This window comes from Lacrimispora xylanisolvens (assembly GCF_002934545.1).
Taxonomy (GTDB): Bacteria; Bacillota; Clostridia; order Lachnospirales; family Lachnospiraceae; genus Lacrimispora; species Lacrimispora xylanisolvens.
On sequence record NZ_PTJA01000006.1, the window covers coordinates 57,672 to 115,342 of the forward strand.

Genomic DNA, 57,671 nt, shown 5'->3' on the forward strand with positions numbered 1-57,671 from the left:
ATCAGGCTGCTGTCCGGAATATTGGCAATAAAATAATTTGCAATGATCTTAGCAGTATTCAGATAAGATTCTTTTTGTGTATGCCTGTAACTTAGAACAAACCCGTAAATTCCCCACGCCTGTCCTCTTGTCCAGGAAGATCCTTCTTCGTATCCCTGACCTCCGTGGGATTTTATCATTTCTCCGGTTTCCGGATTAAATTCAACGATATGGTTGACCGAACCATCCGGCCTTACAAAACAGGTCTGTGCCATATCTGCATGGTTAACCGCTATATGCCGAAATCTGGGGTCTTCGGTTTCCTTCCATGCCCAGTATAACAGCGGCAGATTCATCATGCAGTCAATAATTGCCCAGCCAAGGTGTTTTTCTCCTCCCCATTCATTCCATGCACGAAGGAAATGTCCGGCAGGATTGTAACGTCCCGCCAGCAGTTCTGCCGCCAGTAGTCCTCTGTTCCGGGAATCCTGGCTTCCCGTAATACGATAATCAGCCACTGCCGAAGGAAGCCATTTAAACCCATTATCGTGATCCAGTTTTGCCGGCATCATAAAATTTTGATCCATTTTCTGCTCTGTTTTTACTGCAATCTCTTTATATAAATTATTTTCTGTAACATGATACATCTGCCACATGATTCCGGCCCAGAAACCATTGGTCCACCAGTAAATCTTCTCCTCGGAATAATCATTGAAAACTCCATTCTCCGCCGTATATGGAATCTTGTTCTGATTACGTTCTGCAACAAAAATCATTTTTGATTTGATTTTTTCCAGAGTTTCATTCACCCACAATTCCTGGCTCACTGTTAATTTCATAGATACCCCTTTCTTAAAACCTGCCTTTTTATAATAAAAAAACAAGTATGCACCAAAAACAGATGCAGACTTGCCTAATTTAATAGTAACACTCCTGTGAACTATCTAAAGCTTATCACAGGAGTGTCAATGAAATCAACTACTATTTGTAAACTTTTACAGACTTTCCCCATTGGTTGCGATTACATTTTTGTACCAGTCAAAGGATTTTTTCTTATATCTGTTTAATGTACCAGTTCCGTCATCATTTCGGTCCACATAGATAAAACCATACCGTTTCTTTAATTCCGCAGTTGAAGCACTGACTAAATCAATGCAGCCCCAGCTGGTGTATCCCATAACCGGTACTCCGTCTTCTATGGCTTCCCCTACCTGAATCAAATGATCTCTTAAATAATTAATCCGGTAATCATCAAGGACTGTCTTTGTTCCATCTGGCTGTGTCACAAGCTCATCAACTGCACCCAATCCGTTCTCCACAATAAACAGAGGCTTCTGCCACCGGTCATAAAACTGATTGAGCACATAGCGAAGTCCCTGGGGATCGATCGCCCAGCCCCATTCACTTTGTTTTAAATAGGGATTTGTTACGCCGCCCATGAGATTTCCTTCTCCTGCCTGCGCCTTGGAATGGTCAGCGGCTTCACAAATGCTCATGTAGTAGCTGAAGGATACGAAATCCACAGTATGATCCTTTAACAGCTCTTCATCGCCATCTGCCATCTCAATCTGAATATTATTTTCTCTGAAATACCGTTTCATATAACCAGGATACTGGCCTCTGACATGCATATCGCCAAAGAATGTGTTCATATGATCTGATTTCATGACTGCAATTACATCATCCGGATTAGAGGTCAGGGCATACATTGGCATGCTTAAAATCATACAGCCGATTTTGCATCCGGGCATCATCTCATGACCGATTTTCGTAGCCAGTGCACTGGCCACAAGCTCATGGTGAATGGCCTGATAAAGATCCTGTTTCTTTAGTTTGCTCTTATCCGTATAGATTCCCCCGCTTAAAAATGGTTCATGAAGCACGGAATTTATCTCGTTAAATGTCAGCCAGTATTTCACTTTTCCGCCGAAGCGCTTAAAAATAGTTCTGACATAACGCTCATAAAAGCCAATCATATCCCGGTTTATCCATCCATCATACTGAATGGACAGGTTTAAAGGTGTCTCATAATGGGAAATCGTTACCAGCGGTTCAATTCCATGTTTCAGTAACTCATCAAATAAATCGTCGTAAAACTGAAGTCCCTTTTCATTGGGTTCTTTCTCATCCCCATTTGGGAATATCCGGCTCCAGGCAATTGAGGTGCGGAACACTTTAAAACCCATTTCTGCAAAAAGCTTAATATCGTCCTTATATCGATGGTAGAAGTCAATTCCTACCAGCTTCATATTATCTGGAGTGGGTTCTTTTGTTATTGGTCCTTTAATACCGCGCGGTGTCACATCCTGGGTACTTAACCCCTTTCCGTCTTCGTTATATGCTCCTTCACACTGGTTCGCAGCCACTGCTCCTCCCCATAGGAATCCATCTGGAAATTTCATATAGCAGTTAGTCCTCCTTTTCTTTTACCAAGATGTCGACTATAATAACAGATTTTTATGAAATAAACAACTCACAAAAAAATTGAAGTATCATTAGATCCTGTTTATAATAAAGGTGGAATTCCAAAAGGGGGGATAAATTGATGTTTCAGATAGGTGAATTTTCAAAGCTGACACAAATAACAATTCGCATGCTCCGATATTATGATGAGGCAGGGCTTTTAAAACCCGCTGAAATCGACCCTTGGACGGGATATCGTATGTATTCTGCAGACCAGATACCGGTTCTGAACAAAATCATCTATCTTCGTGACAGCGGTTTTACAGTATCAGAAATTGCAGAAGCACTAAGTATCCGGGACGACAATTCTCTTGTGTCGCAGCTTGACAGGAAACAGCTGGAGGTGGAACAGGCAATTAAGGCTGAACAGGAAAAATTAAATAAAATAGAATTTGCAAAAAATGAACTGTTAAATAAAAAAAGTGAAATGCATTATAACATTTCAATTAAATCCATACCAGGTTGTCCGGTTCTTTCCTTACGCCGCACAATACCCGATTATTACGCAGAGGGTGATTTATGGCAGGAGTTATCCGCCTTTGCAGCTGAACATCAGATACAAATATCAAAAAATACGTTCTCTATCTACTATGATACCGAATACAGGGAAAAAGATGTAGACGTTGAGTTATGCGCACCTGTTAAAAAACAGGGGAAAAATATGGATGGTTTTACGTTTAGAAACGTTGAGCCGGTACCAATGATGGCCTGCACAATGGTATACGGAGCCTTTTCAAATATCGCTGATGCTTACCTTACTTTTGCACAATGGCTGCATGAAAACAGCCAATATGAAATGTCCTCCCCAACCAGGCAAATCGTTCACCGCGGACCGTGGAATGAAAGCAGTCCTGAAAAATATCTGATCGAGATTCAGATACCACTTAAAATCAAATAGCCCAATTCCTCTTTTTATCCACTTGACTCTCACATGGTGTGAGGGGTTATGCTCTGCTTGAAATCAAGAAAATGGAGGAAAAACACATGAATAATTTTACAGTGAAACCAATTGGAACGGTTCATAACAACGATGACGGCACGTTTATTGAGGTATATGAACACTATATTCCAGCTCTGCAAGCATTGGAAGGATTCAGCAATATTAATATCTTCTGGTGGTTCAGCGATTTTGATGATGATCAATCCCGCTCAACGCTGCAGGCAGAGCAGCCCTATAAAGGCGCTCCCGAAGTAATAGGTGTTTTTGCCACAAGATCACCGTTGCGTCCTAATCCAATTGCTTTGACCACAGTAGATGTGATCCGCATCGACTATGAAAGAGGGATCATTCAAATTCCTTTTATCGATGCTAACGATAATACCCCGGTGATTGATATTAAACCCTATACACCAAGCTTTGACAGAGTTGAAACTCCTGGTGTGCCTGTATGGTGCAGCAATTGGCCTAATAGTACAGAAGAATCCGCCTGTTTTGCCTGGGAAGAAGTCTTCAATTTTTAAGGGGGGCTTATGAGCTTAAAAGATTATATCAATCATAAGCCAGTACGTAATATCAGCAAGTAAAATCAAGAATTCTGATTTCTTATCCGTTATAATTCTTTTAGAGCGATTGAAACGAGGTGAACAGGTAAATGTACGAATGGCACAAGCAAATTCAGCTAATTGTTGATGAAATCGATGAATCAATCAGACAACATCATGATGAATCGCTGACTCTTAAATTTCTTTCCCGCAAACTTGGTTATTCAGAATTTCATACAACCAGAAAATTCAAAGAAATATCAGGTATGCAGTACAGAGAATATTTACGGCTCAGAAGGTTAGCCTTTGCGTTAAAAGAGGTTCGTGACAGTGAGAAAAGTTTTTTAGACATTGCTTTTGATTATGGTTTTTCGTCACATGAAGCGTTTACCAGAGCGTTTAAGAATTCCTATGGTGTCACTCCAAGTGAATACCGGAAAAAGCCCAGGCCTGTAGTTCTTCGTACTAAAATAACCCCTTTCGACCGCTACTTTTTAGGATTTGGAGAGATTGGCATGATGAAAACAGAAAATGATGTAAAGATTTATTTCGTTACCATTCCAGCACACAAATTTCTGCACATCAAAAACTACGAAAGTAATGGATATTGGGATTTTTGGCAGAAACAAAGTATGATTCCAGGACAGGACTGCGATACCATCTGCGGCTTACTGGATAGTATTAAGGGAAAACTGGATGACGAAGGCGGAACTGAATCAAACAGCGGCAGCGGTCAGATTATGGCTTATATGAATGACCCAGACGGACGGCTCTGCGATTGGGGCATTCCCCGCACAGAGTGTTACGGAGTCCGCCTTCCTGCTGATTACAAAGGCGATGTACCGCCGCAAATGCTTCTGATTGATGTTCCTGAAGCAGAGTATATTGCATTTGAACACGGTCCATTTGATTATGAACAGGAAAACCGAAGTGTGGAAGAAAAAATTGAAAAGGCAATGGCGGACTTTGATTTTACAGATACCGGCTACTGCTTTGATACTACTCCTGGCAGAGTTCTTTATTTTTATCATAATCCGGAACGGTTCTGGAAATATATAAGACCGGTTAAAAAGCAGTCCTGATAATACATGATTTCCTAAATAACGTTATCCTTTCGGGGCTGTGCCGTGATATCTCGTGCACAGCCCTGATTGATATACGGATATACCTTTTCCAGTATAATCTCAACAACCCTTTCACCTAATTTACCATCTCACCCTGTTATAATATAGCGCATTTATTACAAAACCATTGATATCATTCTACATATAGTATATAATAGATATCGTTTGGCTATATATAGTATTATGTCCTGTTTTGGATATAGTCACAATACAGATATAAGCTTATTTGGGAAGAGAGGGTAATTTTAGAATGGATATTATGGAATACTTGGGGAGCGGCAATATTTTAGGGCAGGATATCTGGAACAATAAATACCGGTATAACAATGAAGAGTTTGACGAATGGGTTGAGCGTGTCTCAGGAGGAAACAAGAAGGTAGCAGAGCTTATTATCAGCAAGAAATTTTTATTTGCCGGAAGAATTTTAACCAATAGAGGATTATTTAAATTTGGCAAGAAGATTACCTACTCCAATTGTTATGTAGTAACTCCACCCGAAGATAATATCGAAAGTATCTTTGACACTGCTAAATCACTGGCAAGGACATACAGCTACGGAGGCGGTTGTGGTGTTGATATTGGGAAGCTCAGACCAAAAGGAGCCCTGGTTCACAATGCTGCTGAAAATACAAGCGGTTCCGTTTCATTCATGGATTTATACTCTGCAGTAACAGAATTAATTGGGCAAAACGGAAGGCGGGGAGCGTTAATGATCAGCATTCCCTGTACCCATCCGGATTTAGAATCATTTATTGAAATAAAATCCGATTTAACCAAGGTTACAAAAGCAAATATTTCTATTCGTATAACCAATGCATTTATGGAAGCAGTGAAGGAACATGCGCCTTTTATGCTGACCTTTCAGGTAGAAGATACTGGTGAAGTAATTGAAAAAGAAGTAAATGCATATGAAATTTTTTGCCGTATCAGTGAGATGAACTGGGATTATGCAGAACCCGGTATGCTGTTTTGGGATCGTATTGAGAGCTGGAATCTGCTGTCCAATACCAGGGAATTCCAATATGCCGGAACAAATCCATGTGCGGAAGAACCATTACCGGCTGGGGGATCCTGCCTGCTTGGAGCAATTAATCTATCCGCATACGTTGCCATAAAAGAGAATACGAAAGTCTTTGATCATGAAAACTTTACAAAAGATGTACGGACCTGTGTAACTGCTCTGAATGAAGTACTGGATGAAGGTCTTCCTTTACACCCGCTTAAAGAGCAGCGGGATTCTGTCCGGGACTGGCGGCAGATCGGCCTTGGTGTTTTAGGTATTGCTGACTTACTCATTAAATTAGGTATTCGATACGGAAGTGATGAAAGTATTGAGCTTTGCGATAAAATTGCAAAAGAAATGATAAATAATGCAATTTATCAATCTGCAAAGCTTGCAAAGGAGAACGGGCCGTTTCCAAAGTGCAACATAGAAGAAATTATGGAAACCCCATTTTTTAAAGCGAATACAGAGGAAGAAGTAGCTGCATTTGTGAAAGAAGCAGGGGGGTTATTCAATTCCCAGCTCCTGACAATTGCACCAACAGGGACACTGTCAACCATGCTTGGTATATCTGGCGGAATAGAGCCTATTTTTTCGAATTCTTATACAAGAAAAACGGAAAGTCTTCATGGTGAAGATGTATTTTATAAAATATACACCCCTATCGTTCAGGAGTATATGAATGAAAATGGTATTACAGATGAAAAAGATCTGCCTGATTTCTTTGTAACTGCGCAGTCACTTCCCTACACGGAACGAATAAAAATGCAGGCAGTCTGGCAAAATCATATCGATGCATCCATTAGTTCAACTGTTAATGTTCCGAAAGAATTTACAAAAGAAGAAGTACAGGCTTTATATTTTATGGCATGGCAATATGGTCTGAAAGGAATTACAATATTCAGAGACGGATGTAAGCGTCTGGGGATATTAACAACCAGTGAAGAAAAAACTTCCCAGAACCTGGAGCGGGGCCATATTGTGAAAGTTTCAGATGCCTGTATTGGAAAAAGAAGAACCCTGCGGACTGGCTGCGGAACGCTCCACTGTGAAGCATTCTTTGATCCCTTCACCGGAAAATTTATGGAAATATTCCTTTCAAAAGGTTCTAAAGGGGGATGCAATAGTTTTATGGTTGGTTTAAGCCGTATGATTTCCCTGGCTGCAAGAGGTGGAATCGAACTGGAAGATATTGTTGACCAGCTGGAAAGTACACTGGTTTGCTCATCCTATGCAGTGCGGACAGCAACAAAGCGGGATACCTCACCTGGATCCAGCTGCCCAATGTCAATTGGAAAAGCACTGACTCAGATGTATGAAGAAATGCAGTCAGAGTTGCATTTAAAATATCATGGCGTTAATAAAATGGGATTTGACGGAGAAACAGCACAACTGAAAAAGGACCATAATACCTATGATAAGGCGGATGGAGCAAACGTAGTCAATCCTTGTCCCATATGCGGTTTAGAACTTACATTTGAAGGCGGATGTAATACTTGTAAAAGCTGCGGATACTCTAAATGTGAATAGAATAATGGACGAGCCATAACAAAGCATGTTCCGGATCCTTATAATAAGAATCCGGGACATGCTTTGTTGCTTTTGATATTTATGGAGTTTTGTTACCCATCACTTAAGGTTCAATTCCCCATTTCAGGCTGTTAGATATATATCCAGTAACTTTTTGCGAATCCACATAGTTCATTGCTGTGCCATCAAAGGAATAATCATCTGTCTGAGTATAATTCGTCCAGTTAGCTTTCGTCACTCTTATTTGTATCTCCGCATACTCTCCTGCTGCCAGACTTCCCGCTCCAGATGTAAATCCGATTTCCAGATAATAATCAGCATCCTTCTTTGGAGCAGACAATTTAACTAAGGTTCCGGTAATATTGCTGCTGCCAACGGAAGACCAGTCACACCAGAAGTTTTGATCAATTTCTCCGTTTATCGTGTAATAATATCTGATTTTAACATCAGAAAGTTTTACATTGGTTGTGCCGTTATTGTAAATCTTAAATTTCGGACTGAGAGAACCACTCTGTGCTGATGTGTTCGCATTATACATCTGTATCTTTATGCTGCCTTTTGCAACAGAAGTATCTACTACAGTCAGAACCATCACAGGGTCTGTTCCTGCGCTTAAATCGAATACTACATTGTAGGTTCCTGTAGCAAGACCAGCCAGTGAAGCTTTTAAGAAAGTAACGGAGGTTCCGGATATGGTATAATCCACGCCTTCAGCTAACTCTTTGCTATTCAGCCTGATCCCTTTCAGTGTATGTCCTGCCATAGTTAAAACAGCTGTAACATCTGCCTGCTTTGCGGGGTTCTTATCAAAGGTGGCTGCGGCAGGTTTCACAGAACCGCCTGGTGTGGAATCAGTGATCGTTACTGTCAGTACCGGATCAACTCCCTTATTGAAATCAAAAACAAGCTTTAACTTACCGACATCCTGACCTGCTAAGTATTCTTTTAATAAAATGACTGTATTGTCGGATAAGGTATAATCGGTGCCTTCCGTTAAATAAGTACTTCCGTCCTTAATGCCGGTAAACGTATTACCATTTAAGGTAAGCTCTACTGTTATATCTGTTTGTTCCGCAATATTTTTATCAAACGCTGCCACTACAGGGTTGATTGCAGAGTTAGTGACTGGTTCACCGCCTTCTCCAAACAGCAGGGAATATACACCATTTGCAATGGCGATATCGCACTGTGCCCAGAAACGGTGGTAGTTAAATACAGGATCAGTATCATTGTTATAAGCAGTAAGAATTTTCTCATAATCCGGATCATCTTTATATTTGGAACGAATGTCTAAAAATTTAACACCGGATTTAATTACATCCCCATTTGGCATTTTTCCAGTCCAGCCTGCTGGTACGTAGATCTCCTGTTCAAAGAACCGTTTGTAATCTGTTCTTGGTTCTGGCGTTGAAAGACCCTTATCATCTCTGTACAGATCCCACATACGATCCAGTAATTCCTTTGCCAGCACTCTTGCTTCATCATCACCAGATGCCTTGCTGTAATACAATAATGTATTTGCAAGGGAACCTGTAACACCAAGGTCTGTGGTGTGGCTGGTAACAGTTACATGCAGGTTCTTATTACCTGTATAAGTACCTGTCCAGGTATCAGGCTGTCCGGACCAGTCAAGACCGTTAGGAATTGCATATGTTCCGTCTGGTTTCAGCTGTACCACAGTTTTAATCCAGCCAACCCATTTATCCAGAATAGCTTCTGCTCTTTCATCTTTAGTTTTGTAATAGTATTCAGCCACACGCTGCATGGACCATGCCTGGAAACCAAACCAGGTATTACTTCCAGGATCTGCATAGACAGGATTTGCTACATATCCCATTCCATAAAAGGTTGAGGTACCTGCCGGCCATTCTTCATAACGGCCATTATGGGAGTTACTGGCTCCGCCTGCAATTGCACCCTCAGCTGTCTGCAGCCACTGATAGAATTCCAGCTGTCTGTCAAGACTTAACTTCCAGTCGCTGGCTCCCTTTTTAGACAGGGGCTTTAAATCTTCATCTTCTGATAATATCCAGGCTGTCATAGGATTCTGATATCCAAAGTGGTTATGGCTGTCTCCGATTTTCCATGCCCAGTCGGAACCTACTCCGCCGCCCCATGCATAATACCAGGACATGAGATAATGAGCAGCATCATACCCGGTACCAGCAGCTGACGGATTACCGATTTTACGGAAGTATTTATCAAACATGGCATATCTTAAATAATCACCCATTTTGCTGGCTTTGGAATTATAGGTTCCAAGGTCAACGCCATATTCCTGCGCCCATTTATTTGCCCAGTAAGTAGCCTGGATTGCACGGGCGTCTGCATCGGGTGCATCGGTATATTTAAATTGCTTTGAATAGCTGCTGTCTCCGGTGAACAAATCAAGATATCCATTCTTGCCGCCGTATTTCATTGTTTCCCAGCATGGCTGAGGGATGGTCTCCCAGGTAGACTCCTGTTCGCCTCTCTGGAACGTATTGATGTAGGATGGTGTTGACACACCGTCGCCTCTGCTTCCAAAACCGTACCAGTTATCTGCATCTAATAACCAATGCATTCCATACATGGTATTGCTGCCGTATGTAGCCGCCAGTTCACTATTGATCGGGTCAGTTCCAACAGCTGCACCAAAATTCAGCTGGGCAGGATATAAGTCTGGCAATTCCCATTCCGGAGCATAAGTAGCAGGCTTGCTGGCTGAATATTTACTCATGCTGGATTCGGGCTGGTCTTTTTCCGTTGGAATCATATAGGCTTCTGCTGTGTCCCAGGCTGTTTTAAATCCGCTGAAATCTCCTGTGAACTTTCCATACATTGCCTCAAGCCACATATAGTAGCTGAGAGTTTCACTTGTCGTTACGTGTCCATAGTCCGGAGCTTCTACAATCATAGTCTCAATCGAATGATATGGAATGCCTTTGTTACTGAAATACCCATTTTTCGGATCCTTAATGTCTCCCCAGAGTTCTAAAAATCTGTTTTGATATTTGTCTGTGCTTTTGCTAATAACTTTCTTACTCATCTTACGATGACCTCCTTTTTTATTTAACTTTTTATTCATCAGTCGGTTCCTTGCCTGTGAAATACCACCTACCTCTCCACTCACTCTCCTTTCCTTTTATTGCAGGTTGATAACCAATTGATTTTACACTTAAGGCGTTACAGCAGACCACTGCTGGTTATAGCTTGTACTGACTGCCGGTTTATTTCACATGGGAAAATGTTTCAGCGCAAGATTATGAATGTTATAAACCTGTCTTAAGCTATAGTTGGTTATCTCACTGATTTCTTCCCACGTATATCCGGATATATATTTTAATAAAAGAATATTTTTTTCTATTTCACAGTCCATACACTCCACTTTCTTTACAATTGCACTGCAAATTAGATTTTTTTCTACCAGCTGCTTTCTGAGGCGGGTAAATACATCTGTCATCATCTCCACATCAGGCTGGTTTGTACCAGACTGCGCTGCCAGGACAGACATGGTTTGTCTTTGTTCCTCTTTTATACGAGTTATCAGGACTTCCAGCGTTTTAATTGAAAAACTGAGAGCCTGATACGATTGTAAGTAAGTTTTTTTCAGCTCTTTTTTCTCTGTATTTCCATTCATCAGAAAACCCTCCTTGATGGTATTTACTAAGTAAAAAGAGGAATGGCAGCCAATTGTAAACCTGATTATAATTTTTTGATTCTGGAAAACCATTATGATACGTGGTAATATGGTCTTAGTTTATGGTTCAGGGTTTGGAAAAACTATTAAATAAGGGGGAACTGACATGATATACCTTGTCCGTCAGGGGGAGACCGACTGGAATCTTAATAAGAAATTCAACGGCTGTACCGATATAAAATTGAATCAGACCGGAATTGCACAGGCAAAACAACAGGCAGAAAACCTTAGAAATGTTAATTTTAAGGCATGCTTTAGCAGCCCTCAGACGCGGGCACGCCAAACCTGTGAGATTATTTGTGGAGAACCTATTATACTGGATGACAGACTTTCAGAAATTAACTGTGGTGCGTTTGAAGGTACAGAAGAAACTGCTGATTCCCTTCAATTATTTTGGCAGGCAATAAAAAATGGTGATAAAGGCACAGAAAAATTCCAGTTGTTTGTAAATCGAACTTTGGATTTTTGTAATATGATAATGAAAGATTACATAGAAAATGATGTTTTAATTGTTACGCATAGTGCTAACGCGCGGATCATAAACTACTTTTTTAAAGGAAAGCCTGATAATTATGACTTTAAAAGAAGTGTTGTAAAAAACGGAGGGCTGCTGACCTATGAAAACAAATCATAAATAGTGATTATTTTGGAGAATACCATGAACTTCAGGGAGCGTGCTAAAGGCAGTAAGAGATATTTATTGAAACGGATTGCATTGCATTGCACAGACCAGTCATTATAATATTCAGTCATAGAAAACGTGGATCCGATTTTCTGTAATTAGAATAACAGGAGGTTTTAAACTATGATTTTAGAAAATTATTTACATCCAGCTTCCGGTGCTGGTATTGCCCTGACCGAAAGCGGGGGCTGGTTTGAAAGTGCTTATATGAAATGGAACCCTCTCAGCAGTGCAATCTCCTACAAGGCTTATATAAAACCTTCGGCTGCTGGCGATTCTGCTTATGTACAACTTGATCCTGCATTAATAAGAAAGTATCCCTCCTATTGGAGAGCCGATGCAGTAGGTCTTGCAGCCGGCCAATACATTATGAAAGTGGAAGCAATTCTCCCCAATAACACGAAAGAAAGTATTATTTCCGGCGTTATCACCGTAAAGGCAAACGACAGAACCGGATTTGCTTTTTCCCGCGACTCCCAGTATCAATCCGGATCTGGCGCTTATAGGGAAAACGGAGTCTTAAAAGAGAATGCCCAGGTAATTTATGTGACTTCTGAAACAGCAAAAACCGTATCCCTTGATGTTAAGGTAAACAGTTCCGGTAAAAAACAAACAGGTACTGGAATTGGTGAGATTTTAACATTGCGTCAGAAAGGATATGACACAACGCCTCTTGCTATCCGCTTCATCGGACAGGTTACGGACAGCAATGTGGCTGGAGAGCTTAACAGCAGTGGATACCTTGAAGTAAAAGGAAAATCATCCTACAAAGAAATGAATATGACATTAGAAGGGATTGGCGATGATGCAACCGCATATGGATGGGGGTTTTTAATCAGAAATTGTGGAAACCTGGAAATCAGGAACTTAGGAATCATGCTGTTCCCTGACGATGGGATTTCACTTGATACGTCTAACTGCAATATCTGGGTTCATAATAATGATATCTTTTACGGAAAAGCAGGATCCGATGCAGATCAGGCAAAAGGAGACGGTTCTGCTGATGTGAAAAGCGGATCCACATATGTAACCCTCTCCTACAATCATTTCTGGGATTCTGGGAAATGTTCTCTTTGCGGAATGAAAGATACGGCAGAATTTTTCGTAACATACCATCATAACTGGTACGACCATTCCGATTCCCGCCATCCAAGAATTCGTACAGCCTCCGTTCATATTTATAACAATTATTTTGATGGTAATGCAAAATACGGGGTTGGGGTAACAAAGGGAAGTTCTGCATTTGTAGAATCAAACTATTTCAGGCATTGCAAATACCCTATGATGAGTTCTTTGCAAGGCACCGATGCTTTGGGTCAGGGTACGTTTTCCGGAGAAAATGGCGGTATGATCAAAGCTTTTAACAATAAAATAGAAGATGCATCCAGCCTGATCTATGCAAACTCCAATGAAGGAACCACAGGCAAAAATGCGGTCTCCTTTGATGCATATTTGGTATCTGCAAGAAATGAAACCGTTCCCAGTCTCTACAAAACTGTTGCAGGCAGTACTGCTTACAATAATTTTGATACCGGCAAAGACATTGGCGTCAGCCTCTCTGCTATTGAACCCGTGAATAATGTTGAAGGAATTGTTACAACAAGCGCCGGGCGGATCAATCAGGGGGACTTTACCTGGAAATTTGATAACGCAGTTGATGATACTTCTTCTGACTTAAATACAGCTTTAATGTCCAAAATCACAAGCTATAAAACAAATTTAATATCAGTTGGAGGAAATTAATCTCCAGATACCGGGGTGCCGCAAAATAGCTGAATGATAGTGATTGAGCGGCACCTTCCCTCCTATTGTTATAACATGCCATTTACGTAAGCAATTAGCGAATCTATGCTTTGCTTATTCTCAAAATTAACTTTTGAGTTATAAGTATCCAGAAATTCTTTGTCCTCCCCATCCCTTTCATTAACAGGCTTTTTCTGAATCATGTTTTTCATCATGGCCATCATCGTTTTATGAACTGGTCCCAGCTTTTTATAGTCGATTCCTCCCCGTAAATGAAATAACTTTGTGTTTTTCAAAAGCTGCGGTGTAAAGTTTTTATTTATAATTGGACTGTAATCCGTTGTACTGGGATCCGCTAATCCCACAGTAAACACGATGAGATTTTTGCAGGGATTTTGAGTAACCAGTTTTACTCCTGCAATACCGCCTGCATACAGACCGCCTCCATAAATAACAATATCATATTGACTCAGATCTTTTGGATTCACCGATCTGGCGGGAAATAAATCCGCATTTAATTTCTCTGCAATCCATTGGGCATATTGACTGGTAGAACCATATTTTGATGTATACGTGACTAAAATTTTTTTAGACATCTGCTGTCCCTCCGTTTATGTTATCCAGGTTCTCAAATATTGTGATCAGCGAACTGCTTAAATCAGTGATCTCTTCCGTGCTCATGCCAGAGAACATTCCAGTCATGAACTTTGTTGCAATCATTTCATTGTCTTTATCCCATTGCTGGCACTGATCAGTTGCGGCTATCCGCATGGCTCTGCCATCCAACTCATCATTATAAATGGTCACAAAACCTTTATCGGCCAGTTTCATAACAAGCTGCTTTGTATTCTGGTGAGAGGTATCACATGCTGCCGCAAGTTGCTTTAGGGTGGGTGGCTGATCAAATAGTCCCAATACAAGAATTACAAACCATTGTTTTGCAGTCAGGTCTTTCATCTGGGAATCCATCTTGCTCTGCAGACGATTGGCAATCCGGAACAAATACCCAAATACAATGAGCCTTTTATCCATATGTTCAAAATCGTACATTAACGCCTCCTAATAGGTAATATGTTATCTATATAGGTATTATATTACCTATTATTAGCTTTTGTCAATAAAGATTTCTTTTTATAGCTATTGTGCACTTAATATTTAATAATTTTTTTGATGGTCAGCATCTCAGTTTCTGAAATATCAACGTCAAACCAGGACCTGACATAAGCACAAACGTTCTTAAAATCTTTATCTGATAACTTTTGATTATTTGCCATTTGATTCCACAGTAAAGTGAATATTATTCTTCCAACATCAGACAATATATAATGATCCATATCCGATAACGAAATTTGAAACACAGATTGAAATGCCTCAAATAAATCATGTTTCATGCTATTTAAGTCATCAAAGCTTCTTATTTTTCCATTATCCACCCATTCTCCTGTAGCTATTAAGCCTTCTGTTGATTGCATTTCAGATAATCTTGCTGCTTCATCCGGATAATCCTTTTTAAGGATTGACAACGGAAGTTTATTTCTACTTGATAGATCTATATTAACATTAAGATTGCCAAGATATTGACAGGCACGATTATTCAGGGTTTCAACTCTTAAGCCATGAAAATCCGAAGTGCTAGGTTCAAATAAAACATTAATTTCCCTATTTCTTCTCTTCAGACCGCAGCTCACCCAGCCTATAACTGCAGCATTTGTGAAAGCGTCCATTATTGTATAGGACCAATCATAAGGAAATCGATATGCAGGAAGGATTCTCATTGCTGGAATACCGTATTTATTTATTAACATTTCTTTCGTATATTCCCCCAGCCGTCCTTGAAAAAAAGAGGAGTAGGATGGCGGAGCACAGGTAGCAGATGCAATCGCAAGAGAAAACTCATCCTCCATCAAAATCTTTGCTGCATGAGCAATTCTTTTATCATGTATGTCTTTATCCCAGTTTCCTTCTATAGAAACGAAATGTAAATTGTTCTTTATTTCTGCGCATGATTTATCATCAATCATAGGGTGAAACCTCCTTCTTTAATGAAATAATACCTATATTTCCAGATACTCCAGACGCTGTGCAACTCTTTTTATATTTTCCTCTATACTGTGACCCGTTTTTGAAAGGCGCAATTCATCAACAATGCTGCCATCCCGCATAAATAATACACGCTGGGCATTTGCCGCCACCTTGGCATCATGGGTAACGATCAAAAGGGCTACTCCCTCTTCATTAATCTGAGAAAAAAGCTTCATCGTTTCATTTGCAGACTTGCTGTTAAGCGCACCGGTAGGTTCATCACAAAATATTATCTCAGGTGTCATTAAAAGGGCTCGACAGATACCTGCACGCTGTAACTGCCCGCCTGATACTTCCGTGATGCTGCGCCCTTTCAGTTCTTCAATTCCCATTTTACGCATCAGCATCTCTGCTTTTTTAGTAAGTGCTGCAACATTTTTGTGACTGCCCCGCAATGCAGGAAGTAAAATATTATCAAGAATATCTAAATTTTTAAGCAGGGTAGGCTGTTGAAAGACAAATCCCATACCAGTCTGCCTCAGCTTAGAAAGCTCATCTTCTGAAAGCTGGGACAGGTTTTGCCCGTTAAAATATACGGTTCCTCCATCAATGGCTTCCATTCCGCCAAGAGCAAAAAGCAGGGTGGATTTTCCTGATCCGGAAGGGCCCATTACTGCCACATATTCGCCCTTTTCAATCTGGACAGATACGTTCTTCAAAACCGTTTGTCTCTCATCTCCATGACCAAACATTTTGACAATCTCATTCCCCATCACCAATGTTTTCATTATCTACTCCTTTATGTGTGATGAAACCTGAATATTTTCTATCCCGGTCGTCCCAAGCGCAACCGCAAGCACTACTGCACATCCCATTGCAAACGGGGAAATCAGGTAAGCAGAAACAGGATTCACAACAAATTTAAATGTGGCCGCTCCAAACGATGCAATCACTGCACCAGCCAGCACCTCTCCAAGTGTATTGGCAAGTATTGTACCTGCCAGAATTCCTATAAACAGCACCAATGCAAAACGGGAAATAAACTGTATCGTAATGTCCCTGTTTGTAAAACCAAGAGATTTCATGACAGCAATGGTATGACGTTCTTTTGCAATCAGCATTTTCATCATAAGCAGCGTCACTAAGATTGTCATGAGCAGTGCTGCAATCATGGCTGCTACAGAGATTTTTTTAATGGAATCAATTGTGGGGCCAAAGGTTTGGGCTATATAACCATCAAGATCCGCAACTTTTGCAAAGGAAAACTGCTGTGTGTATTCGGTTGCTTTTGCAGTACTTAAACCATTATCTTTTAACTTTACATAAACCGTATACCACATCGCATCACCGCTTTTTTCGCCAAATGCTGCCTTTGCTGTTTTCCCTCCATTGGTAATGTCGGAATAGATGCCGCAAACGGTCAGGATTCTCTCCCTGCCTTCGTTTGTCAGAACAAGAGTATCTCCAATCTTCTTTTCCAATTCCCTGGCATTCATTACAGAAAGGGCGATTTCATCCTCTGTCTGTGGTGCCTTCCCTTTGACATAGTAAACAGGAAACGCTGTGTGGTCACCTAAATCAACTTTTATTGTTTCGCTTTTGCCGTCTTTCGTCTGTATGGCAAATCGTTTTGTGGTGTGCACCACGTATTTTGTAACAGCTTCATCCGTTTGAAGGGTTTTCATAATTGCCGTTATCTTTTCACTCATCTGATCGGTCTGCTGAACACGGAACAGAATGTCAGATCTGCCGATCCCCATATAGCTGGTAAAGCCCGGGGATGAAATTGTACTGTACAGATTCTGGGGAATCAACATGATGAATGTTGAAACTATTACTACGGATAACATGGTCATATAAATTCTTTTCCTAGATATAACGTCCTTAATTCCTAAAAATACATTGGTATTTACCAGCCTGTTTTTCCTCAGCCGCATTCGTCTTACACCTGTGCCTTTTTCCACAACAGTACCAAACCGGATTGCCTGTGCTGCCGGTATCTTTTGAAAACGGTTGAGTACATGGTTTACATAGGCGATCACAGCAGCAAACACGAAAAAGACTGCTGCTGCGCCCCACATTCTGGCAGATGCTGCGGTTGTGCTCTCTCCCATAGTGAGGCGGATATTCCCAATCACACGATCTTCCAGTACAGCGGATACCCCCCAGCCAATCCCACTTCCTGCCCCAGCGATTACAGCATATTTTCCCAGATAAAGCTTTTTCATATCGGAAATGCGCAGCCCAATGGCCTTCATAATGCCGATTTCACGGGCATCCTCTTCTATTCTTGCGATCAGTGTAAAACGGATACATAAAAAGGCAATCAGCACAGCTAATATACTAATCAGCAAAAGCACAGCAATCATCAGGCCGTCGGATACCGCATTTATCATACGAAAAAGGGGATAGGTCACTGTTGGCCCATTAGATTCCAAACCTGCACCAATATATTCCGCTTCAAATGCGTTAAGTTCAGACAGACTCTTTAGCCGGAACTCAATCATATACTCAACAGTTCCCTTGTTATTCATAGCCCCATAATCGTGATCGCTTACTAAAAACCGCTTGGAAGATGCCAGCGGAGAATTCATCTGAGAATCACGAAGAAAGCCTGCAACCGTAAATGTTTTACCTGCAACGATGACATTCTTTCCTAACAGCTCATTGCCTTTCTTTGCGTAAGCCAGAGGAACATAAATCTCTCCGTCTTCCGGCCGGATGATTTCCCCATCCAGATCAAGAAGGTAATCAAAAGACTTGCTTTGGGTGGTAAGACCGTTATCCTGAACACTGTCCTCAAGGGTACTGTCTCCTATTTTAAATTCTGCCCCATCTATATTCAGGAACTCCATTACCTGAAATTCCCTGACAGCCCCGTTTTCCTGTGCGAAATGCTCCAGCCTCGGGATATTAATCTCCCCTGTATGCATCTGTAAAAAATGGGGAGTTTTCGCCTGTACCATAAGCGAATCAATAGATCCTGCAAGCTGCAATCCCAAAGTTACTGCCAAAGAAATCAGCACAGCTGCCGCGGTGATAAATAGCAGCATAATGGCTGAAATCGTGGGACTTTTTCTCAAATCATTCCAGATGATTCGTCTGAACATCGCCGTCTCCTTTTTCAAGTCTTTGAATGGATCGAAACTGATATAACAAAACGGACGCGATACATAATAATATACCCGCTATTATGATAAGGAAGCCTGATCCTCTTCCTTTTCCAGTACCAAGAACACTGCCGACGCTTTTGGATAGTTTTCCATTCTCCAGCAGCAGCGGAGTAAAGAGATGGTCTGCAAGAAGCCCCGAAAATCCGTAAGCAAACACGTAACCTAATTGGGAGATCAGTCCCACAAGACCCCAGGCACGCCCCTGGAATTCGTTATTAATATTGGTTCGAAGTAAATAATCAATACTCATGTTGGCAAAAGGCAGCATGGAAAAAAATAAAAATCCTGCCAAAGTTATTAGGATGAGATTCTCACGGAATCCAAACAGTACCATAAACACACCTGCGAAAAACAATGATCCGCATAAAATTTTCACGTAATCCTTTTTTATTGAAAAGAACCCCAGCAAAAGACTTGTTACCAAAAGACCAATTGCTGCTAATGACTGAACGGAACCCAAAGCCCCGCTGTCGGAAAAACTTAAAATCATGGGGGAAGCAAGTGTCTGGATAAAGCCAAGGCATAAGGTTATGACGGCTCCCACCATAACCAGAGTCAGTACACCTTTGTTTTGGGCAATGACTCTCCAGCCCTCTCTAAAGCTGGCTGCAAAGGAAGCATTCTCCGCCTGAGGCTTTGCTGTCAGCCCCTTCCGCACAGCCAGTGTTGCCGTAACCGTCACAAAGAAGGTACAGATGTCAAGAATCAGCAACAGCCTGATATCCCATACTTTCAGCAAAATCCCGGCTAATACAGGCGAAATCAGGTATTTTGCAGAACCAGCAAGCTGAACGAAACCGCTGGCTTTTGTATACTGTTCCTCTGTCAGTAAATCAGTGACGGTAGCCCGGTAGGCCGGCTCTAACAAGGAGGAAAATACAGAGCTAATGGTCACTCCTACGCAGATTTGCCAAAATGCCGCCTGCCCATCCCAAAGGACAAAGAGAATAAACAAAGGGCCGATTGCGGAAAGACTGTCTCCAAGTATCATCAGAATCCTTCGGTCATAATGGTCGGCCAGTACCCCTGCCGGTGCACTAAGTAACAGGGAAGGCAGAAAAGCCAGCAACATGACGAAAGAGACATGAGATGCCATTCCAGACTGCTGATAAACATAAACGCCTAAACCAAAAGAGGTAAGTCCTCCGCCGATTGCTGAAATAAGTTCTCCAGACCAAAGAAGCAGAAACTTTCCGAATGGTTTTGATGTATGATTCATCTTATCCCTCCGTTTCTTTTTCAAAAATTTCTGATGCAAATGATAAGGTACCGCTTTCAACGCCCAGCAGACGTTCTACATTGAAAATAAGAGCCTGCGCACGGGAAGCATATTCCTGTTGACTAATGTCTAACATGTCTCCATCAAACACCGTACTGGCATAAACCACCAGCATCTCAACACATTCATATGGGTAAGGCGTCTGGAACAGATTATCCTCAATTCCTTCACGGATGATACCGGCAAGAATGGGGGTTAGTCCATTTAAAATTGTTTTTTGCACTTTTTGGTGCATCAGAGCATTCTGTGGCCTGTGAATATGCTCAAGTACTTCTTTGCCGCTCTGATTCATCTTGAGAGCCCTGACTGATTGAATGATACGGTCATAAACTGGTTTGCCTTTATCTTCGGCTATTTCTTTTGCCGCATTTAGTAAACGACTGGTATGCCGTTCAATCAAAGCATCCATGATGTCCTCTTTTGATTTAAAATGGTAATACAGTGTTCCACGGGCAATCCCTACTGCTTCCAGAATTTCATTTGTGCTGGTTTTGTCAAACCCCTTCAGGGTAAACAACGTTTCAGCTGCATCCAGTATTTCATTTTTTCGTTGATCTGCATCTTTTATGACTCTCATCCGATTACCCTCCTTATAGACCGACTGTCTGTCTATAAGATAATATATTTTTTTCTAATTGTCAAGCTGCCTTCTGCTAATTTATCTATTGTTAAGTAAAATGAGCATACTGAAATGAAATTTTAATATGGATTTCGGTAATAGTTAGCAAATCGAATAATTTCCCATTACCTGCAAATAATAATTTTATTAATGGCAAGTAATAAAAATCAATTTTAAACAGAGGAGCAAGAAAATGAATCATGATAAACTGATAGCCCAGGTAAAAGATGAATACGCAAGAATAGCCTCATCGGAATCCCAGCAGCATTTCCATCAGACAACAACGGAGATCACACCGGAAGCGTATTATGAAAAATTGTTAAGTAAAGTTATAAACGAAATCGACAAAGGAACGTTTGATAATTTTAAATCCGGCGAGGAAGTTGTTACCGCTGTTGCAAATGACAAAACCTGGCTTTCGGATTGGAAATAACCAGAAAAAACCGCATTCCTTTTCCAAGGGGATGCGGTTTTTTCTGGTACATAATCCAGTTAAAGAGAATGTTATTTTTCCAGCATACTATTTGCAATAATATCAATTTGTTTGGATAAAGATAGAATATCATTAAACCAGAACATATTAGATGATGCCTGAATGAGTCTTCCCTCTTTCACGGCGGAAATATTTTCCCAGACTTTATTGTCAGCCAGCTTGTCTTTTCCCGTATTTAACAATATATAATCTCCCATGTACTCGGGTAATACTTCATAGGAAATATCAATCGACGTCTTATCTTTAAATGCTTCATTCAACTTCTCCGGGGCAGAAAGTCCCAGCATATTATAAACCAGATTGCCACCTCGCCCAAACTGATAGGCACGAACCGTATCACCAATTACTTCAATACAAGTTATTTTCTTATCTGATAACCCAGCTTTATCTAATTTTGCCTGTGTTTCTTTCAGTTTTGAATTAAAACCTTGTATTAAATCTTCTGCTTTTTCTTCACGGTTAAATATCTCTCCAAAAAAACGAAGTCGTTCTTCGTAGCTCATACTATAAAAATCCCCGGCCAGGGTTGGTGCAATTTTAGATAATGTCTCATAGCTTTTTTCATCGTAGCTGCCCCAAATTATCAAGTCAGGTTTTAGAGACAGTAACTCCTCCGGATTTATTTCCCAGCCATCAATTTGAGTAATATTTTCAGCCAGTTCCTCAAATGCTGATCCTTCGCTAAAAGTGGCTCCTACCGGTATGATACCAAGTGCAATCAGATCCCCCTGATTGAAAGTAATGATGACATTTTGGGGATTCTCCGGTATCTCAACATCCCCGTAATCCATATGAATGATTTTGGATTTTGTCGAATCAGACTCTCTGCTAACTGACTCTTCTTTACTTTCTTCCTCTGTTTTTGCTGAATTACTGCATCCAGAAAGCACAAATATTATAGAGAGCGCTAATATAAAAATTGTTTTTTGCTTTATTTGTCTAAACATATGTTTGACTCCTTTTATCAGTGTTTGTTGAGGAAGGTTTATTTTTATACACCATTTTTTTCAGCCAGGTTGAGAAGTTTAGCAGTAACCAAATCCAATTGAGCTGACCAGGAATAGATATCGTTTAAATACATATACGGTTCCGAAAGTACAATAATATTTCCATTCTGCACCGCAGAAAGAGACTTCCATACAGGATTATTTTCAATCAGCTGATAATTATCATATTCTGTTACCAGTATGTAATCTCCCATATACTCAGGCACTGCCTCAAAGGAAAGTGTAGCGCCCCAGTCAGTGCCTGCTTTCACCTCTCTTAACGCAGCTTCTGTCTGGGGCAGTTCCAAAGCACCAAACAAAATCTGTCCCCCCAGATTATTGCTCCAACGCACACCAATCTCATTTTCGCCCTGCACACGGATCACACTAAAGGTTTTATTGTATAAGCCGGTGTTCTTTAATTTGGCCTTAGCCTCTTTCACCTTTGCTTCATAGGTAACCACCACTTCTTTTCCTTTTTCCCTGCCCAAACCTAAGGCATCCGATAAAAATGAAAGTCTTTCTTTCGTTTCATGCTGGTAAACCGGTACATAAACCGTTGGTGCTATTTTAGAAAACTGCTCATAATTATCTTCATTTCGTGTAACAATCAGATCGGGGGTTTCAGCCATAAGGAATTCTGGCTCCCATTTTTCCAAAACCTTAATATCTTTAATCAACTCTTTGTATGCCACATCTGTTGCGCCATAATCCTCAATTGCAACAGGCGTTACACCAAGGGCTAAAACATCTCCCAGCAATCCGAAATCCGAAATCACCCTTTGAGGGTGCACAGGAATTTCAATCTCTCCTTTGTCTGTGGAGAACAGCCTTGTATCCGTTGATTTCGTGCTGCTTTTATCTGCCTGATCACTGCCTTTCATATCAGCGCTACAGCCCGAAAGCAGAAGCAGTATCGTAAAAGATACTGCCACAATTTTTCTGCTTATCCGCTTTTTAAACATAAAGTATATTCCTTTCATCATGCATGGACGCCATGCAGGCCAGCAAATATCCCGCCTCTTTCCATTAGTTCATCATGGCTGCCCATTTCCGCGATGCCTGTTCCATTAAGCACCACAATCAAATCTGCATCCCGGGTTGTAGAAAGCCTGTGTGCAATCATAATGGTGGTACGGGTTTTCGATATCTCGTTTAACGCTGCCTGAATTTCCATTTCTGTTTTGGTATCTAAAGCAGAGGTTGCTTCATCTAAAATCAGGATGGGGGAATCTCTTAAAATAGCTCTGGCAATGGCAATTCTCTGCCTTTGCCCCCCAGAGAGCAGGACACCTCTTTCTCCAATGGTTGTGTCGTAACCATGTTCCATTTTTTCAATAAAATCATGGGCATTGGCAGCTTTTGCCGCAGCAAGTACATCTTCTTTCGTGGCACCTTTCCAGCCATAGGCTATATTCTCATACACTGTGCCGTTAAATAAGAAGGTATCCTGTAATACCATAGAAATATTATTGCGCAGACTGGAAAGGGTTACATCCCGAATATCAATTCCATCAATATAAACCGCTCCGTTTTGAGGATCATAAAAACGGTTAATCAGGTTTGCAATGGTACTTTTTCCCACACCTGTGGTTCCAACCAGCGCCACCGTCTGTCCTGTTTGTATTTTTAAATTAATATTTTCCATCACTGGAATATCTTCATGATAGGAAAAGGTCAGATCTCTCAGCTCGATTTCACCCTTAACCCGCTTCAGAACAATGGCATTTTCTTTTTCTTTCACCTCTGAAATTTCATCAAGCACATCAAAAACACGCTTGCATCCTGCTCCCGCCTCTCCAGAGCGTTCAACAAGAGCGGAAAAATTTTTCACTGGTCCATAAAACATAGATAAATACATGGCAAAACCAACAATGTCGCCAATGTTTACCTCTCCTGTTCCCACTAAATGTCCGCCGTAAATTACCACAATAACTGTGCCCAGTGCAGTCACAAATGCCAGCAAAGGATATGATGTTTCAAAAAAGAAACTGGCACGAAGATAGGCCCGGCTGTGGAGCATGGCAAGGTGGGCAATACTATTTTCTTCATGACCCTGCTGATTAAAAATCTGTATTTCTTTCATTCCTGAAAGGTTGTCCTGAACCTTGCCGGCAAGCGCTCCTCTCACACGGGAGTTCTCCTTCCATACGGGTGAAACGTGATGTCCCTGCCAAAGAGTAATCCCTAATAAAAACGGAATGGTAACCAGACTCATAAAAGCCAGTTTTACATTAATTGTAAACAGCAGTATGCCGACCCCGATAAAGGTAAGGATATTCACAATAAAATCAGGGATTACATGAGCCAAAAGCACCTCTGCATCTAATGTATCATTCACCACCCGGCTGGTAAGGTCGCCAGTTCTGCTTTTGTGGAAGTAACTCAGGCTCATATTCTGCAGCTTTCCATAAAGCATTTTGCGTAAATCTGCCACGTAATGCAGTGCCGCATAATGGTTCATATATCCTGCAGCCGATGCACCCGCCGCCTGCAGCGTTGCTGTCCCCAGCAAAAGCAGACCGATGCGTAAGGCTTCTGTGCCAAAATCTCTCCTTCCCTCTGTGGCAATAGAGGTTAACTCTCTTAATGCCCACGGAGTATAAAATCCGGCTACTGTAGATACCACCAGGGCTAAAAATGCAAACACCAGAAAGACCCGATATTTTTTTGCCTCGCAAAATATCCGCAGTGCTATCTTCATAGAGAAACCGCCTCCCTCTTTGGTAAGTCTTCCTGATGTAACAGCGAATAGGTCAGACAAACCGGTCTTCCCGTTCTGGATTCATGCACAACCTCTGCATCAATCGAGAAGGTCGCTTTTAAAACCTCAGGAATCATTACTTCCTTAGGCGACCCGTGCTGTATGATTTTTCCACTGCGGATGGCAATCATATAATCAGAAAAACGCGCTGCTAAGTTTAAATCATGAAGTACCATGGCAATGGTACACCCCTGATTGCGGTTCAAACTGTATAAAAGCTCCAGCACCTCCAGCTGATGAGCCATATCCAGATATGTAGTGGGTTCATCCAGTAAAATCAAATCTGTCTGCTGGGCAAGAGCCATGGCAATCCAGACTCTTTGCCTCTGACCACCTGACAAGGTGTTTACCTCCCGATGCGTAAGTTCTGAAAGCTTTGTTGCTGAAATTGCCCACTCGACTATTTTTTTATCTTCCTTTGTTAACTTTCCAAAGCCATTTTGGTGAGGAAATCTTCCGTAGGCAACCAGTTCACTTACTGTCAATCCACCAGGTGCCGAAGGAGTCTGAGGTAAAATCGACATTTTTTTTGCAATCTCTTTTGTGGGTAAAGTGGAAATGTCACCGCCGTTTAAATAAACCATGCCTTTCTTCGGCTTTAAAATACGCCCGACTGCCTTAAGCACCGTTGATTTTCCGCATCCGTTCGGGCCAATGATTGACGTGATTTTATTATGAGGGATAGCCATATCCAGATTCTCAACAATCAGTGCATTGTCATACGCAATGTCTAAGTTTTCTGTTGCAATACTGTTCATACTGTACTCCTTAATTATTTGCTTTTGCCAATAGATACAAAAAGTATGGTGTGCTGAGCACTGTAATTACAATGCCCGTAGGTACATCCGTCCCCAGGCTGATGGTTCTTGTTATGGTATCTGCCAGCAGAACGATGATCGCTCCGCACAGTCCAGCCGCTGTAAGAAGCAGTTTGTGGTTAGAACCAACGATTTTTCTTGCCATATGAGGGGCAATCATTCCTACAAAAAAGAAATTGCCTCCCAGCGATACACTTCCAGAAGAAAGAGCAACTGCCGCCACCGTCAGCCCCATAAATTCCGGCTTTACCGCAGTACCCAGCCCTGTAGCCGTTTCATTTCCAAGGTTTAAAATATTCAGCACATGGGATTTATATAATGCATATGCGCACAGAATGGCTGTCCATGGTACCAAAATGGCCAGATACCGCCAGTCATCTCCCCACAAACTGCCTGCACTCCAACGCTGTATAAATTCCATCTGATTTTGGTCCAGTTTCAGAGTAAGCAGTGTGGTTAATGCACCATAACCGCTTCCCAATGCCACACCCGTTAAAATCAATCCTGTGGGGGAAATGTCTTTGTTCTTCCGGTAAGAAAGAAGAAAAATTAACCCCGCGGCAGTCATCCCGCCCACAAAAGATAATAAAGGCATTAAGATTGCCGAAGAATTGGACTTTGCTGAAAAAATTACAACAAAAATTAATACAAAGAGTCCTGAACCGGAGCTGATACCCAAAGTCCCCGGGCTTGCCATATCATTTCTTAACAGACTCTGCATGATGCAGCCTGAAATCCCCATGCCAATTCCAACGCAGACCGCCAGTATTATGCGGGGCAGACGAAATTCCATAATAATCAGGTTCTGCTTCGGTGTTCCTTTTCCTAAAATCACACTCATTACCTCTGCAGGCGTAAGGTTCATTTTACCTGAATTGATACTGATAATCGCAACCAGCACCATGAGAACAGTCATAATCAACAGAATAAAACCTTTCTTTTTCACTCAAATTCCCTCCTTTGTTTTCTTGCCAGATAGAGGAAATAAGGAACACCAATAACGGCAAAGATAATGCCTATGGGTGTTTCGTAAGGCTTATTGATTAATCTTCCTAACAGATCCGCAAAAACCGTAAGTAACGCGCCGTACAGTCCTGATGCTGGAATAATATAGCGGTAATCTACTCCCACAAAATACCGGACAATATGAGGAGTAATTAAACCCACAAAACCAACCGGACCAACAATAATTACAGAAAGTCCTGTAAGCAGGAGCACAATAATCGTAGAAATTCCCTTCACAAATCTTGTTTTTAATCCCAGACCCGTGGCTACATCTTCTCCTAAGCTGAGCACTGTGACGGAAGGTGAAAGTGCAACGGCTCCAATCACACCAAGACCAAAAGCCGGAAAAACAGTCAGCAGCTCACTCCATTTAGCCCCCGCCGTTCCTCCTGCTGTCCAATAAGCAAGAGCATGTCCCAAATGATATCTGATGGAAATATACTGGCTGAATGCACCAAACAGCATGGAGATTGAAATTCCCGCTAAAACAAGGCGCTGGGGTGTCATTCCTCCCTTTCCCATAGATGCAATAAAATAAGTCATTGCCGTTGTGACAGCGGCACCCATACACGCAAACAACATGGTCTGTCCGTATGTCCGCATGGGCAAAAATGCCATACAAAGTGCCATAGCAAACGTTGACCCCGAACTAATTCCCATCAGTCCGGAATCAGCCAGTGGATTTCTGGTAGTCCCCTGCATGATTGCACCGCAAATGGCTAAACTGCAGCCTACCATTAAATCCGCCACAGTTCTGGGGAGACGCAGTGTCTGTATAATCTGATGCTCTGTTAATTCAGGATTAAATTGAAAAACCGCCTCCCATGCAGTGGCAATTCTCATGTCGGCAGCACCAAATGTAATGGAGGCTGCCGAAACAATCAATAAAAATCCAAATCCAAGAGCCATGTAAAAGGCAAAGTTGATGGAACCCTTCCATCCCTTTGTTGTGGTATTTTTCATGGTGTTGTTCCTTTCCGTGGTGATAATAACATTACTCTTGTGTTTTCAGCAGAGCATTTAACAGATAATCCAGTTGTACGTTTGAGGAGTAAATATCAATATCATAAAACAAGGTAAAATCAATAGGAATCACATTTCCTGCCTTAACCGCAGGCAAAGATTCCCAGATTGTGTTTCCCTCTAATTCCTCAAGACCTCTGGCAATTATGATATAATCGCCGATATAATCACTAATGACCTCCATGGAAACATCTCTGTGTTGTTCCCCTGCGATAATTTCCTTCTCAATAATTTCAGGCGCCTGAAGTTTCAGCTGACTGTATAATAAATCTCCTCCACGTCCCCATTTATCACCGTAAACCCAAATACCACCGTTTCCGTCACTTTCAATCACACTGAAAGTTTTATCCAAAACATTTTTATCCCTAAGAGAAGCCTTTGCCTCCTCCAGCTTTTGGTGAAACTGGTCCAGAACTGCATTTGCCTTTTCCTGTCTGTTTAATACATCACCCATAAAGCGTACCCGCTCTTCCATGGACAACGCTGTAAATGGAAGCAGAACTGTGGGAGCTATTTTAGAAGCAATATCATATTGTTCCTGATTGGCAACAATCAGTAAATCTGGCTCGTAAGAGATTAACTGTTCTGCTTCGAAATTTCCAAAAACAGGCACTCCTTCCAATTCTTTTGCATAAGCCGTGCCAGCTGCATCATAGGTTGCTACAGGCGTAATTCCAAGAGCCAGGGCATCCCCCACGCAATATGTCACAATGACTCTTTTGGGATCAGCGGGTATTTCTATCTCCCCCTGCTCCGTACTGATTACTCTGATTTCTGCCGATCCCTCCGCTGCTGTTTTCGCCGGCTTTGAACCGCAGCCTGAGACAGAAATGCCTATGGCAAAGGCCAGTAATATTGCACCTTTGTTTTTGAACTTTAACATGCAGATTTCTCCTTCTATGATTACTCCGATATTTTTTTGATGGCATCAATGGCATAGTCTAACTGTGCAGTTAAACTGGCGATATCATCATAGTAAAACAATCCAAGGTACTCTCCCGGAATTTCCGCCACTCTGCCTTCCAAAACAGCAGGTATGCTCTTCCAGATATCAGACTTTGCATATTCGGATTCCTTTCCCTCCTGCTGGAACCACAAGATATAATCACCAAAATATTCATGAGCGACCTCATAACTGAGCGTTCCTCTGTTTTCTCCTGTTTTGGCAATCAGTTCTTCCAGTTTTTCAGGCATTTTTAACCCAAGATAGTCATAAATCAGGGTGCCGCCTCTGGAGCCGGTTTCATATGCTACACCACTCCACTCGCCGGTAGATCCCCAGTCTTCCATAATGCTAAAGGTCTTTCCCTCATATGTCTCACTTTGAAACTCTGCCTTTGCCGCAGCAAGCTTTTCATCAAATGTTGTGATCAGTGCCTCCGCTTCCTTTTCTTTTCCTGTGGCTTTGCCAATCATTCTCATCCGTTCTGCCGGAGTTACCTCCCCTTCGGGAATCACTAAAACAGGTGCAATTTTATTAAAATTCTCAAAATCCGCTGTGTTATATGTAATAATCAGATCTGGCTCTACCGCCATAATATCCTCTGCAGCCCAATTTTCCAACTTTGCAGATGTTGAAAACTTATCATAAAATGGCATGGTCTCCTGTGCCCAGGCCGAATAGCCCACCACATTTAAATCCAGAGAAAAAGCATCGCCGATATACCAGTTCACTACCACACGCTCCGGCTTTTGGGGCACTTCAATCTCTCCCATGACCGTATCAATCTTATTAGTATCTGTCCCTTTATTATTTGCTTTTTCTGCATTTCCACATCCTGCTAAAACGAATAATAACATCATGGAGCATAGTAACAGCCCTTTTTTTTTCATATCCATTCTCCTCGTATACTTTTTATGTGTGTATCATGAAAGATTTGAGTTTTTGTTAGTTTAGACTAACCTAATAAATACTAGCATAATAAAAAATAATCGTCAATATAGCTGTAATCCAACATAAGGAAGTCCTACTCTTCTTTAAACTCAAAAAACTCTGTGTTTATAAGTATTTTTGGCTCATTTTCCTTTCTCTCTGCTTTATAATTGGATCATAATTAAAACAAAATGGAGTACTTTTAATTGCATAAAACTCTTGTTTCCAGTATACTTTCAATATCTCACGAAAGAAGGAGGCTTTTAATGAACAAATATGATGATGCATCCTGGGGTTCCATGGCAAAAAAATATAACCTCCGTCAAACCCCTTATGGACCGGGTACTGGGCATTATTTTCCGCCCCATTGGTCAAACGGCTGGATTGTGGAAGTCTCACCTGCTCCGGGGCTTTATGTCTCCAGTGCGTGGTTTACGCCCAATCAGACAATTTTTCATAAAATTGATATTAAAGAACCATGTCTCTGGCTTTTTTGCATTGATTGCGGCGATATTATTTATTCACAGCAGGGAAAAGCTGCGACTACATTTTCCCCCATATGCCATAAATTAATAAATCCTCAAAAAGCGTTCCAGTTTACCTTTCCAAAGAACGTCCATACCTGTTTTACCAGCATTTTAATTTACCAGGACTTTTTAGAGCCCTTCCTGCAGGCAAGAGACAATGCACCTAAAATCAGTATTGAAGATTGGAAATCGTGGGAAACAGAGCATCTGAATACCCCGGGTACCATGCTCATTTTTGAGCAGATCCGCTGGGCAATCAGAAATGGGGATATGCCGCCCTTTGCATTTGAGGGCATGGTGATTCACCTTCTTGGTTCCATTGCACGCAATTATCCTGTTATTCCAGATCGGAGAAATAACAGACGGAATTATGTAACATGGGAAAATGAGAAAAAAATGTATGCTGTAAAGCAAAAACTTGATGAAAACATTCTGGACGTCCCCTCCATGAGTGAACTGACAAAAATTGCAGATATGAGTGAAAGCAAACTTCGCCTCAGCTTTAAAAACACTTATCATATTCCTCTTTATGATTATATCAGAAGGGAAAAAATGAAGCGGGCCATGCAGCTTCTCTCCTCTGATCATTTAAGTATTCATCATATTGCTGAGCTGTGTGGGTATAAAAATCCATCGAAATTCACCGCAGCTTTTCAGGAAATTCACGGAATAACACCCAGCCAGTTCAGAAAGACATTCAACTTATAATAGAAAAGCGGAGTCGGGTGATGTGACCCCACTTCGCTTTTCTATATCAGACAGTTAATCATCAATCCCCAACCCATGAAAGATTTTATCCATACACTTCTCAATCCGTGATATTCGGGTTTCAGACTTCTTGGCTCCATTAAAATAAAAAATATACCCTCTTTGACGCCCTGGTGTCAATGCGTAAAATGCATTTTTAAACGCAGGATCATCATGAAACTTTATTTGCAGTTCATCGGGAATCGGGATCTCCGCTTTCTTTTCAACAGGTACTTTTAAACCAGCCTTTTCTATTTCTATGGATTCTTCGATATATGCTTTGATCATTGTTTCTCTCTCAGAAATTTCCTCCACTGAGGTAAATCTCAGCTGCCGGCCAGCCTGAACACTCTCCGTCTGCTGAACAAGCATTCTGTCTTTATCCTTTAGCAATGCTCCCTTAAAAAAGGTTAGGGCAATATAATTTTTAAATCCTCCAATTATAACTACGTTTTTATTATTTAAGGTGTAACAAGGCTGTCCCCACTTTAATTCTTCGGTCAGCTGACAGGCAAGGCAAAGCTCCCGCAGTTTTTCATGCTCATCCCTCCACTTTTCAAGGTGCTCCAGAAATGCGTCAACCAAAGGATTCTCATTACTATTTAGTTGAAAAGGTTCTAATTTATCAATCTTTTCAAAGAATTCTTCCTTGGTATCACAAACTGTAAATACACCATTCAAAAACCCATATACTTTTCCATTTAAATCCGGGTTATGTTTGGAACATTTTCCGATGCAGCTGATCTTTACCTTTCCTTTATTCTTTAACTCATTGACATCAAATCCAGAACAGTATGAGCAAACTTCTATTTTAGGTGCTTTATCCATATTTGCTGACTCCTTAAATTAAATTTCATCACCCTTATTATTACCTGATTTCTACTTGTTTAATAAAAGTTAATTTAGTAAAATGAAATCTGGAAGGCGGTGGTGTCATGCTTATGAAGAATTCAATTCAAAACTATATGAAAAATAGCCGTGTACTAATTCGGGGCAATGATTTTATTTATATTCGACCACATTCAGAGCTTAGAAATTTCATTTCTAATTACACAATTACTTTTCCAGATATCGGTATGATGTCAGATAATTACGCTGTTATGCCTCACGGGAGTGCTACACTTGTGCTGTCATGTACTGACAGCCATATCCATGGCAACCTATTTGGACCCATTACGAAACCTTCCTTTGTTGGCAAGTCAGCCAATAATTTCAGCCTTTTGTTTATTGTAGAGTTTCAGCCTGCTGGATATTATGCCTTTAGCGGAATGCCGCAAAAAGAAATAACAGATTGTGTCCTTGACTTTGAACATATCAATTCCTCTATGAACCGCCTGATGGCAAATGAACTGGAAACATCGTTAAGTATTCAAGAACTAATTATGAAAATGGACCGGCTGTTTCTTGCCCATCTAAAAGGTACCTTTTATCGCCAGGAGTTTTCCCAGGCAAGTAATTTAATTATAAATAGCGGCGGAACTTTTTCTGTAAAAGAGCTCTCGCAGAATGTTTTTTATAGCGAACGTCATTTAGGACGGCTTTTCGACGAATATATGGGGGTAGGGATAAAATCATTCTCCCGCCTTGTACGTGTAAACAGGTCTATCCGGCTTTTACAGCGACACGACTATAACTTAACCCAGGTTTTTATGGAAACTGGCTTTTATGATATGCCTCACTTCATCCATGATTTTAAGGCTATTTGTGGTATTACTCCTCAGGAGTACCGGGATCATATGTCCGATTTTTACAGCGAGATTGCTAAATTCTGATATATAATTTAGTAAAACGAAAAAGGAGTGATCATATGCAATATCAAGGTACTTTGATTGCCGTATCTGATATGGAGAAAGCAAAGCAATTTTATGAAACTGTGATGGAGCAAAAGGTTCTAATGGATATGGGAGCACATGTGGCTTTTAGCGGATTTTCCCTGCAATCTGATTATGCGGAACTTGTTGGCGCAGATTTGCCCGGCAAAACACAGCCGAACAACTTTCAGCTTTACTTTGAAGTGGAGGATTTGGATTACTGGCAGGATAAAATCGGCAGTACAGAAGGAATTGAATTTATTCACAAGGCGAAAGAATATCCGTGGGGACAGCGGGTTATTAGATTTTATGACTATGATAAATTTATAGTTGAAGTGGCTGAAAGCATGGCAAGTGTGGCAAAACGTTTTTTAGCACAGGGGCTTAGCGTTGAGGAAACTGCGGAGAGAACCATGTACCCTGTAGAATTTGTTAAAAGCCTTATGTAACGTTTTTAATTATTTAATATATGAATTTGAAATGAGTGGGTAAAGCGTTGGCTTTCCCACTCATAAGCAGCTCTGTGAGCTACTGTAAACAGCTCCTGCATCCATGCATGCATTCTAATAAGTTTACTACCTCTTTCAACGAAACGTTATGGATGCAAATCTCATCCTCCGTACTGCATACAGATAGATAATAATCTGTAGCAAATTGGTAACTTCTTATTCTTAAATCCTTTTTTAACTTACCATCGTTACTGGTTATCAATCCTTCCGTGGCATCTACAGAAAATGATTTCAGACCTGTTGAAAGTCCTGTTCCAAGAAATTTTATATAGCTTTCTTTCATAGTCCATAGTTTTGTAAACTGTTTTAGCCGTTCTTCTTTTTCTATGTGATTATAAATTGTAAATCTTTCTTCTTCAGAGAAACAAAAATCCACTAACTCTTCTCTGCCTTCCTGAATTTTCTCAACATCTATTCCGACCTCAGTGGTACCATATACAATTGCCACCCACTTCCCAGAATGCGTTATGTTATATTTAAATTCTTTCCTGTTTTTTATAAATGGCTTTCCAAATTCATTGTACGTGATTTCAATTTCACTTAATTGACCAACTTTGTGATAAAATCCATATTGAAGTAATAAGCCAGCACAAATACACCTTTTGGAATCATCTACATAACGATAACATTCTGACTTTTTCCTCCTTTCTTCCGAAACTATATGAATGGCTTTCTCGTAAAGTTCATTTTTGCACTCTGTTATATCCATACAATTGACAAATACCATACCTATCCCCTGCTGTGATTTCTTTGAGTTTATTTCATACAATCAACAATTTAATATTTCCTTTAAGCCTTTGTTAATGCAACGGCAGGTTTCTGATGTATTGGTATTTATAAAAAAATGAACACCTGGTACAAAATCCAATTGGCACTTATTGCAATACCATGCCCACTGATCCAAAACGCAGCGGCTGATTGAATCATTTAAGCCATTAATCAAATAAAAATTAAAATCAAATTTAATGATCTGCCCAGTGAAACAGTATGTCTCACAAAGCTGAAAATCCGCTCTTAAGGCAGGTAAGTATAGGTCAAACAGTTCCTCACATTGTGATACTTCCTCTGGTATTCCGCCTATGGAGATCATTGCCTGTCTAAATTCCCTATCATCCAGCTTGTGATATTCTGTCCCGGATTTAATGTGGGGTGGCTCTACTCCCAGGAAAAAAACTCCCGAAGGAAGTTTTCTCCCCATTTGCCCAATCTTTCTGCACAATTCAAAGGTAAGAATCCCGCCCATACTAAAGCCCATGATACAGTAGTCCTCCTGGTCAATCCAGCCACTGATTTTCTGATATAAATCATTCACGGCACAGCTCACATCTGCATAAGGTTCTTCCGCAAAACGGCTGCCTCTGCCAGCCAGTTCCATTGGCCTTACCGTTACATTTTGAAGCAGCAGATCCTGTATTTTTTTAAACATGACCGCACTACCGCCAGCACAGGGGATACAAAATAAATTCAACTGCCTCTTCCCCTTTCACTTATGAATTGGCTGTTCTCAGTTTAGAAGTAACTAACTCTTTTAATAACCTCTTCTTTTTCAGAATCTCTTCTTTCTGACCAGTATCCAATGCTGTCTTTAATGCAGAATAAATATGATCTGCAATATCTTTTGTAATAATAAGAGGCGGAAACAGCGCAATCACATTTCTGTTATAATAAACAATCACTCCCAAGGAAGCACAGTCAGCAACTATTTCAAACATCTCAGACTCGCTTAACGGTTCTCTGGAAACCCGGTCCTTAACAAGCTCCATACCAATCATAAGACCACGTCCCCGAACCTCACCTAGCACAGGTCTTTCTTCCATCAGACTCCTTATTTTTCCCATTAAATATTCTCCGGTTTTCCTGGAGTTCTCTACCAGATTCTCACGAAGAATAATATCAATATTACCAAGAGCCACTGCACTGCATACGGGATTTCCGCTGGAAGTACTTCCATGCTGAAAATAGTGATCCTCACCTTTAAAATTCTCATAAACTTCTTTTGTTGCCAATACGGCGGAAACCGGGAGATAACCGCTGCTGATTCCCTTGCCGAGACAGAGGATATCCGGCCGTTTCCGCCACCTGTCTGTGGCGAAAAGTTCTCCTGTTCTGCCAAATCCTGTGGTCACTTCATCTGCAATCATCAGCATGTCATACCGATCTAACAGTTCCATCAGAGTATCAAAAAAGCTGTCACTGATTGTTATAATTCCTCTTTCTCCCATAACCGGCTCGGCAATAAAGGCAGCCATTGTATCAGGTCCTTCTCTCTCGATCACTCTTTGGATTTCTTCCAGACATTTCAATTCACATTCCGCCTGGTCTTTGGTTCCATATGCCCCGTGATAGGAATAAGGCGGTTCCACCTGCAAAAGTCCTCCCGGCAGCGGCGCATACAGCTTTTCATTGATCTCATCCCCAGACAGACCTATGGCTCCATAGCTTACTCCGTGATAACAGCCTTTAAAGGACAGGATTTTATATTTCCCCCGTTTCTCTTCTGCCTTACTCTGGCGAAAAAACTGTCTCGTCAACTTAAGAGCCGTTTCAACTGCTTCCGAACCATTGCTTCCCAGATAAGCTTTATCATAGTAATTCCCAGTCAGCGCACACAAACAATCTGCAAGCTCGCAAGCCTTTGGATGAGTCTGGCGAAAACAGGATGAATAGCAGAGTTTTTTCATCTGTTCGAATGCTATATCCGCAAGCTCCTCTCTTCCATGTCCAACTGCCACATTCCATAAAGAACCGCTGGCATTGATAAACTTTTTTCCGGCTTCGTTATAAACAAAAGGGCCTTCTCCTCTGACTATAGTCATAGGACCTACATCCTTATAAGGCAGAAATTCCTCCAGATCCGTAAACGGGTTCCATAAATGATACGCTCTTTCCATGTTTCTCCTCCCCCTTCTAGAATAATTTGTAAAAATCTCCTGAATTTAGTTGTCCAAGAATGGAATCTGCTTTTCCTTTCCATGCCTTGATATCCTCGTTAGAACTGCGGATTGCCTTTTTTGCCCACTGAAAGCAGTAATTACACTCTACTCTGCTGTCAGCCACAACTTCCCTGCATACGTGATCTTGGCAGGTAAACTCACCATTTACAAATTTCATCAAAAAGCCATCCAACGCTTTATTGTCCATATATACATCAGGGATATTGAAAATGTCCTTATACTGCATAAGGCCCTGAATGTTGAACTGGGATGCTTTTGGTATAACCCCTTTCATGTCAATATTTTTAATTGCTTTGGTTGATGGAAGATTTACGATATCAAGGAAATTGCCGTCGTAGCTTCGCTGCGTATAAGCCTTAATTACCTGTTCCAGAAACTCTGTAGTTCTTGTTCTGTCAAGTAATTTGATGGAAAAATCATAATTTCCTGTTTTCTCCATCAGAGCCTCGTAATGAACAATATCCTCCGGCCTGATCCACGCGGATTTGATGAATTGTGAGGGGTCTCCCAAACGGGTCATTGTGCATTTGAGCATACAGTAATCTACACTAAAACCTGCAGAGGAACTGCCTTTCTCACTGCCGTGTGACTGAGAGTTCCCATGGCTTACACTGTAGGGACAGTCATGGAGACATATGTTATTGGCTATGAGCCTGAGTTTTAATCCTGTTCCCTTCGTAACCAGTAAAAGATTTTCCAGCTTATTAAAATTTCTCATGAAATTATCATTCAGAGTGATTTCATCTGCTCCCAGATCCTGCCAGTATTTCACTTTCTGAAGTGTGTCGACCAGTGCATAAAGACCTATGGTTACTTTAAAATGAGGAAACCGTTTCCTGATGCTTTCCAGCATGTAAGGAGAATTCGTAGTAATAATGTCCACACCGATTTTTGAAAGTCTGTCTAAATATTTATCCAGTTTCTTATTATAATCCCGCTCCATTTCATGGCTTCCATAACACATCGGATTTATCAGATAATTAAATTTAATGTCCTGCTTATGACACTGGGCGATATACTGTTCCAATTCCTTCCAGCTTACATCAGGAAGCACCATGGAACATCGTCCTCCCCCAAAATCATCAATTTTCAATTTTCCAAATACAGATTTAATTTCATTTTTGGTGTCATATTTTTTAATGACATTTAAAAGCTCCAGATCAAAATTTGTACCAACTGAATAAATCAAACCATTCCCTCCTCTATCCCCTTTTTAACAGCAGTAACCAGAACATAATCCGGGGTTCCAAAGAGAATCCCCCATATTTTAGGATAGAAGCTGCTAAAAAAGCGAACTCTTCCTACACGTATCTTTATTTGCTCAATGGGTTTATGGGGCATCAAAAAACGGGAAAGGAAATACCATGCAAGTCCTGTAAATACCTCATGTCCAATGTGCTTTACTTTAATCTGTGAAAAACCAGCTGCCTTTAATTTTTTTACATAGCAGTCAATGTCATACATGTTTTCTTCCGGTATAAACAGCCCTTCCCGCCATTTTTTCTGCCAAAAAAACTTTTTTTTCGTCTGCTTTTCAGGAAGCATATCCGTAGCGGTTAATACTCCTCCCTTTTTCAGCACACGATGAGCCTCCCGGAAGAAATCTTCTCTGGTGTCAAAATGGTAGGCGCAGTCCAGCGCAGAAACTTTATGAAAGGATTCGTTGTCAAAGGGTAGCTGGCTGGCAGTTCCAGCCATAAACCGGATGGATGTGCCTTCCTCATTTTTTTGCCGTACAATGGCTTCTTCAATATGCTTTTCCAATAAATCCATGGCTGTGATGGATATTCCCGGATATTTTCTGCTCCAGAAAAAATCCTGCTCTCCGCTTCCGCAGCCCACATCCAATACGGAATCCCATTCATTAAATTTTCCCGCTCTGCTTAACAGCATGGCCAGCTTCTCACAAGCCTGATTATAATAGGCTGCATGTTTCCAATACCCTACATTCATCCAGCGTGCATGATTGGTTCCATTGAGTCCCGGCACTATATCGTAATTCATATCCTGGTAATATTCCTTAGCGCTGCTATGAACCGCATTCATGTGGTCTATAAAATTTTTCAGCCTCATACGATCACTTCCTTCTTAAAAAATCCGATTTTTTTGCCATATTCCAACATGCCTCTGATATGTTCTTCACTTACTCTTGACCACTTAAATCCCATAGACTCCAAAATGCCTCTGGTATAGTCATTAACAATGACACGCATCGCTCCTTCCAGAGACATATATGCGCTGGAATGAAGCAGAAGTGTATTAATACAGTCTTCCAAGGACTCTTTTTTATAACTCTCGTATACAAAATCGAAAAATTGACTAAATTCCATAATTTCCAGATTTTCCTTCATTCCTGCATGCTTTAATTTATCATAGAATTCATACATCCCAAGCTTATTCTCGTTATAGATATGATAAATTCCATTCTTCACCTCTTTTTCCATTGCCAGTTTTACAATGGCTCTGCTGCACTCATCCACAAATGTAAAATCCAAAAGAGTAGCATCCACATTTGGCATGGCACCCAGTTCAAAAAACGCCTGCATGATCAGATAAAATGAATTAAAATCAATATTTCTCTGGAATTTCCCGTTTCTGGCGTCAAATACAATGGTACCGATTCTAAAGATTTTGACTAAAGCTCCCTTTTTCCGGTATTCTTCTATTAAGTCTTCCGCCTCTTTTTTTGACCTTACGTATAATTCTTCCGTATTCCCGTTAATTCCCTTGTAATCCTCATGGAACAGAACTTCCATATCATTGCTTTCTATGGATTCCATCACTCTGGTTGTGGACATATGACACAGTTCTTTTTGTTTTCCTTCCATGCTGAATTTCAGAAGATTTTCCACACTTTTAACATTGCTTCTGTAAAAATCCTCATACTTTCCAAAATGTTCCACTTTACCAGCGCAATGAAATACTGCATCTACCGTATGGCACAGACTTTCGTATCCATCCTTTTTCTGCCCCAGCATTTCCTGGGACAAATCTCCCTGAAACGCCACGATCCGATTCCTGTACCTGGAGTAGAACGCTTCACCAAAGTAAAAGATCAGATTCTCCTTCAGGCGGTTTATGTAGTCATCACCTCTGACCAGCGCAAATATTAACGTATCTGTGGTGGTAAGCAGGGTTTCCATTAAATTGGCTCCTAAATATCCGGTTCCCCCTGTCAGTAATACAGCTTTATAATCTTTGCTGCCCCTGGTCTTAAAGGTTTTTAATTTTTTTTCGGCATTGTTAAGATAGGTATTATAATCTTCAGCCAGTTTTTTCTGCGCATCCAGCGTATCTGCTGCGGCGACATATTGCTGCTTAAACTGCTTAAGCCGCTCCTCCTTATAATCAGATTTTCTCTTTATAAGTCTGGCTGCAAGGGCTTCCACTGTCTGATACCGGAAGATCAGGTTCATATCCGCCTCAAATACTTCATTGATTTTATTATAAAGAGAAATGCCTTTCATGGAGTCGCCTCCCAGTTCAAAGAAATTATCTTTTATACTGAACTGATCCACCCCCAGAACCTCTTTAAAGTACTGATACAGAATTTTTTGATTTTCAGTTTCCGGAGCAAGAACGATTCGTTCATCAGGCAGCTTGTCCATATAGCTCAGCTGTTTTCTATCTATTTTCCCGTTAGCAGTAAGAGGAATGGTTTCAATTTGTCTGATCAGAGCAGGTATCATATAATAAGGCAGATTATCAGTAAGAAATTCACGGATCCGTTCAACAGGTATTTTTTCATCTGAAGTAAAGCATGCAATCAGCCTGTTTCTATTGTCTGCACTGACTGTGCCCACTGCACGTTTCACACCCTCAAAGCGGAGCATGGCTGATTCAATTTCGCCTAATTCCACCCGGTAGCCATTTATTTTCACCTGATTATCTCTTCTTCCCAGGAAATCAATATACCCTTTTTCAGTCAATACTCCCATATCTCCGGTCCTGTATATTCTTCCAAGAGACGCAGTCTCAAGAAATGATCGGGAGGTTTTTTCCGGGTCATTGCAGTACCCCTGTGCTACTCCTGCTCCGCCAATGACAATCTCTCCCGGAACACCAATGGGACAGATTTTCTGGTTGTCATTCAGGATATAAAGCTTCTGGTTTCCCAGCGGATATCCATATGGTATGGTCGTCCATGTGGGTTCCACCCTATTAACCGGATAGTAAATGGACCAGATGGACCCTTCTGTCGCGCCGCCAAGACTGATTACTCTGGCGTTTTCATACCTGTTTCTGATCCGGTCCGGTAAATCCACTGGTATATAATCTCCACTGAGCATGACAATCCGTAAGGATTCTGTCTGTTCAAACTTTACCTCCAGTTCCTGATTAATCTCATCGAAGTAGTTTTCTTCAGCCGTTTCTCTGACGGATAATAGGAGTTCAAAAAGTGCAGGTACGGAATTCCATACAGTGACTTCCTCCTCACTGACAAGCCGGTTTAGTTCTTCCGTATTTTTATTATCCCCGGCCAGAATCAAAGCTGCACCTGCCGCAAAGGTTCCGAAAATATCATATACGGATAAATCAAAAGTAAAAGAGGATACTCCAAGTATTCTATCATTTTCCGTAATTTCAAATCTTCTGTTTACATCCAAAATGGTATTCATAGCCTCCCGGTGTGTGATCACAACCCCCTTTGGAACACCAGTGCTGCCTGATGTATAGATGATATAAGCAGTGTCATCTGCCCCTGTTTCGATTTCCTTATGTAAGCAGCCTGATTCCTGCTTAAGTTCTTCAGCCAGATCAGCCGTAATTTCCAGCTTACTGCCACTGTTCTCCAGAATATATTCTTTCCGGTTCTCCGGAATACCCGGGCTGATGGGAACGTAGACACCCCCACATTTTAAAACCGCAAGAATTGCAACTATTGTCTGCGCATTCCTGTATTCGTATACTGCAGCCTTATCCCCATTTCTTAGCCCTCTTCTTTTTAATCCTGCTGCCATTTTTTCAGCCATATCGTTGATCATCTGATACGTATAGGTTCCTTCCCCGGTGACCAGTGCGATATGGTCTCCCCTTAAAAGAACCTGTTTTTCAAATGCCTCTGTCAGCGTTATGGATTCCATATCACAATCCGTCTGATTATATTGATCCACAAATGCTGACTCTCTCTCTGAAAGCATGCTTCCCTCACCAGCTGCTTCAATAATAGCGGTAAAACGTTCAAACATCCGCTCCATCATAACCGGGTCAAATAACTGCTGTGCATAATCCCAGGTAATACTAAGTCCGTCACTGCCTGTCATTACCTGGCAATCCAGATAAACCTGAGATGTCTGGCTTACGCTGTACACCAGTTTACCCATATTTTCCAGACTGATTCCGTCCTCATTCTCAAAGATCATACCTGTAAAAACGAAAGGAAATAAAAGTTCCCCCACCCGATTCTGCCTTTTGGAAACCTCTCTGATTACACTTACTCCATCGTATTCCATGTGCTCTAAGTTCTCGGTGATCTTCCTTTGTACGTTTAAGCACTCTTCCCACAATTCTACAGACTCGCCGTTGATATCCAAAAGCATGACAGATGTAAAATCTCCAATCATGTTTTTTACTGCCTGGTCAAATGGAAACCTCGTAAATACTGTGACGTTTAAGGTAACGGTATTTCGATTGCTGTAAGCGGCAAGAATTCTGCCATATAGTGTCATGAGAAATGTGGATGCAGTGAAAGAATGCCCCTTTATTTTTTCTTTCAGAGCCTGCCATTTTTCAGTGGATATTTTATGAATCAGTCTGCGAAATACCGGTTTCTCAATTTCGTCCGGGGTCTGAATCATTGGAAGATCCGGCGCTCCTGAAAAGCATTTCGCCTGTTTTTTCCAATAGTCTTCTGCTGTTTTATAATAGGGACTTTTTTTCATTTCCTCTACCGAAAGTATGTAGTCACGGAATGTAAAGGTATTCTCACTGAGGACGATATGTTCATCCTCATACAGTCTCATAACCTCTCTGATCAGGATTCTCATGCTGATTCCATCGGCAATCAGCAAATCAAAGCCTGCCAGCAGCCTTACCCTGTCTTCTGCCAGACGATACGCAAGAAAATCAAACAGTGGAAACTTATTCTGTTCAAAGACTTTATGGGAATATTCTTCCCTCGCCTTTCCCAGAATTTCCTCTTTTTCTTCTGAGGTCAACCCGGTTAAATCCAGTTCTTTTATCTCAAACCAGCCCGGATTTTCTAAAATTTGTTGGGTACCATCTGAATTGACCACTGCTCTTAACATGGGATTTGCACAGATCACTTTATTTATACTTCTGGTCAGACGGGGAATATCAAAATCATTTTCAACCTCATAATAAGCATGAGTGGAAACACCCCCCATTTTTAACCCGCTGCTTCTTCCTACCAAATATGACCTCTGGATATCTGTTAACGGAAAGCAGTCATATCTTTCCTCTGTTTTTCCTGTAACAGCCGTGTATTCCCTTAAACCTGCTGCGCCCTTCTTCCTGCTGCTTTCAATAAATTCTGCAATACTTTCTATGGACCCACCCATCATAAATTCCCGAAATGGAACCTCTAAACCAAATTTCGATTTAATTTCATGAACTACCGAGATCATGGTCAGGGAATCTCCTCCCAATTCCATAAACGGCCTGCTGACGGATAAATGATCTGTTTTTAAATATTTCTTCCAGATCTCATAAAGATCCTTTTGCGTCTGAGTTTGTGGTTCCCGGTCCATAAGCTCTCCGGGCTCCTTAATGACAGGCAGACTTTTTCTATCCAGCTTTCCGTTTCCGGTCAGCGGTATCCTCTCCAGAAAAACAACGGCGGAAGGAATCATATAATATGGGAGAATGCTGCTTAAATCATCTCTTACTTTGCGTTCACTAATCGTTTCACTGGTACAAACATAAGCACAGACGGATTTAACTCCGCTTTTATATTCATGAACAAGGGCGGCTGCGTTGCTGACGTAAGGCAGCCCTTTGATAGCATTTTCAATCTCTCCCAGTTCGATTCGGAACCCATTGATTTTTATCTGCCCATCTTTTCTCCCCAGAAAGAGAATGCAGCCCTCTTCTGAAAACACTCCATAATCACCAGTATGGTATATTCTTCCCAGTCCCTCTTTTTTATAAAATGCTGCATCTGTTTTTTCTTGATCCTGATAATAGCCTTCTGCCACGCCGGTTCCGCCGATGCATATCTGCCCTTTTACACCGACAGGCACAAAATCATCGGCTTCGTCCAGTAAATATATGTTCTGATTGGCCAGAGGATAGCCGTAAGGAATGGAGGTCCACTGATTCTTTACCTCCTTAATGTCATAATAAATGGACCAGACTGACGCTTCTGTGGCTCCACCCAGGCTTACCATACGGCAATTTTCAAAATACCCGTACGCCTCCTGTATCAGATTCTTTGGAATCCAGTCGCCGCTTAACATAACCAGCTTAAGAGAAAGCAGGCGGCGGAAGGTATCACCGCTTTCTAAATAATCGTCAAAATACTCTTCACTTTCTGATCTGTCATTCTTCAGACAATCTGTCAGCATCTGAAACAGTGCCGGTACGGAATTCCATACAGTAACTCCTCTTTCAGAAAGAATCGTCATCATCTGCTCTGTATCATGAACATCCGGTATCAGGGCCAGCTCAGCTCCTGAAATCAGGGCACCAAAAATATCATATACCGACAAATCAAAGCCAATCGAAGAGACACAGGCAATTACATCCTGATCTGATACTTGGAACTTTCTGTTAATATCCAGTATTGTGTTTACGACGGCGCCATGTTTTACGTAGACTCCCTTGGGCTGTCCTGTACTGCCTGAAGTAAATATAATATATGCAATATCGTCTGGAGAACTGACTGGTTCTTCTTGTTCCCCATCATCTTCAAAATGGGAATAATCCATATTACGTTCAAGAATCACAGAGCTGCTGCTTTTTTCCAGAATCAGCTTTCGTCTTTCCTCAGGCTGGATTTCATCAATTGGAATATAGGCAGCTCCGCTGCGGATTACTCCCAGAATGTTGATCACAGTATCAAAATCCCGTGTTCCGATTACTGCTACGTTACTTCCTGCCTTTACACCTTTCATTTTTAAATAATTTTTCACCCTGCCTGATTTCTCCCACAAACGTTCATAGCTCATGGTTTTTTCTCCACAGGATAAAATAGCCTTATCTTTGTATTTCCCATATGCCTGGATCAGAAGTTGATTTAAACTGACATAAGGAATGTCTTCTTCTGTGGCATTATAAGCATGGATCATTTCGATATCCTGATGCAGCAGCCTCTTAAGAAAGCCTCTGTCTGAGATTCCAGAGGAGAATCCGGTGTCTGTACAAAGTCCTGCCAGGTCATAATAAAACAAAGAAAACATACGTTCCAGAATGTTACCCTCAAATACCCCTTTTTTGTAGTCCCAGTTTATTACAAGAGAACCTTTTTCCTCATAAGCCTGACAATCCAGCTCCACCTGGGAAGTCTGGCTATAACCTCTGACCATACATCCGATTTTATCCAGATTTAATTCAAAAGCATCAGAAAGCAAGGATGTAAACACAACTGGAAAGCTGGCTTCTTTCGTTCCCCTTACCTTTGCAATCTCCCGCATAAATTCGATTCCGTCAAAGGACTTATGCATCAATGCTTCCAGCATGTTTTTTTGTACGCTGGAGCAAAGATCCAACAGGTTCTCCCTGGACAAATCTATGTCAAGCAGTAAAACAGACGTGAAATCTCCGATTGCATCTATCATTCCACGGGTGCTCTTTCGGTTAAATACAGGAACATTCAATGTAAACCGGCTGGAACCGCTGTATAAACCCAATATCTTTGCATACAGGCTCATAATAAGAACAGAGGGTGTGACAGAATATTTCTTCAATTCCTCTTTTATCTTGTCCCAGCTGGGTTTGTCAATTGTAACGGTCTTTCGCCCAAATCCCTGAGTATTTTCCTGGGGAATATGATTTACAGCTAATGGAGGCGCTGATGGAAATTGTTCCAGTCTGTCCAGCCAGTACATCCTGTCTTTGTTGTATTGCCTGGAATGTTTTTCCTCCTGCTTCTCCAGACAGTAAAGGAAAAAACGCGGATCTTCCTGATCGCTCTGATTCTCATGTTGGTAATAGTCTGCAATTCCATCTACGAAAAGCTTCAGACTCATTCCATCCGCAATCAGCATATCCATCTGAATCAGCAGCCGCGTGTCACCTTCTCTCATCTTTATGGCCTGAATGGTAAAAAGCGTTTCTTTTTCGGTATCAAATACCTTTCTTTTCTGAAGTTCAAACTCCTGATCCAGTGCATTTGCTTTTTCTTCCTCTGTCATATGGGAGAGATCCATTGTTTTTATGCAGTACCAGTCCCCCGTTTTATCTGCGTGCATAAACCCCTCTCTGGATATTCGCAGACGAAGGGCAGGCTGACTCCTTATCATGCAGTTTACCGCCTTTTCCAGCCGGTCAATCTCCCATGAAGTTGATAATTCATACAATACCTTTGTAGCAATTCCCTCTTCACGCCCAATCAGATAAGCTTTCTGAAGTTCTGTTGCCGGTATGGTATCTGGCAGCTCCCTGATTTTTTTATCTGCTGCATCATTTCTCACCGTGTCCTTTTTCTCTGAAACACAGGTGTTCAAATAGGTAAAATAAGGTTGCTTTAAGAAATCTTCTACTTCAATCTCTACTCCAAAGGTCTCTTCTATCTCACTTAACAAAGCAATCAGTTTAATGGAATCTCCCCCCAGATCAAAAAAACTGTTGGTATCTGCTGGTTCCGCATCAAGGATCTGCCTCCACATTCGGGCGAGAGGCTCACTTATAGTGGAACCTTCTTCTCTCTTTCCCCAGATGATCTCGTTGTTTTTAAATGTTTTTCTGTAATCATTCAGCAAATGATATCGTTGCACCTTACCACTTGTGGTCTTCGGAATATTGTTAACAGTTAATACAGACCGGACAGAGATCTGGAACGTTCTCTGAACCACCTCTTTTATTTTTCTCTCTGTCTCCAGAGCCTTTTCCCCTATCCCCAGATGCTTGACAAAAACAATTAATTCATTTTCCTCTTCGTCATAAACGGCAGCACAGTCTTTGATTCCACTCTCTGAAAGAACAATATCCAGATCACTGAGATAGCAGTTTTGGCCGTTAATAAAAAACATATCTTTTTTTCTTCCGGTAATAAAGAGCCTTCCATTCTTGATAAAGCCCATATCTCCGGTTTTTAAATAGCCGTTTGAAAAACTTTCCTCATTGATAAGGGCACTGTCGTAATAACCACAGGTTAAGTTGGGACCATGAATCAATATATCTCCAATCTGACCATCCTCCAGTATCTCTTCATTTTCATCTGTTATTTTCACATCGATTCCATCCAAGGGTTCTCCCACAGCAACATAACCTTTCTTTTCTGCCGGACTTTTTTTCACCTCAACCAGACGGTCGCCGCAGTGGGGGATGGTTACACCGATGCATGCCTCCGCCATCCCATATACCGGAAGCATTGCATTGGGATCAAGTCCACAGGCAGCAAACCTCTCGTTAAACCTCTTTATGGAGTGAATATTAATGGGCTCTGCACCATTTAAAACTGCACGGATGCTGGAAAGATCCAGAGTCCTCAAATGCTTTTCTTTTACCATTTTTACAGACCAGTCAAAGGCAAAATTGGGCATACCCATAATTGTAGTCTTATATTCCTTTACTTTTTGATAAAAGTAGGTTGGATTTTTTATGAAATTCATGGGAGAAAGAATAATTTGATTCATACCTCTGCAGAAAGTCGTTATATGAAATCCTACAAGCCCCATATCATGGGTCAGAGGCATCCAGCTTTCGGAAACATCTTTTTCTGTCAGATTCAGCCGTCTGCCAATCTGTTCCACATTGTAAATAATATTGCTGTGCTTTAATACCACACCTTTTGGCGAATTGGTGCTTCCCGATGAAAACTGGATATATGCCGTATCTTCTCCAGTAATCTGCTCCGGACAAAACAAAAGAATGCTGCTTTCTGCCTGCTTTTTCATTTCCTCATAAATCAGGATATTTCCCCGTGCTTTCACATCTTCCCCAAGAGTACACAGCAGTTCTTCTTCCAGAATCAGCCGGGGCCATTCAAGCTTTTCCAGAACAGCTTCCAGCTTTTTATTAATATTTGCTGTTTTTATTTCTGCTGCAGTTGTTACAGGTACTGCAATAATACCGGTATAAAGGCATGCCCAGAAAGAAATGATAAAGGATTGGGGATCACTGATCTGAAACACCAGCTTATCCCCTTTTTTCATTCCCATTTCTAACATAACACACCCCAGCTGTTTTGCTTTCTTTCTGATCTCTTTAAATCTCAGTCTGGATTCTTCTCCCTTTCTGTCAGCAAAAACAATAAAACCGTCATCCCTGGCTCTTTCCATGTAATCAGGCAATGTGTGAAACGGTGCTTTTATCGTAATACTCTTTCCGCGTAAATGTGATTTCATAGATGCTTCCCCCTTTTATTTCAAATTCTCATACGTGTTCAGCTATGTAATGCAACAGTTCTTCTGTCTCATTCCAGCCAAGGCATCCATCGGTAACCGACTTTCCATACACAGTTCCGGAAATCTCCTGCCTTCCTGCTTCAATAAAACTTTCTATCATTACCCCCCTGACTATCATCCGAATCTCTTCTGATCTTCTCCGGCTTTCCAGTACATCATAAATAATCATTGGCTCCCTGGAGTAATCCTTTCCTGAGTTCGCATGGTTCACATCACAAATGATAAAGGGATTTTTAAGTTTTTGTTCCCTATATCTCTCCCCTATTTTTAACAGCTGCTCGTATTGGTAGTTGGGTACATATTCTCCCATAATATTTTCGTACCCTCTGATAATGGCATGGGCCAGAGGATTTCCAGAACTCTTTACCTCTCTGTCTCTGTATATGAATTTATGTCCATGCTGAGCCGCAAAAATCGAATAGAATAAAGTATCTGGATTTCCGTTTGTGGGATTTTTCATACCAACGGGGCAATCCACTCCACTGGAAACAAAGCGGTGCTGCTGATCTTCCACAGACCGGGCTCCTATGGCCAGATAGCTTACAATATCCTGAAAATAAGCAAAAGCTTCCGGATAAAGAAGTTCATCAGCCGTTGTCAGACCTGATTCCCCGGCAACCCTTAAATGAAGATTTCTTGCCGCTCTCAAACCTTTAACAAGATCAGAATGGGTACTGGTCTCGGGATAATGAAGAATTCCTTTATAACCGTATCCATTGGTTCTTGGTTTGGCTGTATAGATCCGCGGAATAATAAAAAGCTTTTGATTTAATTTCTGATTGACTTTTGACAAGCGGCTTGCGTAATCACAAACGGCATCCTCGTTACTTGCGGAACATGGGCCGACAATAACCAGAAATTTATTGGTCTGATTCTGGATCACTGCAGCTAGTTCCCTGTCTCTTTCCAGCTTCCTGGCGGCAAGCTTACAAGAAACCGGACATTCCTCTCTTAACTGTTCCGGAGACGGCATATTATGCAGGGGCTTAAAGCTCATATTATTTCTCCTTTGGCTGCTCACTCTCAGCTTCATCCTTGTAACCGCACTCCATGGAATGCAGAAATAACTGGCTCTTGTTTAAATGAAAACAGGATTCTATTTTCCCATATAACATATCTCCAATGGAACAGGTCCCAATTCCCTCCTCTTCGCTGATCCGGGTAATAAGGCCTGTCATAATCCCGCAATCCAAAATCCCGTAATAGTAACCCATACCGCTGTATTTTGGCATGCTGCATCTGGCGTTGTACAGAAAATATATGGTAAATGCTGAGCCCGAAAAAATCTCCTGATTGGTGATAAACTGAGACTTATCCGTGATGTTTTCTCCCTTATCAACTAAGGTAATTCCATTTATTACGGGGTTATAATAATATAATCCCTGTTCCACTCCTTCCACTCTGCCGGGTTTTACAAGCACATAGACATCAACCGGGTACAACCCGCCCGCACTGGGATAATATCTGGTTCCCTTTCTGTCCTCCCTGTTTTGCAAAGCCCCCAATATCCTTGAAAAAGAATGATATGTAATGGGTTTCTTTGAAAATTTCCGAACTGTTTCACGGTAAATGATGTCATTGCAATAATAGGAATCCTTTAAAATATAGGTCAACCCGTCTTTTACAAGCTCCCGTCCTGACTGCTCCTTTTTAAACTCTTCCAATTCCTCCTTGACAAATCGAATGGTTTCCGGATAATCATTCTCAAACAGCCTTGTCTGACTATGAAACAGTTCCTTTGGTGTGATTACTGAACATACCAAAATTTTCTTTTTAATAAAATCCTGTATTAAATTTTTCAGCAGACTCTTGTTGTCTGTCTCAAACCTCTTTTCCAGATCATCGGTTCCAGCTCCATTCTGGGCCATATAATAAAACTCTGGAAAAAACTGAGCCGCCTGTCTGCCGTATCGAAACCGTTCCACGTAAAGTTCCTCTTCCTTTACATAAAACTGTACTCCAGGAGACCAATAGTAAATCTCATTCATATTCCCGCCCCTTTCTCGATCCATTATTAGTTAGTTGAAGCAAACTGTTCCATAGTATTTTGAGTGAACATCGGCATTAAACAGCTTTTAACTGACTAAACATTGGATTTATCTAAGAATTTTCATAAATATACAGATCTGAGATTATTTATACTACATGTATTAACCTATAGTTTTTCATTTGTCAATCTACTTTTCCTGATTATTTGGTCTTTTAAGCGCAAAACCCATACATTGTTCGACCTGTTTATTTTTATTTCGACTTATTTTACCTTTTTTCCCTTTTTTTCTTGGTTTATCTTCTTCATTCTATTCGACAAATCAATCATTTGTTTTCGATTTATTGGGTAATTAATCAGAGTAAATCTGATATTGACGAATTTAAGGCGGCAAGTTAATATAGAATTACATGCTGGAAAAGGAGGTAATCATCATGGGACGACCTTACACGGAGGAAGAACGGGAAGAATTAAAGAGAAAAATAAAGAACATCGCTTCTCTCATGTTTATGGAGGAAGGGTTTAAAAACTGCAAAATACAGGAGATTACCAAAAAGGCCGGGATTTCCATGGGAGGCTTTTATACCTTCTACAAAGACAAAGAGGCTCTTTACGAAGAAATCCTGCGGGATGAGACCAACAGAATACGGCAGAAAATTCTGACAATCATTGACGAGGAAAATCAGACACCTCAGGGATTTTTTTCGGATCTGGCAAATGTGTTTCTGGAAAAAACCTCTACAAACAAATTTTACACCAGTGAATATAGCGGTCTTTTAGAATCTATGGTCTGGAACAATGACACATATGCATCACAGGACAATCTGGACTTTATTAAAAAACTGAAACATATCTGGGCTGGCAAAGGATATTTCCTGAAAGCTTCCGAGGAAGAGATTGCTTCCGCAGTTGCCGCACTGGCTGTATTATGCATGCAGAAAGAAATGATTGGCAACGGTTTTTCATTCTGGTATGAAAAAATACAAAAATTAATACTGGAGCTTATTTGATATTTTTTATTAAAGCTATGAATATTATTTGATATTTTCACAGAACAGTGCTATAATCCAGAAAAAGGGGGTGGGTGTGATTATGAAGCTATCAAAAAAGATTACCATACTTACGGGATTACTTCTCTGTATGGGTGCGTCAACTGTCATGCAGACATACTTCAGCAGTGCACTGCCTGCAATCAGCAGACAATTTCAATCCACTGCCTTTTATTCATGGGTGCATGTCAGCTATATTCTGGCATCTTCCGCAGTAATCCTGTTATCCAGCAGTCTATGTGAACGATTTGGTAATAAGAATAATTTCATTGCCGGATCTCTGCTTTTCGGTATAGGCACTCTCGCCGCCCCTTTCAGCAGTTCCATGCTGCAGCTCATCGCTGCAAGAATCATTATGGGAATCGGTGCGGGAATTGTGGTGCCGGCTACTTATGGCATAATCGGAGACCAATTTGAAAAAAGCAGCTATGCATCCGTATTTGCTGCATTTGCAGTTGTGCAGATTATTACCAATGGTCTTGGCAGTCTTGCAGGCGGATATCTTCCGGAACTGGCATCCTGGCAGACTATTTTTGTTATTTTGCTCCCCATTGAAATTATAAGCTTTTTACTTGTGTTTCGAAACATTTCTGCCAAAGCAGATCCGCTTACTAAATCCCCCTTAAAGCTGCAGCGACACATTTTGATGATTACAGCAATTCTGCTTCTGACCTTAGGTATTGAATTTGCATACCGCAGCCAGTATTTCCTGCTTCTTGCAGGCATGGCGCTGTTATTTCTTGTTGTAATAAAAGACACACGAAAAGATAATGCCATACTTCCAAAGGAATTTTTAAGTGATTCCCTGCTCCGCAATCTCTGCCTGCAGATTTTTCTTCTGGGAGCATTCTATAACATCTGTCTGGCTTATCTCCCTGGCATTATGCAGTTTACCCTTCATATGAATCCTGACCGGTCCGGTACTCTTTTAACTGTATTTGTTTTTGCCATGGGAATTGGCAGCGTTGCTGGCGGAGCGGCAAAGCATAAAGAGCGGGAAATGATTGCTATTGGCTGGATCACCTGCCTTGCAGGAAGTCTTTTGATGAAATCATTTATTGTAATTGCCCTTACAGCACTTGGACTTGGTTCCGGTATCCTGATGTCTGCACTTTTAGGATATGCCGCAACCAGGACGGTTCACCATGCTGCAGGAGTTAACAGTATGGCTCATCTCATACGCAATTTAGGCGGCAGCCTGGGAGCCATATTATTTCAATTTACACTTCATTTTCCCGAAAATTATTTTATCGAAGGAATCACTATAATTGCCCTGTCAGGTACTGCATCCATTCTTCTGGCATTTAAATATAAACCCGGCAAGACGTTAAAAAAAGAGGAGGCCTTATCTATGAAATATGTTATGAAATTCAGTGAAATAAGAAAGGAAGACATCTTAGCTGCTGGCGGTAAAGGTGCGAATCTGGGTGAATTGTTTAACGCCGGTTTTCCAGTTCCGGAAGGGTTTAGCATTACCAGCCATGCCTTTGATGAGTATATGAAACGCAATGGATTTGTTTCTTCCCCATCAGGTAACAGTCTTACCAGTGAGGAAGTTGCAAAAGGTCAGCTATGGAAGGAACTGGAGGATGAAATCGCAGACTATTATCATGCTTTGGGGCCCAATTCAAAAGTTGCCGTACGTTCCTCTGCAACAGCGGAGGACCTGCCGGAAGCAAGCTTTGCCGGACAGCAGGAAACTTATCTTAACATAGAGGGACTGGATCAGCTTTATCTTTCCGTCAGAAAATGTTTTGCATCACTCTTCTCATCACGGGCGACGGCCTACCGGAAACAGACGAACTTCGATACTGGAAAGATCTCGTTATCAGTAGTGGTTCAGCGCATGGTGAACAGTGAGATATCCGGCGTCCTTTTTACAATTGACCCCATTAGTAAAAATAAAAGCAGGATGATGCTCAATGCCTCTTGGGGACTGGGTGAATCCATTGTATCGGGGAAAGTGACTCCTGACATCTATGTGTACGACAGAAACCACAGGCAGATCGTTGAGAAACGATTAGGTGATAAAAAGATTCTGGTCTGCTACAGTGCGGAAGGGACCGAAGAAAGAGAAACCTCCTTACAGCAGCAGAGCGAATTTAGTTTAACGGATAAACAGGCAATTGAAATATTTGAACTGGGAAGAAAAACAGAGCAGCACTTTCAGTGCCCCCAGGATATGGAATGGGCCATCTCCCAGAACAGATTGTATCTGCTGCAGGCGCGGCCAATCACCACACTGAACGTAAAAAACAGCACCGAAATCCAGCTTACAAAATCTCAGCGAGCCGTATTAAACAACTGGATCGAACACTGCCCCAACCCCCTCTACCCCCTTGATGTGAAACCATGCCAGATTGTGGATGAAGCCAAAAATAAAGTTTTTCATGAGCTGGGCTTATCCGTGGAAAGTGAGCTGACCATGGCTGATAATGGATTACTTTCCCTGTCCGCCGGAAAAATACATATCTCACCTAAGGTGTTAAAAATTCCGTTCCTACTGAGCAGTTTTAATGACTATTCCATCAATTCAGCCAAAACAAACGATTCTTTCCATAATATAAGGAAGGAATTGATCTCGAAAGAGAGAACGGATCTTACTGTATTACCAGCCAATGCTTTGATCCGTCAGATCATGGAACTGATGGAACTGTCTGGGGAGCTTGCTTACACTCGTTTCCGTTACAACATCTTCCCGTCTGTGGCAGTATCCAAATTAATACAGCATGACCTGAAAAAAATAGATAAAAATATGAACGAATATGATCTGCTGAGTAATCTTTCTTATAAAACGTGGGATCTAAATCTGAAATTAAAAAAACTATCTGCTTACATTCAAGCCACTCCCGGGCTGGAACAGTTATTTATGGAACTGGACAGAACAAGTCCACAGGCAATTCAGGATTTTCTGGAACATCAGCCTGATTTTAAAGCAAAGCTGCAAGGTTTCTTAAATGAATTCGGCTGGAAATCAAGCAGCAGCTACTGCGCATTTGGCTCTGAATCCTGGTTTGAAAATTTGGATTCCCTGTTTTCTATGCTGAAGGTGCTGCAAAACTCCGGCAGAAACGATGACTCACCCGTTAAATTTCAGAACATATTGACAAAAATTACAACAACGTTTAGTAAAAAGAAAGCCGACCGGTTAAAAACTAAAATTGAAGAAATAAGGGCGTATCATGTGAACCGGGAAGAAAGCCTTTATATGATAGAAATGTGCTACGGTCTTGCCCGCAGGGCTGCCTTTGAACTGGCGAAGCGTTTCCCACAGTTGTTTGAACAGGAGGAAGATATCCGATACCTCACCTTGGATGAGGTCTATGAATTACCGGGTAATATAGCAGATCTGAAAGAATTAATTTCTGTGAGAAAAAACAACCGCCAGAAAAACGAAGCACTTTGGTCTGGCTTTTCGATTGGCACAAAATCTAGCCACCAGAATACTCTGTCTGGTGTTTCCGGGAACGGCGGACGATGCCGGGGCCGGGTACGGAAAATACTGACTCAGCAGGAGTTTGATAAAATGCAGTCCGGTGACATACTGCTCTGCCGCTATACAGATCCCTCCTGGACTCCCCTGTTTGTTCTTGCTTCAGCGGTAATCTCGGATACAGGCGGTCCTCTGTCCCATAGCGCAATTGTCGCCAGAGAATATAACATTCCTGCAGTGCTTGGAATTGGGAATGCCACTGATCTGCTGGAGGATGGGGATGAGGTATTGGTTTACGGCGACACTGGTAAGGTGATTTTATTAACAAAAAAGATATAATACTGAAAAACGGGATTTGCTTATGAGCAAATCCCTGTTTCTTAGTTTGATGCTATATGGTATAATCTATGTTTTTATGACCTGATCGTTCCTGTCTGTCTCCATTCACATATTGTCTGTAATATTGATCCTCGGTCTTATTAAGACGAGAGAGAAATGTTTGCTGCATGGCTTGCTCCTGGGGTGTATTCACATGATACCAGTTCCCGGAAGCATACCCCATTACTACCTGTCCCATCTTACTTTCCTTTAACTCAAATGTATCTGGTTGTAAATCTGAACCAGAATGAACCACTTCTATTCCATCCTTTTTATTTAAGTAATCAATCAGATTCATGGACGCGTCCGGGTCTGTTCTTCCAGTCTTTGCCTGTTTCATCATTTCTGCAGCATCTTTCACCATGCTCTTTCTGTCAGGTGATACAGCTGATATATATTGCGCCCTCAACTTATCTCCTTCCAGGCTCAGATTTTCGTATTGAATGCTGTCATTTTGCAGACGTGCTTCTGCCAGACCTTTAGCCAGTTCATCAATCTTTGCATTAAACTCAGCTTCTGATGGACGTTCCATCCCTTTATGGGGTGTTCTTTCCCAATCCGGAGCACTGGCTTTTGATGTCAGGGAAAATGATTTATACTGAACTCCAGAACTTCTGCTAACATTAAAATTAGTCATGACCCATCACTTCCTTTCCTCTATCTACTATATAGTATCGGCAAAATCATTGGACAATTAATGGGTAAGCCACAAACATTTACGTCTGTGGCTTACTAATTACATATTCTCTCGCTTCACATAATAGGTATGGAGAAGTTCATGTGCCTTTTCTCCATTGGGCTCACCCAGATATTCCTCATAGAGCTTTTTAATTGCCGGATTTTCATGTGATTTTCTATATTTTTTGCTTTTATCTTCTTTATAAATTCCTTCCATTCGTTTTTTCAGAACATCAAAGTTTCCAAAATGATAAGGCTGGCCTCCGCCTCCGATACAGCCTCCAGGACAAGCCATGATCTCAATCGCATGGTAATGGGATTTACCGGCTCTTATATCTTCCAGAAGCTTTCTTGCATTTCCCAGTCCATGGGCAACAGCAATATTGATATCCTGGTCATTGATCTTTACCACAGCCTCTCTGATTCCCTCGAAACCCCTGAGTTCATGGAACTCTACCTCTTCAAGGGTTTCATTGGTAAGCCATTCGTATGTGGTCCGCAAGGCTGCCTCAATGACGCCGCCGGTTGTTCCAAATATAACTGATGCGCCGGTAGATTCTCCCAGTGGTTCATCAAATTCTTCATCCTTTAAATTCATCAGGTCAATATTGGCCTCTTTTAACATATCACCCAGTTCTCTCGTCGTTAATACTGCATCCACATCCTGCATATCATCATGCATAAGCTCCGGTCTGGCAGCTTCATACTTTTTTGCCAGGCAGGGCATTATGGAAACCACAAAGATATTTTTAGGATCAATTCCCATCTTTTCTGCATAGTATGTTTTCGCAATCACTCCAAACATCTCATGGGGGGACTTGCAGGTTGAAGGAATATCAAGCAGATCATTGAACTGATGCTCGAAAAACTTAACCCAGCCTGGACAGCAGCTTGTCAGGATGGGCAGCCTGCCCCCATGCTGCAGCCTGTGAATGAATTCCGCCGCTTCTTCCATAATCGTAAGATCTGCAGCAAAATCTGTGTCAAAAACTTTATCAAATCCCATCATTCTGAGAGCAGCTACCATTTTTCCCGTAACCACCGTTCCTGGCTCTGCACCGAATTTTTCCCCCAGAGCCACCCGTACCGCAGGCGCGGTCTGAACGATGACGAATTTATCTTTCGCATTCAATGCCTCCCATACATTTGGTATGTCATTCACCACGGTTAATGCGGCTGTGGGACATACGGAAACGCACTGTCCGCAAAAGGTACAGATGGATTTGTCCATAGGTAAATTAAGTGCTGGGGCGATAAACGTATCAAATCCCCGGTTAACGGCTGAATACACATGGACCGTCTGTACCTGATTGCACATGGTCTCACATCTTCTGCACAGAATGCATTTATCCATATTTCGGATCATTGCCTTACTTGAGATATCCTTTTCATGAGTCGCCCTTACACCATGAAACTTGATCCGGCGTATATCCAGTTCTGCTGCCAGTGACTGTAACTCACAGTTTAGATTCTTTTCACAGATCAGACAGTCTGTGGGATGATTGGACAATAGTAGTTCCACTACCAGTCTTCTGGCTTTAATACACCTTAAGGTGTTTGTTCTTACCACCATGCCCTCTGATACAGGAGTTGCACAGGAGGGGGCGAGATTTCTCCTTCCCTCGATTTCCACCACACAGACCCGGCAGGAAGCGGAGCCATTTACCGTTTTCACATGTTCCAGATTAAGGTAACAGAGTGTGGGTATCCGAATATCCAGTTTCTTTGCAGCCTCCAGAATCGTTGTGCCTTCCTCCACTGCAATCGTTTGATTATTAATCGTAACATGAACCAGACCCATAAGTTCCTCCTCCCTTACCCTTTTTCTATGGCATTGAATTTACACGTATTATAACATGCACTGCATTTGATACATCTTGACTGATCAATCACATGAACGATCTTACGTTCTCCCTGGATGCAATGGGCCGGACAGATTCTTGCACACGCAGTACAGCCCACGCACTTGTCCGGTAAAATATGAAAGGAAAAAAGTGCCTGACAAACTCCGGCAGGACAATGTTTATCCCTTACATGAGCCAGATACTCATCCTGAAAATAATGCAGGGTACTGAGAACAGGATTGGGGGAAGTTTGTCCAAGTCCGCAAAGGGATGTATCTTTAATCACATCGCCTAACTCAACCAGATCTTTTAAATCCTGTTCCGTACCATTTCCCTTTGTTATCTTTTCCAGTATCTCCAGCATTCTTGTATTTCCAATCCGGCAAGGTGTACATTTACCGCAGGACTCATCCTTGGTAAACTCAAGGTAGAACTTTGCAATGTCCACCATACAGTTATCCTCATCCATAACAATCATTCCACCAG

The 57,671-nt window shown here is 41.4% G+C and carries 43 protein-coding genes (2 of these 43 cut by a window edge); 12 read left to right on the forward strand and 31 right to left on the reverse strand.

Features of this window, described 5'->3' with window-relative positions; all coding sequences use genetic code 11:
- Together BXY41_RS12370 and BXY41_RS12375 are read right to left on the reverse strand one after the other, a co-directional pair.
- Positions 1–818, reverse strand: the 5' portion of a protein-coding gene (locus BXY41_RS12370) for a glycoside hydrolase family 88 protein (RefSeq protein WP_104437166.1). The gene continues 316 nt to the left of window position 1, outside the view; only the first 818 of its 1,134 coding nucleotides appear in the window; it begins with the start codon at positions 816–818; its stop codon lies beyond the left edge, outside the window.
- A gap of 156 nt (positions 819–974) precedes the next feature.
- On the reverse strand, positions 975–2,381 hold the full coding sequence (locus BXY41_RS12375; RefSeq protein ID WP_104437167.1) for a glycoside hydrolase family 1 protein: 1,407 nt from the start codon (positions 2,379–2,381) through the stop codon (positions 975–977).
- Positions 2,382–2,524: 143 nt separating this feature from the next.
- Between BXY41_RS12375 and BXY41_RS12380 the strand changes: the two genes are divergently transcribed.
- From BXY41_RS12380 to BXY41_RS12395, 4 genes are all read left to right on the forward strand, one after another.
- Positions 2,525–3,340 (forward strand): MerR family transcriptional regulator, encoded by an 816-nt coding sequence (locus BXY41_RS12380; RefSeq protein WP_104437168.1) that lies wholly within the window; start codon positions 2,525–2,527, stop codon positions 3,338–3,340.
- 86 nt (positions 3,341–3,426) lie between these two features.
- Entirely contained in the window at positions 3,427–3,903 is a 477-nt protein-coding gene (locus tag BXY41_RS12385) for an SAM-dependent methyltransferase (protein WP_104437169.1), read from the forward strand.
- A gap of 131 nt (positions 3,904–4,034) precedes the next feature.
- Positions 4,035–5,006, forward strand: coding sequence for a helix-turn-helix transcriptional regulator (locus tag BXY41_RS12390; RefSeq protein WP_104437170.1), 972 nt, complete (start codon positions 4,035–4,037; stop codon positions 5,004–5,006).
- A 292-nt stretch (positions 5,007–5,298) separates the two neighbouring features.
- On the forward strand, positions 5,299–7,581 hold the full coding sequence (locus BXY41_RS12395; protein WP_104437171.1) for an adenosylcobalamin-dependent ribonucleoside-diphosphate reductase: 2,283 nt from the start codon (positions 5,299–5,301) through the stop codon (positions 7,579–7,581).
- A gap of 103 nt (positions 7,582–7,684) precedes the next feature.
- On the opposite strand, the gene BXY41_RS12400 is transcribed toward BXY41_RS12395, so the two are convergent.
- Both BXY41_RS12400 and BXY41_RS12405 read right to left on the reverse strand, forming a co-directional pair.
- On the reverse strand, positions 7,685–10,609 hold the full coding sequence (locus tag BXY41_RS12400) for a glycoside hydrolase family 48 protein (protein WP_242980186.1): 2,925 nt from the start codon (positions 10,607–10,609) through the stop codon (positions 7,685–7,687).
- A 186-nt stretch (positions 10,610–10,795) separates the two neighbouring features.
- Positions 10,796–11,200, reverse strand: a complete 405-nt coding sequence (locus tag BXY41_RS12405) for a sigma-70 RNA polymerase sigma factor region 4 domain-containing protein (protein ID WP_104437173.1) — start codon at positions 11,198–11,200, stop codon at positions 10,796–10,798.
- Between the two features lie 166 nt (positions 11,201–11,366).
- Between BXY41_RS12405 and BXY41_RS12410 the strand changes: the two genes are divergently transcribed.
- Together BXY41_RS12410 and BXY41_RS12415 are read left to right on the forward strand one after the other, a co-directional pair.
- A complete protein-coding gene (locus BXY41_RS12410) occupies positions 11,367–11,894 on the forward strand; it encodes a histidine phosphatase family protein (protein ID WP_104437174.1) in 528 nt (175 codons plus the stop codon).
- Between the two features lie 171 nt (positions 11,895–12,065).
- Positions 12,066–13,685, forward strand: a complete 1,620-nt coding sequence (locus BXY41_RS12415) for a pectate lyase family protein (protein ID WP_104437175.1) — start codon at positions 12,066–12,068, stop codon at positions 13,683–13,685.
- 68 nt (positions 13,686–13,753) lie between these two features.
- Here the strand turns inward: BXY41_RS12415 and BXY41_RS12420 are convergent, their stop codons facing one another.
- The 7 genes from BXY41_RS12420 to BXY41_RS12450 form a co-directional block, all read right to left on the reverse strand.
- On the reverse strand, positions 13,754–14,281 hold the full coding sequence (locus tag BXY41_RS12420) for a flavodoxin domain-containing protein (protein WP_104437176.1): 528 nt from the start codon (positions 14,279–14,281) through the stop codon (positions 13,754–13,756).
- Positions 14,274–14,735 (reverse strand): MarR family winged helix-turn-helix transcriptional regulator, encoded by a 462-nt coding sequence (locus BXY41_RS12425; protein WP_104437177.1) that lies wholly within the window; start codon positions 14,733–14,735, stop codon positions 14,274–14,276. The genes BXY41_RS12420 and BXY41_RS12425 overlap by 8 nt, the downstream gene beginning before the upstream one ends.
- A gap of 98 nt (positions 14,736–14,833) precedes the next feature.
- A complete protein-coding gene (locus tag BXY41_RS12430) occupies positions 14,834–15,706 on the reverse strand; it encodes a hypothetical protein (RefSeq protein WP_104437178.1) in 873 nt (290 codons plus the stop codon).
- 33 nt (positions 15,707–15,739) lie between these two features.
- Positions 15,740–16,495, reverse strand: coding sequence for an ABC transporter ATP-binding protein (locus tag BXY41_RS12435; RefSeq protein ID WP_104437179.1), 756 nt, complete (start codon positions 16,493–16,495; stop codon positions 15,740–15,742).
- Positions 16,496–16,498: 3 nt separating this feature from the next.
- The gene (locus BXY41_RS12440; protein WP_104437180.1) at positions 16,499–18,817 is read right to left on the reverse strand and encodes an ABC transporter permease; all 2,319 of its coding nucleotides are present in this window, start codon (positions 18,815–18,817) and stop codon (positions 16,499–16,501) included.
- Positions 18,792–20,099 (reverse strand): MFS transporter, encoded by a 1,308-nt coding sequence (locus BXY41_RS12445; RefSeq protein ID WP_104437181.1) that lies wholly within the window; start codon positions 20,097–20,099, stop codon positions 18,792–18,794. Before BXY41_RS12445 ends, BXY41_RS12440 begins: the two co-directional genes overlap by 26 nt.
- Before the next feature lies 1 nt (position 20,100).
- Complete coding sequence (locus BXY41_RS12450; RefSeq protein ID WP_104437182.1) at positions 20,101–20,736, reverse strand: TetR/AcrR family transcriptional regulator; 636 nt, start codon at positions 20,734–20,736, stop codon at positions 20,101–20,103.
- A gap of 235 nt (positions 20,737–20,971) precedes the next feature.
- On the opposite strand from BXY41_RS12450, the gene BXY41_RS12455 reads away from it, so the two are divergent.
- Positions 20,972–21,211 (forward strand): hypothetical protein, encoded by a 240-nt coding sequence (locus tag BXY41_RS12455; RefSeq protein ID WP_104437183.1) that lies wholly within the window; start codon positions 20,972–20,974, stop codon positions 21,209–21,211.
- 71 nt (positions 21,212–21,282) lie between these two features.
- On the opposite strand, the gene BXY41_RS12460 is transcribed toward BXY41_RS12455, so the two are convergent.
- The 8 genes from BXY41_RS12460 to BXY41_RS12495 are packed head-to-tail and all read right to left on the reverse strand — an operon-like array spanning position 21,283 to position 29,700.
- Positions 21,283–22,218: an ABC transporter substrate-binding protein gene (locus BXY41_RS12460; protein WP_104437184.1), complete on the reverse strand. Its 936-nt coding sequence runs from the start codon at positions 22,216–22,218 to the stop codon at positions 21,283–21,285.
- Positions 22,219–22,262: 44 nt separating this feature from the next.
- Positions 22,263–23,222, reverse strand: coding sequence for an ABC transporter substrate-binding protein (locus BXY41_RS12465; RefSeq protein ID WP_170072342.1), 960 nt, complete (start codon positions 23,220–23,222; stop codon positions 22,263–22,265).
- A 17-nt stretch (positions 23,223–23,239) separates the two neighbouring features.
- Positions 23,240–24,961, reverse strand: coding sequence for an ABC transporter ATP-binding protein (locus BXY41_RS12470; protein ID WP_104437186.1), 1,722 nt, complete (start codon positions 24,959–24,961; stop codon positions 23,240–23,242).
- A complete protein-coding gene (locus BXY41_RS12475; protein WP_104437187.1) occupies positions 24,958–25,779 on the reverse strand; it encodes an ABC transporter ATP-binding protein in 822 nt (273 codons plus the stop codon). Before BXY41_RS12475 ends, BXY41_RS12470 begins: the two co-directional genes overlap by 4 nt.
- Positions 25,780–25,789: 10 nt before the next feature.
- Positions 25,790–26,785 (reverse strand): FecCD family ABC transporter permease, encoded by a 996-nt coding sequence (locus BXY41_RS12480; RefSeq protein ID WP_242980187.1) that lies wholly within the window; start codon positions 26,783–26,785, stop codon positions 25,790–25,792.
- The gene (locus BXY41_RS12485) at positions 26,782–27,807 is read right to left on the reverse strand and encodes a FecCD family ABC transporter permease (protein ID WP_104437188.1); all 1,026 of its coding nucleotides are present in this window, start codon (positions 27,805–27,807) and stop codon (positions 26,782–26,784) included. Before BXY41_RS12485 ends, BXY41_RS12480 begins: the two co-directional genes overlap by 4 nt.
- A 31-nt stretch (positions 27,808–27,838) precedes the next feature.
- Positions 27,839–28,750, reverse strand: a complete 912-nt coding sequence (locus BXY41_RS12490; RefSeq protein WP_104437189.1) for an ABC transporter substrate-binding protein — start codon at positions 28,748–28,750, stop codon at positions 27,839–27,841.
- Positions 28,751–28,770: 20 nt separating this feature from the next.
- A complete protein-coding gene (locus BXY41_RS12495; protein WP_104437190.1) occupies positions 28,771–29,700 on the reverse strand; it encodes an ABC transporter substrate-binding protein in 930 nt (309 codons plus the stop codon).
- 306 nt (positions 29,701–30,006) lie between these two features.
- Between BXY41_RS12495 and BXY41_RS12500 the strand changes: the two genes are divergently transcribed.
- Entirely contained in the window at positions 30,007–30,975 is a 969-nt protein-coding gene (locus BXY41_RS12500; RefSeq protein ID WP_104437191.1) for a helix-turn-helix transcriptional regulator, read from the forward strand.
- A 54-nt stretch (positions 30,976–31,029) separates the two neighbouring features.
- Here BXY41_RS12500 and BXY41_RS12505 read toward each other — a convergent pair whose 3' ends face one another.
- Positions 31,030–31,842 carry a YdeI/OmpD-associated family protein gene (locus tag BXY41_RS12505; RefSeq protein WP_104437192.1) on the reverse strand — a complete coding sequence of 271 codons (813 nt, stop codon included), beginning with the start codon at positions 31,840–31,842 and terminating at the stop codon, positions 31,030–31,032.
- Between the two features lie 113 nt (positions 31,843–31,955).
- Here BXY41_RS12505 and BXY41_RS12510 point away from each other — a divergent pair, with 113 nt between their 5' ends.
- Together BXY41_RS12510 and BXY41_RS12515 are read left to right on the forward strand one after the other, a co-directional pair.
- Positions 31,956–32,786, forward strand: coding sequence for a helix-turn-helix transcriptional regulator (locus BXY41_RS12510; protein WP_242980188.1), 831 nt, complete (start codon positions 31,956–31,958; stop codon positions 32,784–32,786).
- A 35-nt stretch (positions 32,787–32,821) separates the two neighbouring features.
- Entirely contained in the window at positions 32,822–33,274 is a 453-nt protein-coding gene (locus tag BXY41_RS12515; RefSeq protein ID WP_104437194.1) for a VOC family protein, read from the forward strand.
- Between the two features lie 79 nt (positions 33,275–33,353).
- Here BXY41_RS12515 and BXY41_RS12520 read toward each other — a convergent pair whose 3' ends face one another.
- Genes BXY41_RS12520 through BXY41_RS12555 form a run of 8 tightly spaced genes read right to left on the reverse strand, consistent with a single transcriptional unit; the run spans position 33,354 to position 49,804 of the window.
- The gene (locus tag BXY41_RS12520) at positions 33,354–34,061 is read right to left on the reverse strand and encodes a 4'-phosphopantetheinyl transferase family protein (protein ID WP_104437195.1); all 708 of its coding nucleotides are present in this window, start codon (positions 34,059–34,061) and stop codon (positions 33,354–33,356) included.
- 42 nt (positions 34,062–34,103) lie between these two features.
- Positions 34,104–34,802, reverse strand: coding sequence for a thioesterase II family protein (locus tag BXY41_RS12525; protein ID WP_278321420.1), 699 nt, complete (start codon positions 34,800–34,802; stop codon positions 34,104–34,106).
- Positions 34,803–34,821: 19 nt separating this feature from the next.
- Positions 34,822–36,225 (reverse strand): aminotransferase family protein, encoded by a 1,404-nt coding sequence (locus BXY41_RS12530; RefSeq protein WP_104437197.1) that lies wholly within the window; start codon positions 36,223–36,225, stop codon positions 34,822–34,824.
- A 16-nt stretch (positions 36,226–36,241) separates the two neighbouring features.
- Positions 36,242–37,477 (reverse strand): U32 family peptidase, encoded by a 1,236-nt coding sequence (locus BXY41_RS12535; RefSeq protein WP_104437198.1) that lies wholly within the window; start codon positions 37,475–37,477, stop codon positions 36,242–36,244.
- Positions 37,474–38,361, reverse strand: coding sequence for a class I SAM-dependent methyltransferase (locus BXY41_RS12540; RefSeq protein WP_104437199.1), 888 nt, complete (start codon positions 38,359–38,361; stop codon positions 37,474–37,476). The genes BXY41_RS12535 and BXY41_RS12540 overlap by 4 nt, the downstream gene beginning before the upstream one ends.
- Positions 38,358–47,756, reverse strand: coding sequence for a non-ribosomal peptide synthetase (locus tag BXY41_RS12545; protein WP_104437200.1), 9,399 nt, complete (start codon positions 47,754–47,756; stop codon positions 38,358–38,360). Before BXY41_RS12545 ends, BXY41_RS12540 begins: the two co-directional genes overlap by 4 nt.
- A gap of 28 nt (positions 47,757–47,784) precedes the next feature.
- Entirely contained in the window at positions 47,785–48,813 is a 1,029-nt protein-coding gene (locus tag BXY41_RS12550) for a 3-deoxy-7-phosphoheptulonate synthase (protein WP_242980189.1), read from the reverse strand.
- Position 48,814: 1 nt separating this feature from the next.
- On the reverse strand, positions 48,815–49,804 hold the full coding sequence (locus tag BXY41_RS12555) for a SagB/ThcOx family dehydrogenase (RefSeq protein ID WP_170072344.1): 990 nt from the start codon (positions 49,802–49,804) through the stop codon (positions 48,815–48,817).
- A gap of 433 nt (positions 49,805–50,237) precedes the next feature.
- On the opposite strand from BXY41_RS12555, the gene BXY41_RS12560 reads away from it, so the two are divergent.
- Positions 50,238–50,813, forward strand: a complete 576-nt coding sequence (locus BXY41_RS12560; RefSeq protein ID WP_104437203.1) for a TetR/AcrR family transcriptional regulator — start codon at positions 50,238–50,240, stop codon at positions 50,811–50,813.
- 82 nt (positions 50,814–50,895) lie between these two features.
- Positions 50,896–54,624: an MFS transporter gene (locus BXY41_RS12565; protein WP_104437204.1), complete on the forward strand. Its 3,729-nt coding sequence runs from the start codon at positions 50,896–50,898 to the stop codon at positions 54,622–54,624.
- 52 nt (positions 54,625–54,676) lie between these two features.
- On the opposite strand, the gene BXY41_RS12570 is transcribed toward BXY41_RS12565, so the two are convergent.
- The 3 genes from BXY41_RS12570 to BXY41_RS12580 all read right to left on the reverse strand — a co-directional run.
- A complete protein-coding gene (locus BXY41_RS12570; RefSeq protein WP_104437205.1) occupies positions 54,677–55,300 on the reverse strand; it encodes a hypothetical protein in 624 nt (207 codons plus the stop codon).
- A gap of 99 nt (positions 55,301–55,399) precedes the next feature.
- A complete protein-coding gene (locus tag BXY41_RS12575) occupies positions 55,400–57,142 on the reverse strand; it encodes an NADH-dependent [FeFe] hydrogenase, group A6 (protein WP_104437206.1) in 1,743 nt (580 codons plus the stop codon).
- A gap of 14 nt (positions 57,143–57,156) precedes the next feature.
- Positions 57,157–57,671: the end of an NADH-quinone oxidoreductase subunit NuoF gene (locus BXY41_RS12580; RefSeq protein WP_104437207.1), read on the reverse strand. The gene runs 1,279 nt beyond the window's last position; the window shows 515 of its 1,794 coding nt (coding positions 1,280–1,794); the start codon falls outside the window, past its right edge; it ends in the stop codon at positions 57,157–57,159.

What these genes read in the sequence shown, in the direction of transcription:
- BXY41_RS12545 (WP_104437200.1), bottom strand. Translation starts at nt 47,756, where the DNA reads ATGAAATCACATTTACGCGGAAAGAGTATTACGATAAAAGCACCGTTT.
- BXY41_RS12555 (WP_170072344.1), bottom strand. Translation starts at nt 49,804, where the DNA reads ATGAATGAGATTTACTATTGGTCTCCTGGAGTACAGTTTTATGTAAAG.
- BXY41_RS12375 (WP_104437167.1), bottom strand. Translation starts at nt 2,381, where the DNA reads ATGAAATTTCCAGATGGATTCCTATGGGGAGGAGCAGTGGCTGCGAAC.
- BXY41_RS12395 (WP_104437171.1), top strand. Translation starts at nt 5,299, where the DNA reads ATGGATATTATGGAATACTTGGGGAGCGGCAATATTTTAGGGCAGGAT.
- BXY41_RS12385 (WP_104437169.1), top strand. Translation starts at nt 3,427, where the DNA reads ATGAATAATTTTACAGTGAAACCAATTGGAACGGTTCATAACAACGAT.
- BXY41_RS12540 (WP_104437199.1), bottom strand. Translation starts at nt 38,361, where the DNA reads ATGAGGCTGAAAAATTTTATAGACCACATGAATGCGGTTCATAGCAGC.
- BXY41_RS12405 (WP_104437173.1), bottom strand. Translation starts at nt 11,200, where the DNA reads ATGAATGGAAATACAGAGAAAAAAGAGCTGAAAAAAACTTACTTACAA.
- BXY41_RS12410 (WP_104437174.1), top strand. Translation starts at nt 11,367, where the DNA reads ATGATATACCTTGTCCGTCAGGGGGAGACCGACTGGAATCTTAATAAG.
- BXY41_RS12445 (WP_104437181.1), bottom strand. Translation starts at nt 20,099, where the DNA reads ATGAATCATACATCAAAACCATTCGGAAAGTTTCTGCTTCTTTGGTCT.
- BXY41_RS12465 (WP_170072342.1), bottom strand. Translation starts at nt 23,222, where the DNA reads ATGTTTAAAAAGCGGATAAGCAGAAAAATTGTGGCAGTATCTTTTACG.
- BXY41_RS12485 (WP_104437188.1), bottom strand. Translation starts at nt 27,807, where the DNA reads ATGAAAAATACCACAACAAAGGGATGGAAGGGTTCCATCAACTTTGCC.
- BXY41_RS12420 (WP_104437176.1), bottom strand. Translation starts at nt 14,281, where the DNA reads ATGTCTAAAAAAATTTTAGTCACGTATACATCAAAATATGGTTCTACC.
- BXY41_RS12520 (WP_104437195.1), bottom strand. Translation starts at nt 34,061, where the DNA reads ATGGTATTTGTCAATTGTATGGATATAACAGAGTGCAAAAATGAACTT.
- BXY41_RS12390 (WP_104437170.1), top strand. Translation starts at nt 4,035, where the DNA reads ATGTACGAATGGCACAAGCAAATTCAGCTAATTGTTGATGAAATCGAT.
- BXY41_RS12575 (WP_104437206.1), bottom strand. Translation starts at nt 57,142, where the DNA reads ATGGGTCTGGTTCATGTTACGATTAATAATCAAACGATTGCAGTGGAG.
- BXY41_RS12475 (WP_104437187.1), bottom strand. Translation starts at nt 25,779, where the DNA reads ATGAACAGTATTGCAACAGAAAACTTAGACATTGCGTATGACAATGCA.
- BXY41_RS12455 (WP_104437183.1), top strand. Translation starts at nt 20,972, where the DNA reads ATGAATCATGATAAACTGATAGCCCAGGTAAAAGATGAATACGCAAGA.
- BXY41_RS12450 (WP_104437182.1), bottom strand. Translation starts at nt 20,736, where the DNA reads ATGAGAGTCATAAAAGATGCAGATCAACGAAAAAATGAAATACTGGAT.
- BXY41_RS12490 (WP_104437189.1), bottom strand. Translation starts at nt 28,750, where the DNA reads ATGTTAAAGTTCAAAAACAAAGGTGCAATATTACTGGCCTTTGCCATA.
- BXY41_RS12570 (WP_104437205.1), bottom strand. Translation starts at nt 55,300, where the DNA reads ATGACTAATTTTAATGTTAGCAGAAGTTCTGGAGTTCAGTATAAATCA.
- BXY41_RS12470 (WP_104437186.1), bottom strand. Translation starts at nt 24,961, where the DNA reads ATGAAGATAGCACTGCGGATATTTTGCGAGGCAAAAAAATATCGGGTC.
- BXY41_RS12505 (WP_104437192.1), bottom strand. Translation starts at nt 31,842, where the DNA reads ATGGATAAAGCACCTAAAATAGAAGTTTGCTCATACTGTTCTGGATTT.
- BXY41_RS12510 (WP_242980188.1), top strand. Translation starts at nt 31,956, where the DNA reads ATGAAGAATTCAATTCAAAACTATATGAAAAATAGCCGTGTACTAATT.
- BXY41_RS12550 (WP_242980189.1), bottom strand. Translation starts at nt 48,813, where the DNA reads ATGAGCTTTAAGCCCCTGCATAATATGCCGTCTCCGGAACAGTTAAGA.
- BXY41_RS12440 (WP_104437180.1), bottom strand. Translation starts at nt 18,817, where the DNA reads ATGTTCAGACGAATCATCTGGAATGATTTGAGAAAAAGTCCCACGATT.
- BXY41_RS12460 (WP_104437184.1), bottom strand. Translation starts at nt 22,218, where the DNA reads ATGTTTAGACAAATAAAGCAAAAAACAATTTTTATATTAGCGCTCTCT.
- BXY41_RS12500 (WP_104437191.1), top strand. Translation starts at nt 30,007, where the DNA reads ATGAACAAATATGATGATGCATCCTGGGGTTCCATGGCAAAAAAATAT.
- BXY41_RS12515 (WP_104437194.1), top strand. Translation starts at nt 32,822, where the DNA reads ATGCAATATCAAGGTACTTTGATTGCCGTATCTGATATGGAGAAAGCA.
- BXY41_RS12560 (WP_104437203.1), top strand. Translation starts at nt 50,238, where the DNA reads ATGGGACGACCTTACACGGAGGAAGAACGGGAAGAATTAAAGAGAAAA.
- BXY41_RS12530 (WP_104437197.1), bottom strand. Translation starts at nt 36,225, where the DNA reads ATGGAAAGAGCGTATCATTTATGGAACCCGTTTACGGATCTGGAGGAA.
- BXY41_RS12495 (WP_104437190.1), bottom strand. Translation starts at nt 29,700, where the DNA reads ATGAAAAAAAAAGGGCTGTTACTATGCTCCATGATGTTATTATTCGTT.
- BXY41_RS12400 (WP_242980186.1), bottom strand. Translation starts at nt 10,609, where the DNA reads ATGAGTAAGAAAGTTATTAGCAAAAGCACAGACAAATATCAAAACAGA.
- BXY41_RS12380 (WP_104437168.1), top strand. Translation starts at nt 2,525, where the DNA reads ATGTTTCAGATAGGTGAATTTTCAAAGCTGACACAAATAACAATTCGC.
- BXY41_RS12425 (WP_104437177.1), bottom strand. Translation starts at nt 14,735, where the DNA reads ATGTACGATTTTGAACATATGGATAAAAGGCTCATTGTATTTGGGTAT.
- BXY41_RS12565 (WP_104437204.1), top strand. Translation starts at nt 50,896, where the DNA reads ATGAAGCTATCAAAAAAGATTACCATACTTACGGGATTACTTCTCTGT.
- BXY41_RS12430 (WP_104437178.1), bottom strand. Translation starts at nt 15,706, where the DNA reads ATGATTGATGATAAATCATGCGCAGAAATAAAGAACAATTTACATTTC.
- BXY41_RS12435 (WP_104437179.1), bottom strand. Translation starts at nt 16,495, where the DNA reads ATGAAAACATTGGTGATGGGGAATGAGATTGTCAAAATGTTTGGTCAT.
- BXY41_RS12415 (WP_104437175.1), top strand. Translation starts at nt 12,066, where the DNA reads ATGATTTTAGAAAATTATTTACATCCAGCTTCCGGTGCTGGTATTGCC.